The 57,671-nt window shown below is 59.0% G+C and carries 47 protein-coding genes (1 of these 47 running past the window's edge); 15 read left to right on the forward strand and 32 right to left on the reverse strand.

Translation table 11 applies throughout. The features are described 5' to 3' along the window. A partial coding sequence (locus ACP15W_RS18820) for an IS5 family transposase (RefSeq protein ID WP_424934486.1) occupies window positions 1–397 on the forward strand: 397 nt, incomplete at its 5' end. 28 nt (window positions 398–425) lie between these two features. On the opposite strand, the gene ACP15W_RS18825 is transcribed toward ACP15W_RS18820, so the two are convergent. Then, entirely contained in the window at window positions 426–1,187 is a 762-nt protein-coding gene (locus ACP15W_RS18825; RefSeq protein ID WP_424934487.1) for an ABC transporter permease, read from the reverse strand. Next, window positions 1,184–2,110 (reverse strand): ABC transporter ATP-binding protein, encoded by a 927-nt coding sequence (locus tag ACP15W_RS18830; RefSeq protein ID WP_424934488.1) that lies wholly within the window; start codon window positions 2,108–2,110, stop codon window positions 1,184–1,186. The genes ACP15W_RS18825 and ACP15W_RS18830 overlap by 4 nt, the downstream gene beginning before the upstream one ends. Before the next feature lie 198 nt (window positions 2,111–2,308). Between ACP15W_RS18830 and ACP15W_RS18835 the strand changes: the two genes are divergently transcribed. Both ACP15W_RS18835 and ACP15W_RS18840 read left to right on the forward strand, forming a co-directional pair. Continuing rightward, complete coding sequence (locus ACP15W_RS18835) at window positions 2,309–3,064, forward strand: DeoR/GlpR family DNA-binding transcription regulator (protein ID WP_424934489.1); 756 nt, start codon at window positions 2,309–2,311, stop codon at window positions 3,062–3,064. A 22-nt stretch (window positions 3,065–3,086) separates the two neighbouring features. Continuing rightward, complete coding sequence (locus ACP15W_RS18840) at window positions 3,087–4,214, forward strand: MFS transporter (RefSeq protein WP_424934490.1); 1,128 nt, start codon at window positions 3,087–3,089, stop codon at window positions 4,212–4,214. A 3-nt stretch (window positions 4,215–4,217) separates the two neighbouring features. Here the strand turns inward: ACP15W_RS18840 and ACP15W_RS18845 are convergent, their stop codons facing one another. Together ACP15W_RS18845 and ACP15W_RS18850 are read right to left on the reverse strand one after the other, a co-directional pair. Next, window positions 4,218–5,060: a fumarylacetoacetate hydrolase family protein gene (locus ACP15W_RS18845; RefSeq protein ID WP_424934491.1), complete on the reverse strand. Its 843-nt coding sequence runs from the start codon at window positions 5,058–5,060 to the stop codon at window positions 4,218–4,220. Between the two features lie 123 nt (window positions 5,061–5,183). Beyond that, window positions 5,184–6,008: a TonB family protein gene (locus tag ACP15W_RS18850; protein ID WP_424934492.1), complete on the reverse strand. Its 825-nt coding sequence runs from the start codon at window positions 6,006–6,008 to the stop codon at window positions 5,184–5,186. 265 nt (window positions 6,009–6,273) lie between these two features. Between ACP15W_RS18850 and ACP15W_RS18855 the strand changes: the two genes are divergently transcribed. Beyond that, window positions 6,274–6,576, forward strand: coding sequence for an antibiotic biosynthesis monooxygenase (locus tag ACP15W_RS18855; protein ID WP_424934493.1), 303 nt, complete (start codon window positions 6,274–6,276; stop codon window positions 6,574–6,576). A gap of 8 nt (window positions 6,577–6,584) precedes the next feature. On the opposite strand, the gene ACP15W_RS18860 is transcribed toward ACP15W_RS18855, so the two are convergent. The 5 genes from ACP15W_RS18860 to bcsN form a co-directional block, all read right to left on the reverse strand. Then, the gene (locus ACP15W_RS18860) at window positions 6,585–8,411 is read right to left on the reverse strand and encodes a hypothetical protein (protein WP_424934494.1); all 1,827 of its coding nucleotides are present in this window, start codon (window positions 8,409–8,411) and stop codon (window positions 6,585–6,587) included. A 68-nt stretch (window positions 8,412–8,479) separates the two neighbouring features. Then, window positions 8,480–9,535, reverse strand: coding sequence for a glycosyl hydrolase family 8 (locus ACP15W_RS18865; RefSeq protein WP_424934495.1), 1,056 nt, complete (start codon window positions 9,533–9,535; stop codon window positions 8,480–8,482). Beyond that, window positions 9,532–11,850 carry a cellulose biosynthesis cyclic di-GMP-binding regulatory protein BcsB gene (locus ACP15W_RS18870; protein WP_424934496.1) on the reverse strand — a complete coding sequence of 773 codons (2,319 nt, stop codon included), beginning with the start codon at window positions 11,848–11,850 and terminating at the stop codon, window positions 9,532–9,534. The genes ACP15W_RS18865 and ACP15W_RS18870 overlap by 4 nt, the downstream gene beginning before the upstream one ends. Continuing rightward, a complete protein-coding gene (gene bcsA, locus ACP15W_RS18875; RefSeq protein WP_424934497.1) occupies window positions 11,847–14,045 on the reverse strand; it encodes a UDP-forming cellulose synthase catalytic subunit in 2,199 nt (732 codons plus the stop codon). The genes ACP15W_RS18870 and bcsA overlap by 4 nt, the downstream gene beginning before the upstream one ends. Then, window positions 14,042–15,172, reverse strand: coding sequence for a cellulose biosynthesis protein BcsN (gene bcsN / locus ACP15W_RS18880; protein WP_424934498.1), 1,131 nt, complete (start codon window positions 15,170–15,172; stop codon window positions 14,042–14,044). Before bcsN ends, bcsA begins: the two co-directional genes overlap by 4 nt. 275 nt (window positions 15,173–15,447) lie before the next feature. Between bcsN and ACP15W_RS18885 the strand changes: the two genes are divergently transcribed. Both ACP15W_RS18885 and ACP15W_RS18890 read left to right on the forward strand, forming a co-directional pair. Further along, window positions 15,448–16,734, forward strand: coding sequence for a lipoprotein-releasing ABC transporter permease subunit (locus ACP15W_RS18885; protein WP_424934499.1), 1,287 nt, complete (start codon window positions 15,448–15,450; stop codon window positions 16,732–16,734). After that, window positions 16,727–17,419 carry an ABC transporter ATP-binding protein gene (locus tag ACP15W_RS18890; protein WP_424934501.1) on the forward strand — a complete coding sequence of 231 codons (693 nt, stop codon included), beginning with the start codon at window positions 16,727–16,729 and terminating at the stop codon, window positions 17,417–17,419. The genes ACP15W_RS18885 and ACP15W_RS18890 overlap by 8 nt, the downstream gene beginning before the upstream one ends. Before the next feature lie 375 nt (window positions 17,420–17,794). Here the strand turns inward: ACP15W_RS18890 and cysE are convergent, their stop codons facing one another. From cysE to ACP15W_RS18910, 4 genes are all read right to left on the reverse strand, one after another. Then, window positions 17,795–18,655 (reverse strand): serine O-acetyltransferase, encoded by an 861-nt coding sequence (gene cysE / locus ACP15W_RS18895; protein WP_424934502.1) that lies wholly within the window; start codon window positions 18,653–18,655, stop codon window positions 17,795–17,797. 559 nt (window positions 18,656–19,214) lie between these two features. Continuing rightward, window positions 19,215–21,479, reverse strand: a complete 2,265-nt coding sequence (locus tag ACP15W_RS18900; protein WP_424934503.1) for a HAMP domain-containing sensor histidine kinase — start codon at window positions 21,477–21,479, stop codon at window positions 19,215–19,217. Between the two features lie 281 nt (window positions 21,480–21,760). Beyond that, window positions 21,761–22,861, reverse strand: a complete 1,101-nt coding sequence (locus ACP15W_RS18905) for a ParB/RepB/Spo0J family partition protein (protein ID WP_424934628.1) — start codon at window positions 22,859–22,861, stop codon at window positions 21,761–21,763. 10 nt (window positions 22,862–22,871) lie between these two features. Continuing rightward, entirely contained in the window at window positions 22,872–24,167 is a 1,296-nt protein-coding gene (locus tag ACP15W_RS18910; protein WP_424934504.1) for an AAA family ATPase, read from the reverse strand. Between the two features lie 461 nt (window positions 24,168–24,628). Between ACP15W_RS18910 and ACP15W_RS18915 the strand changes: the two genes are divergently transcribed. Both ACP15W_RS18915 and ACP15W_RS18920 read left to right on the forward strand, forming a co-directional pair. Continuing rightward, window positions 24,629–25,306, forward strand: coding sequence for a DnaA N-terminal domain-containing protein (locus tag ACP15W_RS18915; RefSeq protein WP_424934505.1), 678 nt, complete (start codon window positions 24,629–24,631; stop codon window positions 25,304–25,306). Window positions 25,307–25,325: 19 nt separating this feature from the next. Next, the gene (locus ACP15W_RS18920) at window positions 25,326–26,504 is read left to right on the forward strand and encodes an acyl-CoA dehydrogenase (protein WP_424934506.1); all 1,179 of its coding nucleotides are present in this window, start codon (window positions 25,326–25,328) and stop codon (window positions 26,502–26,504) included. A 211-nt stretch (window positions 26,505–26,715) separates the two neighbouring features. Here ACP15W_RS18920 and ACP15W_RS18925 read toward each other — a convergent pair whose 3' ends face one another. From ACP15W_RS18925 to ACP15W_RS18935, 3 genes are all read right to left on the reverse strand, one after another. After that, window positions 26,716–27,486, reverse strand: a complete 771-nt coding sequence (locus ACP15W_RS18925; protein ID WP_424934507.1) for a hypothetical protein — start codon at window positions 27,484–27,486, stop codon at window positions 26,716–26,718. Next, the gene (locus ACP15W_RS18930) at window positions 27,483–28,793 is read right to left on the reverse strand and encodes a hypothetical protein (protein WP_424934508.1); all 1,311 of its coding nucleotides are present in this window, start codon (window positions 28,791–28,793) and stop codon (window positions 27,483–27,485) included. The genes ACP15W_RS18925 and ACP15W_RS18930 overlap by 4 nt, the downstream gene beginning before the upstream one ends. 96 nt (window positions 28,794–28,889) lie before the next feature. Beyond that, window positions 28,890–29,507 carry a TetR/AcrR family transcriptional regulator gene (locus tag ACP15W_RS18935; protein ID WP_424934509.1) on the reverse strand — a complete coding sequence of 206 codons (618 nt, stop codon included), beginning with the start codon at window positions 29,505–29,507 and terminating at the stop codon, window positions 28,890–28,892. A 185-nt stretch (window positions 29,508–29,692) separates the two neighbouring features. Between ACP15W_RS18935 and ACP15W_RS18940 the strand changes: the two genes are divergently transcribed. Continuing rightward, window positions 29,693–30,253 (forward strand): carboxymuconolactone decarboxylase family protein, encoded by a 561-nt coding sequence (locus ACP15W_RS18940; RefSeq protein WP_424934510.1) that lies wholly within the window; start codon window positions 29,693–29,695, stop codon window positions 30,251–30,253. 27 nt (window positions 30,254–30,280) lie between these two features. On the opposite strand, the gene ACP15W_RS18945 is transcribed toward ACP15W_RS18940, so the two are convergent. After that, window positions 30,281–30,910: an NUDIX hydrolase gene (locus ACP15W_RS18945; protein ID WP_424934511.1), complete on the reverse strand. Its 630-nt coding sequence runs from the start codon at window positions 30,908–30,910 to the stop codon at window positions 30,281–30,283. 353 nt (window positions 30,911–31,263) lie between these two features. On the opposite strand from ACP15W_RS18945, the gene ACP15W_RS18950 reads away from it, so the two are divergent. Continuing rightward, entirely contained in the window at window positions 31,264–32,631 is a 1,368-nt protein-coding gene (locus tag ACP15W_RS18950; protein ID WP_424934512.1) for an FAD-dependent oxidoreductase, read from the forward strand. A gap of 446 nt (window positions 32,632–33,077) precedes the next feature. Here the strand turns inward: ACP15W_RS18950 and ACP15W_RS18955 are convergent, their stop codons facing one another. The 5 genes from ACP15W_RS18955 to ACP15W_RS18975 all read right to left on the reverse strand — a co-directional run bounded on the left by ACP15W_RS18955 (window position 33,078) and on the right by ACP15W_RS18975 (window position 38,178). Next, the gene (locus ACP15W_RS18955; RefSeq protein WP_424934513.1) at window positions 33,078–34,139 is read right to left on the reverse strand and encodes an ATP-binding cassette domain-containing protein; all 1,062 of its coding nucleotides are present in this window, start codon (window positions 34,137–34,139) and stop codon (window positions 33,078–33,080) included. A 10-nt stretch (window positions 34,140–34,149) separates the two neighbouring features. Further along, the gene (locus tag ACP15W_RS18960; RefSeq protein WP_424934514.1) at window positions 34,150–35,181 is read right to left on the reverse strand and encodes an ABC transporter permease; all 1,032 of its coding nucleotides are present in this window, start codon (window positions 35,179–35,181) and stop codon (window positions 34,150–34,152) included. 93 nt (window positions 35,182–35,274) lie between these two features. Then, window positions 35,275–36,243: an ABC transporter substrate-binding protein gene (locus ACP15W_RS18965; RefSeq protein ID WP_424934515.1), complete on the reverse strand. Its 969-nt coding sequence runs from the start codon at window positions 36,241–36,243 to the stop codon at window positions 35,275–35,277. A 439-nt stretch (window positions 36,244–36,682) separates the two neighbouring features. Continuing rightward, entirely contained in the window at window positions 36,683–37,189 is a 507-nt protein-coding gene (locus tag ACP15W_RS18970; RefSeq protein WP_424934516.1) for a hypothetical protein, read from the reverse strand. 41 nt (window positions 37,190–37,230) lie between these two features. Beyond that, window positions 37,231–38,178, reverse strand: coding sequence for an SDR family oxidoreductase (locus ACP15W_RS18975; protein WP_424934517.1), 948 nt, complete (start codon window positions 38,176–38,178; stop codon window positions 37,231–37,233). A 167-nt stretch (window positions 38,179–38,345) separates the two neighbouring features. On the opposite strand from ACP15W_RS18975, the gene ACP15W_RS18980 reads away from it, so the two are divergent. Beyond that, on the forward strand, window positions 38,346–39,227 hold the full coding sequence (locus ACP15W_RS18980; RefSeq protein ID WP_424934518.1) for an AraC family transcriptional regulator N-terminal domain-containing protein: 882 nt from the start codon (window positions 38,346–38,348) through the stop codon (window positions 39,225–39,227). Between the two features lie 51 nt (window positions 39,228–39,278). On the opposite strand, the gene rpe is transcribed toward ACP15W_RS18980, so the two are convergent. Further along, a complete protein-coding gene (rpe, locus tag ACP15W_RS18985) occupies window positions 39,279–39,980 on the reverse strand; it encodes a ribulose-phosphate 3-epimerase (RefSeq protein ID WP_424934519.1) in 702 nt (233 codons plus the stop codon). A gap of 188 nt (window positions 39,981–40,168) precedes the next feature. Between rpe and ACP15W_RS18990 the strand changes: the two genes are divergently transcribed. Next, complete coding sequence (locus tag ACP15W_RS18990; protein ID WP_424934520.1) at window positions 40,169–40,621, forward strand: MgtC/SapB family protein; 453 nt, start codon at window positions 40,169–40,171, stop codon at window positions 40,619–40,621. 23 nt (window positions 40,622–40,644) lie between these two features. Here ACP15W_RS18990 and ACP15W_RS18995 read toward each other — a convergent pair whose 3' ends face one another. Genes ACP15W_RS18995 through nadA form a run of 5 tightly spaced genes read right to left on the reverse strand, consistent with a single transcriptional unit; the run spans window position 40,645 to window position 46,769 of the window. Then, window positions 40,645–42,213: a cisplatin damage response ATP-dependent DNA ligase gene (locus ACP15W_RS18995; protein ID WP_424934521.1), complete on the reverse strand. Its 1,569-nt coding sequence runs from the start codon at window positions 42,211–42,213 to the stop codon at window positions 40,645–40,647. Continuing rightward, window positions 42,213–43,211: a ligase-associated DNA damage response exonuclease gene (locus tag ACP15W_RS19000; protein ID WP_424934522.1), complete on the reverse strand. Its 999-nt coding sequence runs from the start codon at window positions 43,209–43,211 to the stop codon at window positions 42,213–42,215. The genes ACP15W_RS18995 and ACP15W_RS19000 overlap by 1 nt, the downstream gene beginning before the upstream one ends. A 54-nt stretch (window positions 43,212–43,265) precedes the next feature. Then, window positions 43,266–44,120, reverse strand: a complete 855-nt coding sequence (gene nadC / locus ACP15W_RS19005) for a carboxylating nicotinate-nucleotide diphosphorylase (protein WP_424934523.1) — start codon at window positions 44,118–44,120, stop codon at window positions 43,266–43,268. Continuing rightward, window positions 44,117–45,688, reverse strand: coding sequence for an L-aspartate oxidase (locus tag ACP15W_RS19010; RefSeq protein ID WP_424934629.1), 1,572 nt, complete (start codon window positions 45,686–45,688; stop codon window positions 44,117–44,119). Before ACP15W_RS19010 ends, nadC begins: the two co-directional genes overlap by 4 nt. A 19-nt stretch (window positions 45,689–45,707) precedes the next feature. Then, the gene (gene nadA, locus ACP15W_RS19015) at window positions 45,708–46,769 is read right to left on the reverse strand and encodes a quinolinate synthase NadA (RefSeq protein ID WP_424934524.1); all 1,062 of its coding nucleotides are present in this window, start codon (window positions 46,767–46,769) and stop codon (window positions 45,708–45,710) included. A gap of 546 nt (window positions 46,770–47,315) precedes the next feature. Here nadA and ACP15W_RS19020 point away from each other — a divergent pair. The 3 genes from ACP15W_RS19020 to ACP15W_RS19030 all read left to right on the forward strand — a co-directional run bounded on the left by ACP15W_RS19020 (window position 47,316) and on the right by ACP15W_RS19030 (window position 50,549). Continuing rightward, window positions 47,316–48,527 carry an alpha/beta hydrolase family esterase gene (locus ACP15W_RS19020; protein WP_424934525.1) on the forward strand — a complete coding sequence of 404 codons (1,212 nt, stop codon included), beginning with the start codon at window positions 47,316–47,318 and terminating at the stop codon, window positions 48,525–48,527. A 166-nt stretch (window positions 48,528–48,693) separates the two neighbouring features. Beyond that, a complete protein-coding gene (locus tag ACP15W_RS19025; protein WP_424934526.1) occupies window positions 48,694–50,163 on the forward strand; it encodes a sensor histidine kinase in 1,470 nt (489 codons plus the stop codon). Then, window positions 50,163–50,549, forward strand: a complete 387-nt coding sequence (locus ACP15W_RS19030) for a response regulator (RefSeq protein ID WP_424934527.1) — start codon at window positions 50,163–50,165, stop codon at window positions 50,547–50,549. Before ACP15W_RS19025 ends, ACP15W_RS19030 begins: the two co-directional genes overlap by 1 nt. A 12-nt stretch (window positions 50,550–50,561) precedes the next feature. Here ACP15W_RS19030 and ACP15W_RS19035 read toward each other — a convergent pair whose 3' ends face one another. The 4 genes from ACP15W_RS19035 to malQ all read right to left on the reverse strand — a co-directional run. Continuing rightward, window positions 50,562–52,889, reverse strand: a complete 2,328-nt coding sequence (locus ACP15W_RS19035) for a methyl-accepting chemotaxis protein (RefSeq protein WP_424934528.1) — start codon at window positions 52,887–52,889, stop codon at window positions 50,562–50,564. 346 nt (window positions 52,890–53,235) lie between these two features. Next, complete coding sequence (locus ACP15W_RS19040; protein ID WP_424934529.1) at window positions 53,236–53,679, reverse strand: acyl-CoA thioesterase; 444 nt, start codon at window positions 53,677–53,679, stop codon at window positions 53,236–53,238. Between the two features lie 25 nt (window positions 53,680–53,704). After that, window positions 53,705–56,422, reverse strand: a complete 2,718-nt coding sequence (gene treY, locus ACP15W_RS19045) for a malto-oligosyltrehalose synthase (protein WP_424934530.1) — start codon at window positions 56,420–56,422, stop codon at window positions 53,705–53,707. Further along, a protein-coding gene (malQ, locus tag ACP15W_RS19050; protein WP_424934531.1) for a 4-alpha-glucanotransferase crosses the window boundary here: on the reverse strand, window positions 56,419–57,671 show its 3' portion. It continues 586 nt past the right edge of the window; only the last 1,253 of its 1,839 coding nucleotides appear in the window; the start codon falls outside the window, past its right edge — the gene reads right to left on this strand; it ends in the stop codon at window positions 56,419–56,421. Before malQ ends, treY begins: the two co-directional genes overlap by 4 nt.

Consider the following 57,671-nt stretch of genomic DNA (forward strand, 5'->3'; position numbering starts at 1 on the left):
CGTCACCGACACTCTTGGCCTTCTGTTCGGGTTGGTCGTCCATGCCGCCGATATCCAGGATCGGGATAGCGCGCCGGAGGTCCTGAAATCGATCCGCCATGCCTGTCCCTGGCTGCGTCACATCTTTGCCGACGGCGGCTATGCCGGTCCGAAGCTGCGCGCCGCGCTCAGGCGCATGGGCGAGTGGACAGTTGAGATCATCAAGCGCTCCGACATCGCAGAAGGCTTCGAGGCCCTTCCCCGCCGGTGGGTCGTCGAGCGAACCTTCGCCTGGCTCGGTCGCTGCCGTCGTCTCGCCAATGATTGGGAGAAATCCGTCGCCTCCGCCGAAGCCTGGATCAACATCGCACACATCCGCATCACAACCAGGCGGCTTGCAAGATATTGCTATTTTTGACTGAGTTTTGAATCAGGCTCTTAGACGGTTAGGATCTTACGCGATAGCCGGTTCTGAAGATCCACCAAACCATAGCAACACAGGCGGTGCCAAAGAGTAGGATTGCTCCGATACTCAGCCCCACAGGAACGTCCGCCATACCGAAGAACGACCACCGGAAACCGGAAACCAGGTAAACTACAGGATTGAACAGCGTGATATTTTGCCACAGCGGCGGCAACATTGATATCGAATAGAAACTTCCACCCAGAAATACGAGTGGGGTTACGACCAGAAGCGGAACTAATTGCAACTGCTCAAAGTTCTTTGCCCATATTCCAATGATGAAACCAAACAGACTGAATGTCACGCAAGTGAGAGCGAGAAAGGCAATCATCCAAAACGGATGAGCCACAGGCAGTTCCACGAATAAATTTGCAGTCAAGTAGATGACCAGCCCTATGAAGAATGATTTCGTGGCAGCTGCTCCGACATAGCCGATTAGGATTTCGACATAGGTGATAGGCGAAGACAGAATCTCGTAAATCGTACCCATAAATCGTGGCATATAGATCCCGAATGATGCGTTCGAAATGCTTTGTGTTAGAACCGTCAGCATGATTAGCCCCGGAACGATGAACGCGCCGTACTCTATTCCTTCCACTTCTTCGATACGTGATCCTATAGCCGTTCCGAAGACTACGAAATACAGCGAGGTCGAAATGATTGGTGAAATCAGGCTTTGGAATACCGTCCTGAGCGCACGCGACATTTCATAGCGATAGATTGCCCAAATGGCTCTCCGGTTCATGCAGATTCCTTCACGAGATGCACAAAAATATCTTCGAGCGAGCTTTGACGGGTCTGTATGTCCCGCAGAACAAGCCCATGCGCGGATAAGTCCTTCAGGAGAGATGTGATACCAGTTCGCTCGGCTGTACGGTCATAGCTGTAGATAAGGCCCGTTCCGTCCGGCGTCCTCTCGAGATTATATTCTCCGAGGGCCGCCGGCACATCGAACACAGGTTCATGGAACGAAATTGTCAATTCCTTTCGTCCCATCCGATCCAGAAGCTTCGCCTTCTCTTCGACGAGAAGAATGCGACCCTGATTGATTACGCCGACGCGATCAGCAATAGCCTCGGCCTCTTCAATGTAATGCGTGGTCAGAATAATCGTGGTGCCCGCCTTCTGAAGCTGCCGCACGGTTTCCCACATGCTTGTGCGCAATTCGACGTCGACCCCCGCACTTGGTTCGTCGAGAAACAGCACCTTGGGCTCGTGCGCGAGCGCTTTAGCTATCATGACGCGCCGTTTCATGCCGCCAGACAACTCTCGAGTTGCTGCATCTCGTTTATCCCAGAGCGACAGGTCGCGGAGGATGCGTTCAAGAAAGGCCTCATTGGGCGGCAACCCGAACAAACCGCGTGAAAATCTGACCGCACGTAAGACCTTCTCAAACGGATCGATGCTGATTTCCTGTGGCACGAGTCCAATGAGCTGGCGTGCCTCCCGAAATTCTCTTGCCACGTCGTGACCGCCCACAAGAATTCGACCGGAACTGATTTCCGCAATACCACAGATCATCGATATGAGCGTAGTTTTTCCGGCCCCATTGGGGCCAAGAAGCGCTAATATCTCTCCTTGACTGATCTGGAGGTCTGCGCCCTTGAGCGCCTCGAATCCGCCTTCGTATGTCTTTCGAACATTCTCGACTGATACGATCGGATCCATACGCCACTCCCGCAATTCATTCCTTCGCAGACCAACGCCTGCAAACCCGGTGAACAAGTGTTCTGCATCCATACTATTTGCAAGCCACGCGAACGACAAAGTTCCCAAGGTGGGCTTGGGGGCAACCGCGCCCCAAGCAGTTGACACGCACCAAAATGCAGTATAATGCACTTTTGTGCGATTTTTTGCGAGATTTGAATGGAACTGAACAATCCTGAAGTGAGACTAGGTATCCTTCGTGAGCGTATTGCTACCGGCGCATCTCTGATCGCCCTCGATCTGGCCACAGAGTTTGGCGTATCACTTGACACTATCAGACGTGATCTCATCGCGCTCGAGCTTGCTGGCACGGCCAAGCGGGTTCGCGGCGGCGCAGTTCCGATCATTCAACCGTCCGGGCCGCTGCGCGATCGCCCCGGGACGGACTTCGCTATCGCCAACCGGATTGCCCTCTGCGCTCTCCAAAGGCTACGAGGAGCTAGAACACTACTCATCGATGGCGGTACAACCTGCGTTGCATTTGCAAGAGTATTGCAGGCCTCCCCAAGCCTCACGGTTATCACCCCGTCGCCATTTGTCGCTGTAGAAACCTTCAAACGAGGAATTGAAACACTTACTCTTCCAGGTCGTCTCAGCGAGAGCGGAGGCATTTCGGTGGGAATTTCATGTCAAGAAATGCTTGAAGGCATTGCCGCGGACACCGCGGTCCTAGGAGCATGCGCCCTTGATGCGGAGTTTGGCCTCTCATCAGATGACATTCTTGAAAGCACGACAAAACGCAGCCTGTCTCGCGCCGCTTCAGAAACATTCGTCCTCACGGATGCTCGCAAAGTTGGGTCGCGGACCCGCTACAGGACGCTTTGCCCGAGTGAGATAGATGTGGTCGTGACGAATGCCGATATCGTCTCTACGAAGTCCATTGAAGCACGAGATGTTGAGGTCATCCATGCCTAGATTTCGCACCCCTTGGCGCGCAGTGGCCGCTTTGTTCTTTCTCAGCGGCGGACTGTTCGGCACTTGGGCCGGGCGGATTCCGGCCTTTGTTGATCGTTTTGATCTGGGCGAAGCTTCACTTGGGATCCTGCTGCTATGTGTTGCAATCGGTGCGGTCATCTGTTTCCCTTTCGCAGGCAATCTTTCCGACCGGAAAGGCGCGGCCCGCGTATCGATCGCTCTGGCAGCTCTCGCACTTATCGCACTGGTCCTGCTGCCCACTGTTCCGGGCATTGTCACGCTGGGGCTGGCGCTAATGCTGTTCGGCGCGGCGCAAGGCGGACTCGATGTCGCAATGAATTCCTGGGCAGCTGAAGTTGAGCGAGGAATGAGACGGCCCGTCATGTCATCCTTTCATGCGATGTTCAGCCTCGGTGGAGGCCTTGGCGCCGGCACAGGATTTGTCGCGGCCGACACTGGTATCGGACCGGCAGGGCATTTTCTCGCTACTGCGATACTGATCGGTCTCCCCTGCCTCTGGTTGGCACGAATTCCATGGAACTCCGTTCGATCCTCAGGTGGACCGGTCTTTGCCGTTCCACGCGGACCGCTCGCGCTAGTCGGTTTCGTGGCGCTCTGTTCCGCTTTAGGTGAAGGTGTGATAGCCGACTGGAGTGCCGTCTACCTGTACAGCATCAAGGGGTTTAGCGAAGCGAAGGCAACCCTGGGATTTGCTGCTTTCTCCATCTCGATGGTTGCAGCACGGCTCATGGCAGATCGTCTTGTCGCGATCTACGGTGCCGCCAAGAGTGCCAGAACCGGCAGTCTAGTCGCTGCCACCAGTATGGCCGTAGTTCTGTTCTCCGGCAATCTTCCCCTCATGTTGCTCGGGTTTGCCGGTATCGGACTTGGATATGCAGTGCTCTTTCCCCTCGCCTATTCAAGAGCGGCAAATGATCCACAGGTGCCGCCAGGACAGGCAATCGCCGCTGTCGCAACACTGGGGTATGGTGGCTTGCTTGCCGGTCCTCCGGCCATCGGAGCAATCGCGGCCGCAACCTCACTTGAACATGCGTTTGCCTTGGTGGGTCTGCTGACCCTTCTAGTTTCGGCACTTGCCAGGTCCTTGAAACCCGCTGTTTCCGCGGTGCCGGCGGCGGGAAAATCCTGAACGCTAACCTTCGGCAACAACCTGGTTGGCGAGGGTTCCGATCCCACTGATCTCGACCTCCAAGGTATCACCGGGCTTGAGCCACAGTTGCGGCTTCCGCGCAGCGCCAACACCTCCTGGCGTCCCCGTGGCGATCACGTCTCCCGGTAGGAGTTCGGTAACCTGCGAGATATACGCCAATATTTCAGGCACTGAGATCGCAAGATCGCTAACCGGGGAGGATTGAACCTCATTGCCGTTCAAACGAGTTCTCAAATGTTGCCCAGCGGGATCCCCGATTTCCTCCGCAGTTACAATCCACGGTCCCACCGATCCAGATGAAATGAAGTTCTTACCAGGCCAGAATTGTGACGTATGCCGTTGATAGTCGCGGATTGATCCATCCATGAAGCATGTATAGCCCGCAACATAATTGAGTGCATCTTCTTGCGAAATCCGTCGCCCCGCTTTGCCGATGACAACCGCAAGTTCTCCCTCGAAGTCGAATTTCTCGGATTGGAGCGGGCGCACGAGATCTGCGCCTTGGCCCACCAAAGATGACGGGTATCGCGTGAATATTGCCGGATATTCGCCAGGTTCGTTGCCCATCTCGCGTATATGAGCAAGGTAGTTCTGACCGACGCAAATAATCTTGTCGGGAGCGATTATCGGAGGCAACAGCGCCACTTCGGCGAGTGGCACAGGCGAGGTCGTCGACTCTGCCAGCATGTCAAGTTGATTTGCCACCAAGACTGAGCGGATGTCGGGATACTTTGCCCGGAATCCCTCGCTGGCTGTTCGGATCATTCCACGTTCGACAACACCGTAGGCCACTCCGCCACCGGAAGCAAAAGACGCAAGACGCATAATCACCGACCCTTATACTGCCACCGCGAAGATCGTTCACGGCGGTTCCTTACTAAAGCCAAATGATACAAACTGAAACGCCAATCGCGTATTGGCACCAACCTGCCTTGACCAGCCAGACACCTATCGCCCTGAAACTACGATGTTGTAGACCCTGCCAGCGCCGGATGGTGGAGGAGGAAACGGCGCTGCCCCGCGAACGGTATTGAGTGCATCCCGGTCGAAACGAGGAGAGCCTGAACTTTTTGCTACAACGATCTCGGAAATTCGGCCGTCTGATGCAATACGAAACTGAATTGCGGCACTAGCCGTCGCCATCGACCGAGGTTTGGGTGCCCGACGAATTCGTTCGTTTACAAGGCCACGGTAGTTAGATTGAGCGGCTCTGCCGCCTGATCGCACCTCACCACTGGCCGCATGACCAGGCCCGTCTACCCCCCCGGACCGACTGGCCCTTGTTGTCTTGGTCGAACTTCCAATGAAGGCGTCGGTATTGTCCTTTCGGGACGGCCCGCTTAATTGGCGCAGGCTTTCTGGCCTGGCTTTCGGGCGACCTTGAGTTCCTGTGATCTCTGAATCAACTACCGCATGCGACTTGCTTGGAAGCAAATATGCCTCTGATGGTTTGCGCTCCTCAACGGAGACTGGTAATATTAACTCCGCTTTGCCCGCAGCATCAAAATTTTCTTCGGCGGTATTCTGGCCCAATCGTTCCGCATCAGATAGCCTGGGCGGTTCGAAACGTCTGGCAGTCTCGGCAGCAAGAATCGGTTCCGCGGTGCGTACCTGCAAATCCAAGAATGAATTTCCGATCTCAATCTGAGCCCCCTGCCCTGCCCCTTCTAAATGCGACACATCTTCGGATCGGAAAACCAACATCATGGCCCAGTGCATCAGGATCGCCAGAGCAAGCGCCATAACCTTGAAAAAACTTGCCGACGCCTTCACGGATTTTGCCTTCTGAATATGGCGGGCGATGCATTCCCACGCGCTAGGTCAAGCCTGATCGAAGAGCGCAACGCTTCCCGACAGACAGCATACCGAACTGTATGAATTCCCCACGTTGCCAATAGTGCCGCACCTCTCTACCGCACCTTAGACGCAAGACTGGAGCTTCTCGTCAAGGAGGGGCCCTGTCTGTTCTTGCGCAATGCTACGTAGCTCAGCGGGCCATTCCCTGGACAAGACAGGTTCAAATGGAGAAAATGGGGCAATGTTTGTGCAGATCGTTACAATTGAAATTATGCCGGGTGCAAGGGACGCCTTCCTCGAAGCCATGCAAGCAAACTGCAAAGGAAGCCGGGCTGAACCAGGAAATCTTCGTTTTGACATACTCGGGGACCCGGAAGATCCGAACCGTTTTACGATCTACGAAGTCTTTGAAAGTGCTGAAGCGCTGGATCACCATAGAAAAACGGCGCACTATGCGACCTGCCGCCAGCGGATCGACCCAATCACCGTGGCGGGGTCGAAACAGTATTATGATGCCGTCCTGATCGATGAACGACAATCGTGACGGTAGCCCTATGGCTTCTTTCGTCGCCCTTCGTGAGCAAGCTTCAGACCCTGCATCGCATCTGGATTTCCTGCCTTTGCCGCAGCTGAGAAGACCTGCTCCGCCCGCCAATATTGTTTGAGGTTATAGTAGGAGTAACCTCGGATCACCATCAGCCCTACCTCTTCGGGCGCGAAGCCTGAACGGTGATCGAGAATCTGAAGAGCTTCACGGTATCGTCGCCGGTTATAGGCAGCCGTCGCACGTTCTGACAGAATTGAGGCCATCAATTCATTCGATCTCTCAGGGGTCTGTTTGGCCTGTGTGGCGGCAGCAGCAGCCTGGTCAACAAATCCCGATCGAATGTAAGCTAAGCTCAGACCGTAAGCCGCATCGGAACGCGTTTTTGCCGAAGCACTCTGTAGCGCTCTCTTGAATGCCTGTGCGGCATCCACCGAACGTTCGGAGTCAAGAAGGCACCAGCCTAACGCGAGCGCACGGCTTGGCGAAAGCGTGCTGGGTGATACGTATCCGGTGCAGTCTGTTACCTTCGGCACCTGATCACCAGATATGGCAGTATTGCGAGGCGGCAGTCCCACACTTGCAATGCGCTCTGAACGGTTGCGCCAATTTGACTTTAGGGCGCCTAATCCATCGCTCTTGCCGAGGTTTGCGTAGGTAAGGGCGAGACCATAAGCAGATGGCTCGTCTTCCGGGTCCCAGTTGAGTGCGGCCTCGAACCATTTAAGGGCAGTCTCATCTTGGCCGAATGCTCTTGCATACCAACCGAGTTGTCTTGCCGTCCCTGCATCTTTCGCCTTCACAACCTCCGGCACAATACGTTGCAGTACAGCTTCATCGACCTTTGGTGGAGGATCACCTGCCAGTAGATTTGCGGCCGCTGCAAGATATACCGACCGCGCTGATTCGGAACTACCCTTCCAGGGAGCAAGCACCAGCTCAGCTTGAGTAAAATTACCCTGCGCAATCTTCGTGAGTGCAAGGCCCTGCGCCCCGACTTCCGTTTCCTCTACATGTGCCGCGCGTTCGAACCACTCTGCGGCTTCCGAGATGTTCTCCCTCTTCAGATGATACCACCCCAAAAGTAGAGCATCATCGACCCGTTGCCGATCGTCGAATAAACTTGCAACACGCTTAAGATCGCCCGCTGAAACCCGTATGTGATCATCAGAGTTTCCCTCAGCGACCGCTTGGCGCGCCAGTTCGTCGCGTATGCCCTCGAACTCACCAATGCCGGCTGATGTCTCCCGCTCCAAGCTCAAAAGGTCCACCATTACAGGTCGCCTCAGTTCCACCATAGCTTTCTGCATAGTGGCAAACCGCTCTTGTTGCCCGTCGCAGTTTTCGAGGATGTAGCGGTATGCGTCCACAGAGCGCTCTTCACGATCAGTCTGCGCAAACGCTTGGGCGACTCGCCAAAGTAGATCTGTATCCTCACAAGTAAGCAATTCCGGATGATCTGATGCGACTGTGACGACCATTTCGAATTGCTGCAGGTCGGATGCATTTACCAAACGCGTTCGGATCTCACCTGCGTTGAGGCGTTCCAGCAGCTCTGGAGAGGGTCTCCACGTCGGATCTTCAGCCCGATACTCGACAATCTGGTCACGAACTAGCGCATACTCCCTCTCGCCGAGAAGTCGCCAAAGGTTATCTTCCCACGGGTCACCACCTCCTGAAATCGACAGCGGATCATCTGGTGGTTCCCAGCCAGGATATAGAGCCTTGAGTCGCGCAATCTCGGCATTCAGCCTATCTAAATCGCCTTCTTCGGCAAAATACCTCAATGCGGATTCGTCGACATCGTCTGCATCGCCCCTGACATCCTGTGCCATGACAGAAGGAACCCCGAGAACGGCAAGAACGGTAACCGAAATGGCAGATCCCCGGGCCAGTCGAGCTGTTAGAGACATTGCGGCAGTTCCTTTCTTGCGTGACTGAGAACCAGTAGATGCAGCGTCGACGGGTAGTAGTTGGTAGTTGTAAATCTCGTGAGATCCGATGGGATTGGCCCGTCACCCAGAACGCACCCCATCAGGGCCACGATCGACTTATAGCCCGGCTCATCCAACACCCGCGAAATGCGGTCTGTCTCGAGATCAGAAAGCGCGATATCGCCGTCGATGCTCATGCCTTGGACAAAACGTGCCAGTGTTGCAGGGTCATCTTTTCCCGCTCGGATGAGATAAAGTGGGATCCGCAAGCCATTGTATCCGAACTCTGGTTCAAACCCTTTTGCCGGGTTCGGAATGCTGGCCAAGGAAAGCCAATCCGGCGGGAGTTGCCGAACACCGAATTTTGTAGATCTTACGAGCCTTTCACCGAACGCAGAGACGGCCATCCAGTCGTGAGAACGGTCGAGTGCTGCCAGAACAGGGAACGCTTCAAAGACCCAATAGGAGAGATTCACGACCGGCCCATCCGGCCTATCGTCTGACGTGAAACCGTTGACTCCCGGAAGCAGCAATGGCCCGCCTTCTGTTATTTGCAGGGTTGCCTGACCCAGCGCTTCGGCCACCTGAATCGCGGCGATGGTATATTCTGGATTGGCCCATTCGGCTCCTGCGTGGGCTAACGCATAGGCAATCAGAATTTCCCCATCGGACGCATTGTTTATATCCGTTATTCTCGGTTCAGAGTTCGGGTCCCATTTCCACGCGGCTAGCCCATCGTCACGGATCAGAAGTTCGCTCTTCGTGAAGCGCCATATCCGCTCAAAATCGGTCTGCATTCCGGCAAGGTAAGCGAGGATCAGGCCATATCCCTGCCCCTCACTATGGCTAATGCCCCCGTTCGCCGTATCCACTATCCGACCAGATGGTGCGAGGAAGGACTGGGCATAGGCTTGCCACTCTTCAGGACGGATTAATCGCTCTTCAGCGGCGTGCGCCACGGTTACGCCGAAAACCACCGTGCAAGTCGAAAGCATGGTGCGAAGGATGTTTCGTCCGACGTTCACGACCGCCTTCCGAGTTGGGAGAGGAGCGCGAGGGTCACCGCTCCCAAAAGAATGCAAGCCAAAGAGAGAAGCAGGGAATAGGCCAATGCGTTTGATGACAGCCAGTTTGTCACTATCAGGCGAGCATTTGCGAAACTCCAAGGCTGTGTCGGAACAAGCTCAAGGGCTATGGGAGGTAAAGTGACCACGGTTCCCTTGTCGGCGGAATAGACACTCAACCGGCCGCCAATCCGTGACCAACTCCCGCGCTCAGACAAATCGATAGAGCCTTGCAACAATGATTCGGATGAGGCGGAAGAAATAACGGTCCATGTACCGTTGCCGCGCGGGTTGATCGACTGGGACAAAAGCAATGTGTCCGACGCTTCCGGGCTGAAGAAGTCAGCTTCTCGAGGAACCAGTCTGAGTGCGGCCAGTGAGAGGTCAAAGTTTTCCTGCAGCGTGTTCGCAAGGTCCCTTAACCTTCGGCGCACAGGACTTGTCTCGAGTGAATCCCGCCACTCATCCAGTTCACTGGATTGCCCCCCGCCCAAGGAGAGGTTCACCGTCTTTTCTGACGCCCATCCGCTTTTTTGGGGAGGTGAAATCCGGACATGATCACGCACTGACGCAGAAAGATGCGCGATAGGAGCTATAATAAGAGCGGAGCCTACTTCCATTGCCTTTTGGGACGAGATCAATGAAACAGATCTCACTTGGCCAGAGGCTACTGCAATCCGGCCCGTAAGGTTCATCGCAGCCGCTATTGTTTGTTCGTTCTGCAAGTTTAGGACAACCGACAATCCATCGTTCTGCTCCTCGCTAGCGACCTCGCCCATTGCAAAGGCCGCCAGATTTGGGCGCTGTGCAATCCGTGCAAAATCGGGCATCAAAAAACGGGAAGTGTCGTAGAGCGCAAAACGAGGAGTATCGGATGCCGTTGTTCCAGGTTCGCAGGCCAGGTCTGCATCAGTCATCATGACAGCATCCAGCCGAATACGGTTCTTGCCCGGACGGATGTCCTTAAGCCCAACACGTATTGGGAGCTGTCTGAGCACCCCCCCACCCGAGTCCATAATTGGGACTGTGCTCGCGATGCGTTCATTCACGTAGATATCGATTCTGCTTCCTGGGCGTACCTCTCGGGAAATGGCCGCATCGAGCATGATCTTTGCTTCACCGTAGGACTGGGCGTAGAAGTCCGTCGGAACAGCAATGTCAAACTCGCGGGAGTATCTGCGCCCCGAAAAACGCTCGGTAGGAACGCCCAACTCGCCAAAGGAGATGCTGCCCCCTGAGGCGATCAACGGGACGTCAGTGCCGGGCCACGTCAAAACATTCTCCGGTCTTTGCCCGAGATCGAAAACCGGCCAACTATCAACGTTTTCCCCTACTTCCTCCGGCGTTGCACCACCCAAAACTAGAACGGATCGTCCGTGTGCGGGCCGTTTCGGTAGGCCCTCAAGAGAAACAAATTGGGATGGTTCAGGAGCACTGACTCCCAGCAACTCCAGTTCGGAATATGTGCCAAAGAATACGGTTAAGGCTCCCTCGCCCTTGGCGCGCTCGATCGAACGGGAAACCGAGAATGTAATGTGAGGCGCGTTCGTCATGACCGCAAGCTTCTGGGCGACAACCAGCAGCGCTTCCGCTACCATCGGATTCTCTAGTCCAGGCGCGATGATCTCTACTCGCGTTTGCCCATCACCATCCATACCGATTCCTGGAAGATCCTGAAAGCTGGATGGAAACGCATTGCCCGCTTTAGAATGCGAAAGAAATGTTCGGTTTGGGTCCAGATCTGTCCAAAGCTCGTAGGTCGATTCAACTGTGCAATCAGTCCGGTGCCTTTGCCGGGCCTCTACCGATATCTGGTTCTGCCCCTCCTTCAGCAATCCGACCGGAACTGGAATCACAAGGTCCGTCGGGCCCGCAGATGATCGGATGGTGGTTTCGCCGAGAATTGTCCCATTCACAGCTATCTGCATCCGCGAGGACTCTGGGGCGACCATCACGGAATTGCGATAGCCAAGATGGAGCTGAGCGCTTTCAAGTAAACCGGGAGGCAGCGTTATGTTCCAGTCGTGGGCGGCCAATTCGCCAACTAACCGGTTTTCGCCCTTAGGTAGAAAGAACTGTTTCGCAATCTCTAGACCTTTGACAGATTGCGAAAGCGGCGGCATGCCACTAGGGGAAAGGCCAAGAGGCAAGACACGCGGCTCCGGCGAAATAATGTCTCCAGACATGTCGAATGGCGCTGGCTGCCCATACACGGGGATTGCCAAGGCAAATGCAGCGGCAGCCAAAGCAATAGTAGAGGAGAACCGACGTATCATGCTCGCTTCCCACTATTGATTTCCTGTTGATTTTCCTTGCGAGAAAGGGCCGCCCGGGCCGCAAAGCTCAAACCACGAAGCGTCGCTCCAAATGCTATCATCAAGAAGCCGATGGTTCCCATCACGACACCCGGGTTTCGGCGTCGGCTGTGCTGGAACTCACTCCACTGATCTGAGTTGGCGTATATGAGATCAGCGATCAGCCGGTGATGGACGACCTCGCTCGGGTCAAAGCGACAATTGAGAGTAATGGTTTCCTTGTCGTTGAACAGACCTCGGACAAGCATTGGTAAGCTACCCGTTAATCCATCTGTATGGGGATCGAATGACAGCTCTCCTCCCATCCCTCTGGCAATTTGATCAATGGGCGCACCCGCAATTCTCACCCGGGCGCCTTGATCGGAGACGTCTTCGATTGTCCCTGGATACCAGTCACTGCCTATCTGAAACTGGCAACGGCGGCTCACTTTCACACGATGGCTAAACGCTCGCTTTTGTCCACGTTCGGAAACGACACCCAGTGCACAACCTGCGATGATGAGGTTGAGGAGGTTCCAGCCCCCCACCACCAAGGTCACATCAGCCTTCCACGGCTCGCTATAGACCCGGTAGACGGTTACCGCGACACCTATCATGAGAATACCGAAGATGAGGAAGAAGGGCCGACTCAACTCGGAAAGACGGTCGCTTGTGACGCTCTCATCCTTCGCGGTCACTTTGAAGCTTGGTTTGCGTGGCTTGAGAATGACCGACACGACTGCCGGTAAGAGATGAACCGACTGAATGTACTCGTAGAGTTCGGATATCCACGGCCATCTGAATGAACCGTAGAGATAGTTCTGCATGATCAAGTTCGCCACCATATAGGCAAGCGTGTAAACAAGGAACTCGCTACCCGAAGCGGTGAAGATCTGCAGATCGAAGAGCAAGTAGCAGAGCGGCGCCAAAAGGAAGATCATTCGGGGGAAAGGAAATAACCAGAAAAGTGTGGATGAGGCGTAACATACGCGCTGAGCCATGCTCAGGCCTCTTTTGAAGATCGGGGCGCGAAGCATCAGGATCTGCATCATTCCCTGCGCCCAGCGACTGCGCTGGCCGATGAAGCTCGAGAATGTCGCAGGCTGCAATCCTGCAATTAGCGGCTGATCGACGTAGACGCTGTTCCAGCCCTTTGAATGCAATGCGACCGCAGTCTCGCAATCTTCGGTAATGGATATTCCATGGAACCCTCCCGTTTCGGCCAAGGCTTCGCGGCGCAGCACAGCAGCTGATCCGCAGAAGAACGAACTATTCCACTTGTCGAGACCACGTTGAATGATGCCGTAGAACATCTCGTTCTCCGACGGCATCTTCTCGAAAGTATCAAGATTGTTTTCGATCGGATCCGGATTGAGGAAGAAGTGGGGCGACTGGACCAGAAATAGTCTGGCATCCTCCGCAAAATAGCCAACGGTCTTTTCAAGAAAATCACGCGCAGGTGCATGGTCCGCATCGAAAACGGCGATCAGATCACCTTCCGAGTGTTCGAGCGCATTGTTCATGTTCCCCGCTTTCGCATGTTCATTGCGCGAACGGGTCAGGTAATTGATACCAAAATCGGCGCAAACCTGTTTCAATTCCTGATAACGCCTTTCGGCCGCAGCGGCCTGAAGAATGTCACTGGAGTTGCGCTTCTGTTCGGTGCCACCGTCGTCCAACAACCAGATCGTGACGAGGTCCTTCGGGTAATTCATTGCCTGAGCTGCGGCGATCGTACTCGTCAGAAGTTCGGCGTCTTCATTGTAAGTCGGAATAAAGACGTCGATCGTGGGCAAAGATGGCCGGGTTTCGATGGACAACGCCGGCCTTGAGCGCATCGGATTAGCGACCACGAACAAGCTGAGACCCAGCATCATCACCGAATACATCTCTGCGAGATAGAGGAGGAAGCCGGGGATGAAATTTTCGATCTGATTTACAGGAGGAATCGTGTTTGTTGTCCGCCAGTAGACATAACGAAGAACTATGGCAGTACCGAAAGCAAGCGCGACAAGCCGCCAGGTTCCATCAGGGCGAAACCTCTTCATGATCATCATCGCGCCAAGAATGGTCGCACTCCCGACCAACTGAGCCTGAAGGCTGATGGGCAGTGTGACCAGGAACAGCATGACTGCCGCAAAAAAGGCCCATAAAGGCCAAAGGAGAAGCTGTTTCATTCCTTGACCTCCCGGGCGAGTGACTCGGGGAGTTCTATTTCACGCGCAGCGGTAATCGCCCGCATGGCAGGAGAATTTGGGTCATTCGGCGCAACTATTGCCTGGCCCAGCGGATCGTCAGCTGCAATTCCGAAATCTGGAGGCGGAACAATTGGAGCGCTTTCGCCGTAATTGGGAGGCGATGAGCTTGGTACTGTGCTTACCATACCCGAGGAAACAGGCGAAGGAACGGTGGGACCTTCATACGCTGCGGTCGCTGATGCTTGTTTGACTTGAGTAGCACCTGTCGGCTTTGCCGCTGCGCGATGGGGCACAGTCGTAGACGGAGCGTAGTCCGGCAGCACGCTTGCGATACCGGTAGAAGTTGATGGCCGCACTACAGTAGGTGAATCCAGAACGCTGACTGGATCACGTCGGTTCTGTGGAGGCACGTTAGGATATTGGCTGCCAAAGTAGGATGAGAGGGTGAACCTGTACATGACCTGAAGCATTTCGTTCTCGCTTGCACCCGACTGGCAAAGTCGCAAACGTATTTGAATTAGGAAACGGTTGGCATAGAACGGCCCTGCGCCACTCTGCATGTTCAACCGCTGCCAGCCATAAATGCATAGATCGCGCCCTCGACCGCGTCCCATCGCATAGCCGAAGGGCCCATACCGGTTTTGAACGAAATACGGTGAAACTGTCATGGACACAGCTGGCAGAACCTTTTCCATCTCGAGCCTGACACTCGCATTGGTGGGCTGACCTGGATCTACCGCACCGTTACCTACCTGATGAGCCCGGCCGAAAACTTGGGCGGTAAGCGCATTTTGACCGGGAGTGCTGGAACGAGAACCCAGCAAGACTTCGTGCTCCACTGCATTCCCTAGATTGCGCTGCACAGCCCCAACGACAACCGGCCCCCCGGGATCGGGCAAGATGTAGGCAGCGCTTGGGGGTATCAACCCGCTTTGAGCAATGGACATGCTCGAACGCTGCGGCGCACAGGCCGAAACCAAAGCCAGAAACGCCCAGAGGGCGGCAAGAAGAACTAATCTCGTCATGACGTCCGGGCTTTCAGCTGCTGAAGGACCGGCGAAGCCGGCATTAAAAGGGGAGGTGGTTGCAGGTTTGATCCGGATCAAAACGCTGAATTGCTAACAAAATGTTTTCAAATGCTCGGGCGTTGTAAGATTTCATGTGACATACGGTTCATGTCATACCGTTTGCGTCATCTATGGCGCGGCTTGAGATTGTTATCGAATACGGCCTCTCAGATTCTTTGGCTTGTCCCTGACCAGCCAGATAATAAGCGACCTGCGGCCTAGGCGTCTTTGGACGCAATCATCGAATTGTGCCTTGACGAGCACGCTCCTCCTAAACACCTTCCACCCAGCATCAGACAAGGTTTCCCTCTTCCGTGAAAACGCCCCCTGCCCCCTTTGCTGCATTCGAATGGAACATCGCTTGGCACTATTTGCGCGCGCGCAAAAGAGAGGGCGGCATCTCTGTGATCGCCTGGTATGCCCTCATTGGAGTAATGCTCGGGGTCGCCACACTTATTGTTGTACAAGCCGTAATGATTGGATTTCGTGAGGAGTTTACAGAGCGTATTCTCGGCGCGAACTCCCATGCCAGCGTCTACTATTCCGCCGAGTTCGATGAGTTCGGCAATACTGACAGGTTAATTGCGGACTATAACGAGCTCGCATTACGCCTCGCGGAAGTACCTGGAGTAGAGCGCGCCGCACCACTCATCCGCGGACAGGTCATGGCATCGGCAGGCGGTCGGGCTGCAGGGGTAGAAATCATAGGAACGCAGCTAGAGGATCTCCGCCAGGTGCCACTCATCTCCCAACCCGAGATGCAAGCTGGCACGCTCGATCGCTTTGGGGAGGGCGTGGCTATTGGCAGCGGCGTGGCACGAGAACTTGGCGTCGGGCCGGGCGACATGATCACCCTCATATCGCCCGAGGGAATGGATACGCCATTTGGGACACAACCGAGGCTGAATGACTACGAAGTCGTCTATATCTTCGGTGTGGGCAGATACGATATTGATCGAACGCGGGTATACGTCCCGTTCAGCGAGGCACAGCGTTTCTTTGACCGGGAAGGCGGCTCTGACGAAATCGAAGTGATGCTGGTAAATCCGGCGGATGTAGATGCGATACGAGCCCCTCTTGCCCAAGCAGCTGGCGCACGTGGATTGGTATGGACTTGGAAGGATGCAAACAGCGCCTTTTTGTCTGCTCTAGACGTGGAACGGCGCGTCATGTTCATTGTGCTTTCCTTGGTTGTCTTGATCGCAGCTCTCAATATCATTTCGGGTTTGGTTATGCTCGTGAAGAACAAGAGCCGCGATATCGGAATTCTACGCACAATGGGTTTTGCACAAGGTTCCATTCTCCGGATCTTCTTCATCTGCGGCGCTTCGATCGGCTTGATAGGAACCGCACTGGGCGTAGTTCTCGGCTGCCTCTTCGCTTATAATATTCAGGAAATGCAGGCGTTGGTCGAATGGGTTTCGGGCGGCTCGGTATGGAACCCCGAAGTCCGTTTTCTCACCGAGATCCCTGCCCGCTTAAGGCCAATAGACGTATTTGCCGTTGTCGCGATGGCGATTGGGCTTTCATTCGTTATTACAATCTGGCCTGCGCGCAGCGCTGCGAGGCTCGACCCGGTGGAGGCATTGCGGGATGGCTGATCGTCGCAACTATGCGCTGAGACTGGCCGACATCTTCAAAGTCTACAATTCGGAACAACCAGGCAAAATCCGGGTGTTGGACGGTGCATGCCTTGAACTTGCGCAGGGAGAAATCGTGGCACTGGCCGGTCCGTCCGGCTCAGGAAAGTCGACACTTTTGCATATAGCCGGTCTATTGGATGTCCCAAGCAGTGGCCACGTCCTTATCGGAAAAGAAAACTTCAGCGAAGCTGGAGACCGGGCCAGAACCGCGGCAAGACGCGACAAAATTGGCTTTGTCTACCAGTTCCACCATCTGCTTCCAGAATTCTCTGCACGCGACAATATTATTTTGCCTCAACAAGCTGCAGGCGAGAACCTGCAAAATGCAAAGGAACGGGCAGAATGTCTTTTGGATCAGGTCGGGCTTCTCCAGCGCGCAGACCACAAGCCGGCTGAACTCTCGGGCGGCGAGCAGCAAAGGGTTGCTATAGCTCGCGCGCTTGCCAACAGCCCCTCGTTGCTCTTGGCCGATGAACCAACTGGGAACCTAGATCCAGAAACGGCGTGCGTGGTATTCGATCTGCTATTAGGCCTTGTACGTGAGACGGGGCTCGCAGCGCTTATTGCCACTCACAACCTCGAACTGGCGGCGCGCATGGATCGAACGCTGCAAATTTGCAACGGCAGAGTTATAGTATCATAATTGTTATACAGACATCGAAGTTATACTAATTAATAATTTAAGTAAGTGGAGTTGGCTTTAGCCTATAGCCTCAGGAACACAAAGTTGAGCAAAAGTGATTTTTCTCAAGATCGGAACGAACAGTCGCTCATTCTGAGAAACCTGCACGAAGAGATTCTTTCTCAGACTCAACGCGCGAAGACCTCAGAGAGCAAATGACAAAATTGCACTACGACGGGCGTGCAGCACGTTTCCCATTAATCGCTCAACTCAGGGCAATTGATACACAGATCGAGAACCTCGGCACGAGATACAAGGCGCTACAGCGCTCCTCGATAGATCCTCAGCTCTAGACGCTAGACTGCAGAAAGCCAATGAACGGAGTCGTCCTCGATTTTAATTTTTGGATTCTTCCGATTTGAAAGCGCCACTTGAATCATCCGACTGTTCAACTTCTCCTCCGAGCGTCTGATCCATGGCGCACGCGGGAATGTCACAGTTGACCTTGCCGACAACCTTGGCCGGAACTCCGGCAACGGTTGTCATCGGCTCTACGGGCTGTAGCACGACAGAACCCGCTGCAATCCTGCTACACCGCCCGACAACAATGTTGCCGAGAACAGCGGCTCCAGCGCCGATCATCACGCCGTCATGTATTTTCGGATGCCGATCACCATCATCTTTCCCCGTCCCCCCCAGCGTTACCGAATGAAGCATGGACACATTGTCGCCAACCACTGCAGTTTCGCCGATGACGATGGAATGGGCATGATCGAACATCACTCCGCATCCAAGGGAAGCTCCAGGATGGATATCAACCCCAAATGCTTCTGAACCCCGCATTTGGAAGAATCGTGCCATATCATGGCGCCCCTGCTTCCAGAGCCAGTTAGCAATACGGTAGCACTGAAGTGCTTGAAATCCCTTGAAGAAGAGCAACGGGTGTAAGTAGGCATGGCAGGCTGGATCGCGATCAAAAACAGCTGCAATATCAGAGCGAGCAGCACTTGCGATCCGGCTGTCGTCTGAAATTGCTTCATCCGCAATATCCCGGACAATCATCGGACTCATTTCCGCAGAAGCAAGTTTTTGAGCAAGTCTGTAGCTGAGAGCGGTCTCGAAGCTGTCCTGATGCAAGATACCGGTCAGAACCAGATTATCGAGTAATGGTTCCTTACGTACTATGGCTTCCGCTTCATCTCGAATACGAGACCAGACGGGATCGACACTGGCGACTTGCGACTGTGCTTGTTTCACTCGAATCTCCCAAGCTTCCTAGACAGAAGTATCTCCTATCGCGCACCACTATCAAGCCAAGACAAAGTGGTCGTATCTGCTGAACGATTTTATGGCGAAACTACAATCGGTTGGATAACGGCCTGCTTGTTACTCGCGGACTGGCCATTAACCATACGTTCGTTGCGCTTTCAGGGCCGATTCTAAGCTTTCAGCCATCTCTGTGCAATCGTTCGCACGTTTGTATACGTATCTATCAGCTTCGATAGCCTCTCCACACTGAACTCCCTCCTGATTTCGACAAAGGCAGTTGGCATTGCCTCATCCACGACTATGATCGTTGGCAGCCTCTCCACCCCTGCGCCCCGGCATAGGCGCTGCGGCGCATCTCCGGCCTTAACCTCTGCAGTCTTCACGACGCAGCAGATAGGTGGGTGGCTGTTGGAGCCGTGCGGCATCCTGAGGTTCATAGCCCGGAAAGCAGTGCCAGTTCTCCATGCCTCGATGGTCGATAGTGGCAGATATGACGAGTTCAGGAACTATCGCAACATCATCGAGGTAGTGAACCCCAAACGGCAGACTAGCCATCCGCCAGTCCGACATCCCCGGCGTCGAGTATTGGCAAGTCGATATGAAAGCTCGTTCCGGCACCTATTTCCGTCCAGAAGGAGATCCGGCCGCTAAATGTTTCGACAAGGGATTTCGCCATCCTCAGCCCCATGCCAATCCGACCTTCAGAGACAAGATTCTCGGATTCAATTTCTGAGAAACTTTCGATTATGCGCTCTCTGATATTGTCCGGAATGCCCGGCCCCTTATCGATGATACTAACCCTAACCCATTCTCCTTCATGCTCACGTACGCGCACAGTTACCTGCTCTCCTGCTGGTGAATACTTCGCAGCGTTAGAGAGTAGATGCACCATTGCCTGCTCGAACCTCCCAGGATCGACGAACACAGTTATATCTCTTTGTGGCAGATCCAACTGGAACGCTATCTGAAAACGCTCGGCAAGGGGCCCATACCGGTTTACGATATCAGCAACGGCGGCCTTGATATTTAGACATTTTGCATGGTGCGCGAGTAGGCCGGATTCTATGCGACGCAGGTCGAGGATATCGTTTACCAATTTCGCGAGGCGGCTGCTTCCTGATAGCGCCAATTCCATTAGCCGCCTGGATTTTTCATCAAACGACGAGGAAGCATGCTCGTCAAGAAGGTTAAGCGCGGCGTTAATCGCAGTCAGCGGAGTACGCAGTTCGTGGTTCACGGCAGAAATGAAGCCATCTTTCATTTCTTCAGCGCGCTTGCGCTCAGTGATGTCACGTACTGTTCCGACGAGAGTTTGGCTATCTCCCGACCCCAGAGAACTGAAAGAGAATTCGATTGGAAAGATCTCGCCATTGCGGCGTCTTGCCTGCATCTCTCGCATCTTTTCTAAGGGCTCACCCTCGCCGGTGTCTCTGAAACGCTTCAGATACTGGTCGTATTGTGATTTGTATGGCTCGGGCATTAGAATGGCCACGCTCCTCCCAACGACCTCTGCTCGCCGGTAGTCGAACATTTCCTCGGCCATACCACTGAATTCCAGAATGTGCCCATTCAGGTCGATGACAATCAACGCATCATGAATGCTTTCGACGATCGCACGTGCGCGCATTTCACTCTTCGTAAGGCGTTCGATCAAGGTTTCAAAGGCTCGGGCAACATCGCCGATTTCATCCTTGAGGCCGGACGGCAAACCTTCAAGTGGTGTATTCCAGCGGTATTCCCTCAGGGTATCTGCAATCTGGGCAAGGGGCCGAGTGATCCAGAACGCAAAGCCGCCAGCGATAACTCCGCTAACGAAAGTAGCAAGCCCACCGAGCAGCAACGAGTTTCGAGCGGCGCTTTCCGGGATCTCGCGCATTTTCGCGACGGGTTCGCTGACCACGACTTGAAACTTCGGCATACGTGGATCCCCCTGCCCTCCTCCATCGGATGCGAAGAATTGTCCTCCGGAACGGACCAAGAAGTTCTCCTCTGCCCCCTCATTCGAGTGGAACATCAGGTTTGCGGGAAGATCGTCATATGACGGCGGATCTTGGAACGCACCCGACTCAATGTCATCATCAGAGAGGCGCGAAGCTAGCAGGTTGCCGACGCCGTCAAGCACAAAAGTCGAGTTACTCAACTGCGCGCCGTCGAGAGATTGAACGGCGAACTTGCGAGCGTCTGCGCTGATGGCGACGTAGCCCGTAGGGCGTCCGGCTTGAGCGGGAAGACTTAGGATCAGGGTTTGCATCGCGACCATATCCGGTGGGCTACGCTTGCGCTCCTCTGGGAACCTGACTTCCGGGAAGTGCCAATTACCGGGCTCCAATTCGGTTGCGATTTCGTGCAGCTCCGTATTTTCACGATTGATGAGGTCGTTCTTTGGGGTAACGGTTACTCCGGCGTCCACCCGGGTAACTCGAACAATTTCGCGTCCATGCGAACCAGGCCCGACAAGTACGATTTCTTTGTATGTTGGCCGGGCCTGCATGATGATGCGGAAAATGCGAGTAAGCACCCGCTTTTCTTCATCAGTGAACTCCCCTCCGAGGCCAGGAGATTGGCTGGGTGGGATTTGCAGCCGTCGCCTTAGCGCTGCGGCTTGTGAAATCATTCTTGCGTCATAGACGAAGAAGGATGCCGAATGCTGGAGGCGCTCCTGTATAAGGGCCGCTTGCCGGGTAAGGATCTGCACCGACTGATCTTCGGCTTGGGTGACGTCCGCCCGATAGTCGATGGCGCCTAGTATTAGGGTTGCGGTCCATGCTATCGCACAGGAAAGGAGAACGATCTTTTGTTGAATTTTGAACATAATGATGGATCACGTTCATCCGTTTTATGAAATACTTTCGGCGGACGAAATATGATGCCCGCTTTGCCCTCTATATTATCAAAGTGTTGATTTTGAATTTAGCTTTGGTCAGTCAGAAAAAGTTCTTGGAACAATGATTGAGAATTTGATCCTCAAAGCGCGGATCTAAAGAATAACATATTATTTTCAGATACTTGCGGGGGACACTCAGGTCGCGCCTTGTGATCTTCCCCGCAGGGAAGATCACCGATGGAATTTCATACCAGATCACCCTGCCCGCGCTAGAGTTCGTCCAGCATACGCTTGACGGCACGCTCCAGTTTTCTCCGATCAACTGTTGAGAAGTCTAGTTCGAGCCGAACTTCCAATCGACCCGACGCAGCGACGCACCTCGCTCGGCCCTCGGGTCTGTCGAACTGAAAACTTGTCTTTGCCCGCCCGCCGCTCTTTCGGGCCTTTGCAACTGGATCTGGCCGTTCCATAATCACCTGCTCTTCCGGCTTTTCCCGCGCCGCACTACGGAGAACTGCCAGTTCGGCTTGGGCGGATTGAGGAGAAAGCTCGGCGAGTTCGTTGGCAATTCGACTTGCCAATGTCGGGTCCTTGTCGATCACACCCACCAGCCCCAGACCAAGCGCTCGTGGAATCTCCCTGGCATGTCGTAGGCTTTGGCCCAGGCTCTCCATCAGGCGAATAAACGAGCGGATATAACTGCGTTTCTGATATCCGGCAGAGCGATAAAGAATTGCAACGGCCTTGTCGGGGTCGTTTTCGTCCGTTGATGGATCGGCAGCATAGTCCAGAGCAAGTTGAGCCATCTCCGCGAATGAGATATCTTTCCGTACTAGGTTCTCGTCAACCATGCGCCGGTAGAGTGAATCGAGCGTATCCCCAGTCTCCATCTCGACAGCCGGAATTTTCCCGAAGGCCTCGGCATTCCCGGTTTCTTCGCGGAGTGCCTTGTAAGCGGCGAGACGGCGGAAACCCTGAATAAGTTCCCAACGACCTTCACCAGCCTTTTCAACACGTATTGGATTCGAAAGACCGATTGCACGAATTGACTCGATTAGTTCGACAAGTTCTTCATCTTGTCCTTTAGCCCTGTCGCGAGCGAGTTTCCGACAATCGATGGCATCGATCGGGATTTCCTCCATGACCAAGCCGAGTCGCTTCAAACGTACATGCTCATGCGCCAATGCATCGTTCTCGGCTCGAATTCGTGCCTCGAGATTTTGTCTTTCTCGGAGTGACTCTGCCGTCTCATGAATCGCAGATGCCATCGGCCCGCGTCGTGTCGCCGCTTCATCAACATTCCCTGCGGGGAAGGTTTCCGGCTCCTGATCCGGCATTTCGATATCAAAAACTCGCCGTCTCTTACTCATCGCCTCACCTTCAGATCTTTTCCCATGCTTCGACAGCATGGCTCTTGAACTCGTCATAGGCTCTATCGAAGCTTGCACGAGCGCGCCGCCAGGTTTCCCGGGTCATTTCGCGGTAGTCGATCTCATAGACAGAACTTAGGAACCTGCCCGATTGTTCAACGGCTCGCGTCATCTCTACCGGGTGTTCCGCCACATGTTCACCAAAAACCTTCTTGAAAGCTTCGAACATAGCACGATGCAGCTCGTTACCAGGTTCGAATCTCGTCATCAGGAAACGGATGTCCACGAAAGCTTTGGGCAACGAAATCTTCCCTGCGGGAAAGGTTGCATCAAATCCGTGAGACAGGTCCTCCAAGGCCTCAGCAAGCTGACCGATAAAGCTCGTGGTGCTGTCATACTCCCAGTAACCTGGGCCCGAAGGAATATAGAGCATATCCGCAGCAAAGACCGCGTTCATCGATTGATAGCCAATCGCCGGCGGACAATCAAAAATGATGAGGTCATAGTCGTCATCACTCAGGTTATCCAAGTAGCGCGAAACTGCGGCGAAGAACGACCATTCAGGATTGAGATGCCGGTATTGCGCCGAAGCGAACTCGACAAACGCGGCGTTAGCGCAAGAAGGTATGATGTCGATGGTGCTCCAAGCGGTCGGTTTGATGAAATCACTTACCCTCAGATCGCCCAAACCCATGTCGCGGATCGACGCAGGAATCTTACGGCGGGGCAGGGTCGTTCCTGAAGCAGCGCCCGACGCAACCTCATTCATCCGATCTGTCTCCCGAATAAGATCACGCGCCATGATCCCCCAGACGGTATAGTCCTCAGCAACATCGGTGAGCCCCATTGAATGGGAAAGCGTCGCCTGAGGGTCGAAATCGACTACCAAAATTCGATAACCATCAAGCGCCGCTGCATGAGCCAGATGAAGAGCGACCGTGGACTTCCCGGCGCCACCCTTGAAATTCGCGACAGCCGCGCGCAGCGCACGCTTTCCGAAGGGGCGAGGGGGCATCAAGGACTTTCTGTTGACCTTCATCCTCCGCCTGAGTTCGTTGATCTCCTCCAGCGAGAACCATCTCTGACGCCCATCAGGCTCAACTTCCCCGCCGGGAAGATTCGGCTCGGCCGAAAGTCGACCTCGAAAAGTTGACTGGTTGATACGGAAGATAAGCTCGGAAACCTCCCAACTCGAGAACCGCCGCAACTTCTTGGTGCTTTCCGGACTAAATGTTTGCTGACGGATCCAGCTCTGCATCTTGAGAGATTGCGACTGGAGCCGGGCCAGATCTTCATGAGTAAACATGCTCTGCCTCTGAACTGAACGTAAACACTGCCTCAAAACCGAATTACGCTTGTTTTGAAAAAATTGCAAAAGGGATTACAATGATGAACGTCGGATTTTACCTCTGAATGCAACCGTGACAGCGAATCGTACGGTTAGTCGAATGGTCACGCGAAGTTGGGGAGGCCGGCAATATTTGGGGGACATGCAGAGCATTGACCCCACAGATCGGGGGACATTTGATCGCTCAGAGGGGACATGTAGAATGTCCCTCTATACCAATGATACCAATCTTACGATTTGTATTTTCCGCAATGCGATCACCAACCAGACATCCCACTTGACAGAATCGCATTGCCGGACGCTAATGCCCATCAAATGACAAAGAGCGTTGGAAACGGTCCATGCGGCACTTCACAATAAGCTCTGTCAGAGACAAAGAGGCAAACCGGAACAGTCAGATCCGGAGACAGGAGCAACCAATGCAACTCGCTAGACCCATTGGGCGCGAGGCGGCATCGAGAAAATATGACATTCTTTCCGCCATGATGGCCTACGCCTTCACTCAAAATCCTATGGGACAAAAGCAAGTCTTGCGGCTCATGGCATTGATCACAACACGCTACAATTGGCAGAGAGATGAACTTGCAATAGGGCAGAATGAAATCGCTCGTCTCTGGGGAGTCGATCCCAGGACCGTCAAACGTGAAATGGCCAGGTTGCGTTCCCGAAGCTGGCTGCGACTGAAAAAGCAGGGAACGCGGGGCAGGGTGAGCATCTATGGCCTAGATCTTACCCGGATCCTTGAGGACACACGCGCTGCGTGGCCCAACATCGGACCAGACTTCGTCGAGAGACTGACAATTGGCGACGATCAGGCGGCGCCCAGCAATGTAGTTCCGATCAGACCAGTCCCTGCACCTCGATCGAATGGAACGCTCTGGGCGCAAGTTCAAGGCAATTTGCACGCGAATGATCCAGCTTCATACGCCGCGTGGTTCGAACCACTGAAGGAAGTGTCGGTCGAGGCCAGCTGTCTCACACTTGCAGCGCCAACGCGTTTCCATGCGAGCTATGTCGAGGGGCAATTGAAGACGCGCCTGATGGCCGCGGTCATCAGCGTCGATCCTGCCATCCGCACGCTCCGCATCATATACTAGCGCTAGGGGATGATCTGAAATGGCCGCTCTGGAATGGGATGATCCGCTGCTTCTGGAAGCACAGCTTGCAGAAGAAGAGCGCATGATCCGCGACGCAGCTCGTCGCTATGCGCAGGAACAGCTGCAGCCACGTGTTCGAGACGCTTATCGTGAGGAGCAAACCGATCCAGCTATCTTTCGGGAACTGGGGCAAGCAGGGCTTCTCGGCGTCACACTCCCCGAAGCCTACGGAGGGGCCGGGGCCTGCTATGTAAGCTACGGTCTCGTCGCCCGAGAGATCGAACGCGTGGACTCTGGGTATCGCAGCATGATGAGCGTCCAGTCGAGCCTCGTGATCTATCCAATTCTGGCATACGGTAGTGAAGCCCAGAAACAGAAATATCTCCCACAGCTGGCGAGTGGGGAGAAAATCGGCTGTTTCGGCCTCACCGAACCTGATGCAGGCTCCGATCCGAATAGCATTAAGACACGCGCGCGCAGAGTGCCAGGCGGCTTCCGTCTGAGCGGAACAAAGACGTGGATATCTAACAGCCCCGTGGCAGATGTATTCGTGGTCTGGGCAAAGTCGGATTCTCATGAGGGTAAGATTCGGGGGTTTGTCCTCGAGAAGGGCATGAAAGGACTGAGCGCGCCCAAGATTGATGGGAAGCTGTCCCTTCGTGCTTCTACAACCGGTGAGATCGTCATGAATGATGTTGAGGTTCCCGAGGAGGCACTATTGCCGGGTGCATCGGGCCTTTCGGGGCCGTTTGGATGCCTGAACCGTGCAAGATACGGAATTGCTTGGGGTACGATGGGGGCTGCGGAAGCCTGCTGGCATGCCGCACGAAACTACGGCCTTGACCGCAAGCAGTTTGGCCGTCCGCTTGCGCAGACTCAACTATACCAGAAAAAGCTGGCCGACATGATGACGGAGATAGCACTCGGATTGCAGGGAGCCTTGAGGCTCGGCCGTTTGTTCGACGAAGGGAACGTCGCTCCTGAGATGATATCCTTGATGAAGCGGAACAACTGCGGCAAGGCCCTGGAGGTCGCGAGAATGGCGCGCGACATGCATGGAGGAAACGGAATTTCAGATGCCTTTCCCGTCATGCGCCACATGATCAATCTTGAAACGGTCAATACTTATGAAGGCACACATGATATCCATGCGTTGATCCTTGGGCGTGCACAGACTGGTTTGCAGGCATTCGCCTAGCTGTAGGCGCCCGTGAGGGCAGCGAGAAGAGCAACAAAGACGACTATGGCAACAGCATGTTCTTTACTGAGAGCGGGTGGGATCGACTTCCCTGCAAGACTGCTCTGAAAATATCTCGACATGCGGCGCCTCCGAGCCCGAAAAACAGCGTTATCGTAGTAAATTCACGCCCCTGTTGCACGATTCGAAAAAGGGACGCGCGGAACTGTGCTCAATCGATGAAACCCGTGGCGAAATTGAACTCCTGAAGCTCGTCAGGCAACAACACGTAGATATCCTCCGGCGGGGTCTGCATGGCCTTTTCCATCACCATGAGGTTGATCCCCATGCCATTGAGATAGGCCATCACTTCCGCCTGACCGCGCTGAATATCCTGCACTGCAAGAAAGGCGGGCAGAACCGTGCTTTGACCGAAATAGTGTTGGTGAACACCAACCATGGCCGACGTGCTGATCCTTCGCTCGATTCCGCCGGCCAAAATGTAAGGACAGGCCGAGAAACAGGCAGCACCGGGAGAAAGATGTGTTTTCAAGCCAGAGCTGCGCAGATGCCGCCCGATATCCAACGCGTCGGCAACCGAACCGCCCGGTGAATGAAGCGACACAGTCTCCGGGGCGTCTGTCGAACTGAGGTAATCAATCAACCGTGCCGCATCCCCCGGAGCAATCGTGCCAGTCACCAGCAGGCCCGGAGCGTCCCCGATCTGCCGCGACTCCCAGGTCAATCTCGAGGGTGGGCGGCCGCCGGGAAATCCCGGTCCTGCCGGCATGTCCTCGGGGCTTAGGCGCGGATCATACCTTCTCGTCTGGTCACCGGGGTTGATGGGGGCCGTGAGCGGCGGTGCATCTGGCCCGAATCTGAGAATCTCCGGCAGGACATCGAGTAAATCCCCGCCCGCGAGCAGAACCGCCAGCATGACCTGTGTGCCAAGAAGCCACCGAATGGCCCGGGCGGGCCCAGTTGTGGTTCGTGTGGAACTCACGGGGCAGGGGCCTCTCGTGGTCTGTGCGGTTCTAGCTGCGAAACAGCAAGGTCACCTGGTTCCGGCTGGCCACCCCTTCTCTGCTCTTCAGTTTCTTGTGCCTCGATCTCTCGCAGGGCCGAAACAGCCGCACGCATCTCCGCCAAGGTCATTCGATCCTCCAACGGGGCAGGGTCCCGCCCGGAACGGATTGCTGCCTGCACGACCATCAGGATGAAGACGAGCACAGCTGGAAGCAGGTCGATGGCAATTGCGCCGGCCCAGGAAGGCACGAAATTGGCCGCGTAGCGGATAACGGCATCAGCCGTTGAAATGGGTGTGTAGGTTGTCTCCAGAGGGGCCGGCATTGCCATGACTGCTTCTGCAGCGCGACTTAGCGTTTCGGCTCTCTGGCCAAGAAGCAAGAGAACCGACTCGATCGTGGTTTCCTGGCTCACTCGTATGTCCGCAGTCTCGCCGTCGAGTTCGGGCAATACAACCGATGCCGCCAGATCCTGCGCGGCTCGATCCACGAGAGGCGCGACAGAAAGTTGACGTAGCTGGGCGATGAGCCCCGCAAGACGGACCGACTCTTCTGAGAACTGCACTGAACGATTTTCCACCGGACCTGTAGAAACGGTCAGTGCCCGCATTCTGCTGAGGATTTCATTCCCTTCCGCAAAGGCTGCATCGACTAATGGCCCCTGAGACTCGATCTGCGATTCCAAGGCGTCCAGTTCGTCGGATTTCTGCGTCAGCACTCTGAAAACCGCACCTCGGCCAGCGACACCAGAAAGGGCACCGACGGCCTCTTGATTCGAAAGGTCCTGAAAACTCTGACGAACTCGGGCGACATCTCGATTGAGTGACTGTCCGGAAACGGCAATGGTATGCGATTGCTCGAGTGCGGTCTGATAATCCTGAACAGTCTTTGCAAGATGTTGTTCGACTGCGGCGGCTCCGGCGAGGGCCGCAGCATTGAGCCATGAGGACATGGCGACGATTGCGAGCGAGCCGAGGGCCATCGAAAAAAGCAGACCCGCTCGCGATGCCGCACTGCGCATCGCCGGCAGGAGCCGCAGGAGGTAGGACCAGAACACGAAGATTCCGACTGAAACCGCCATCGAATAAGCGACGGCGGCAAAAAAGCTAAGTGCTCCGTTATCGTCCAGCAGCGAGGATACACCGAGATAGGTGTAGATCCCCGATGCCACGGCCAGCACCCCAAGCGCTGCCGACGTGAAACTCTCAAGTACACCCAAATGCCCCTCGAGTTCGCGTGCATGTAGTACGCCATGCGTATGTTCGTCGTTGTAGTTCCTGCTCATTGCACCCATCACCCGCTCGGTGGGACAAACCTAGCGTGTTGGCAGACAATCACAAATGCCGGGTGCGTGAGCGAGTGTGGCCAAAAAAGACCGCGATCAGGCAGCGGGATCCACGAGCGCCCTTTGGCGAAGGGAAAGAAAATCGCCTGCCATGTCTTCGGCAAGCTCTTCCACTGCATCAGTAGAATTTTCTCGCTGGGCATAGACACGCAGACCGAAGATTGCCGATTGCAACCGACGCGCCAACCGCTTTGGATCAACGTCAGCCGCAATCTCGCCGTTCCTGCGCGAAGTCTCGAAAGCGTCTTCGAACATCGCTTCAATCCGCGCCAGGTACGCATTGGCGTCTTCGGCCACTGCAGTCTGCGCGTCCGTTGCCTCAAGCAACGTCTTGACCAGCATACAGGCGCGCGAAGGCGGTTCGTTCTCGGGTCGTCTGCCAATTTCGGTTAGAAAGCAAACGACACCATCCAGAGTCGTAGGGGATGAAGATACAACCGCTCGAAACTGGACGCCAACCTCGGTTGCGTACAGTTTCAAGACCTCCCGAAACAATGCTTCCTTGCTGCGGAAGGCCGCGTATATGCTGCCAGGGCGCATATCAAGTGCATGCTCAAGATCCTTGAGCGATGTAGCGTGATATCCCTTCCGCCAGAAAAGGTTCAGTGCCTTTTCGAGCGCTTCCTCGCGACTATGAACTGGTTGCCTTGCCATGCCTCCAATGTAGGCCGATTGTCAGGGCTTTACCATCGCCACCAGTGGAAATCCTTTCCATCCATTTCAATAATGAGTGATCGCTCATGAAATGGGTTGAGTGAGCGCTCAAGAATTATAGGTGTGGTCCAGCGGCACCCGGACTGATGGGCAGCCCTGAATGGTAGATAAGATGGAGGTCAACGATGGCTGATTTTAAATTGCACGATACCGAAAGCGCACCCGAAGCCAGCGAGGCACAGCTCAAGGATTCTGTTGATTCTTTCGGTTTTGTTCCAAGCCTACACGCTGTTATGGCGGAATCCCCGGAGCTTCTCGCCGGATACAAGGCACTTCATGCAGGTTTCCTGGCGACGTCGTTCGATGCCGACGAAAAGACGGTTGTTTGGCAGTCGATCAACGTCGAGCACGAATGTCACTATTGCGTTCCGGCGCATACCGGGATCGCAAAATCCATGGGTGTTTCGGATGACGTGATTGATGCTCTGCGCAACAAGACCCCGCTACCGAACGAGAAACTCGAGGCGCTTCGCGACTTCACGTTGAAGATCGTTCGGGACCGTGGGGTCGTGTCTGACGCAGATCTGGATGCTTTTCTTGCCGCAGGTTTCACCAAGCAGAACGTCTTGGAAATCATCCTCGGCGTGGCTCAAAAGGTAATGAGCAACTACACCAACCACATTGCTGACACGCCGGTCGACAAGCCGTTTCAGAAGTTCATCTGGGAACCGAAGGAAGCAGCCTGAGTAAGGCAGTTTTTTCTGAGTCCGGTTTTACTCGAAATCGGTAGGCAGATCCGGTTTGCGGAAGTGCTCGAAAAGCCTCGTGATTTGGCGGGGCAGGGCACGACCCAACGAAAGGTCGGCGGGGATTTTATCCTCGCCGAACCATCCGATCCCTGATGTCTCAAGGCTGGTTGCTGCTTCTCCGCCAATTTTCTCACAGATGAATGCAAGTTTCGTACAGCAGAAAGCCGAAGGCGGGTGACCCTGTCGGGTGCGGTCCCAGACTGCGGCGATCTTGGTCGGGCGGACGTGATAACCGCTTTCTTCGCGGACCTCTTTCACGACATTTTCGGCGGGTGTGATGTTCACGTCGGCCCAGCCGCCGGGCAGGGTCCAGCGGTTCTCATCGAGAACCTCCCGGACCAAGAGGATGCGCCCGGCCTCGTCGAAGACGGCGGCGCGCACCTCGACCTTCGGGGTGGCATAGCCCCTTTCCTTCGCGAAAAGCGCGTCGATCAGATCTGCAGGCGTGCCGGAATGATGGGCCATAATCTCTGACGCGAGTGCGCGGATCTGATCGTAACGCTCTCTATCGTATGGATCTTTCGTGAAGTGAAGCCCGCTTTGGGCAATGCCCTGAAGCTGCCGGGCCCAGAGGAGCCAGTCGGGTTCATTCATCGCGCACCGCCTTACTCAAACCGCTTGTGAGACCTCGCTAACAGGGCGGGCATGGGCCGATCAAGGATCGATTCGCAGCCGCGGAAAGCGCGGGTGCAGGCGTTGCGCGAAATCGACGCGCGCCGCATCGGTTGCCAAAACCGGGGCAATATCCGCGTATGGAAAACGTATGGATTCGATATGGTTTCCATACATACGTTTGGCAGGCTTTTGTTAACTCTACACGGATGGCATGTCTTTCGAGGTGCCTGAATAGGGTGTGGTTGAGCGGCTCGATCACGCGAGCATCAAGAACTGGCGCAGCCGTGCTTTTCCACATTGCCGACCGATGAAAGGCGCTCCAAAGATCTTCGATGACAGCCCGAAGCATTTCAGAACCCGCACGCCAGACTCCCGTGATTCACGAGACGGACGTGCTCGTCGTCGGTTCCGGGCCCGGCGGTCTGGCCGCCGCGCTGGCGGCTGCTCGTGCAGGCGTGGATGTGACTTTGATGGAGCGTTTCGGCTGCTTTGGCGGAAATATCACGGTTGTCGGCGTCGAGGGATTTGCCTGGTATCGGCATGAAGCGACCGTCGAGGCCGGGGGCATCGGGCGGGAGTTCGAAGACCGGGCCAAAGCCATGGGAGCTGCGGTCCCGGAAAGTCAGTCGCTGAGCTACGAACTGGACAGCGAAGGCTTCAAGCTGGTGGCAGATGCTCTGGTGCTAGAGGCCGGCATTCATCCGATGTTGCACCGTCACTTTGTCGCTCCGATCATGGAGGGCAACACGATCAAGGGCGTGATCGCGGAGTCCAAGGCCGGTCGCGAGGCGATCCTTGCCAAACGGGTGATCGATGCGACGGGTGATGCGGACGTGGCCCACAGGTCAGGTGCGCCGACCTTCAAGACGCCAACCGAAGAGATGCAGGCGGCCAGCGTCATGTTCCATCTGGCCGATGTCGACAAGAAGCGCTTCCTGGAAGGGGTCAGGAGCGATCCGCAGACCTACGGGGACTGGTCTTCCGGTGAATGGGTCGTCGAGACCGACGGCAAGGAGGACGACATGTTCTCGCCCTTCCTTGGCAAACCATTCGAGCGTGCCATCAGGGATGGCGTCATTCCCGCGCATCTCAATACCATTGGCGGCACATGGGGTGCGGTTCATGACAGCGGCGAGATGACCTACATGAACCTGATCCACCTAGCGGGGTGCGATGGTACCGATCCGGACAGCATGACCCGTTTCGAGATCGAAGGCCGCCGTCAGGCGATGCATGCGATCGACGCCTTGCGCCAGTATACGCCCGGTTGCGAGAAAGTTCGCCTGCGCAACTTTGGTATGTCGATCGGCATCCGGGACACACGGAAACTGGATGCGGTCTACAACATGACGGAAGCCGACGTCCGACATCAGGGCCGTTTCGACGATACGATTGGTATCTATCCGGAGTTCATCGACGGCTATGGTGTTCTCATTCTCCCGACAACGGGCCGCTACATGCATGTGCCGTATCGGTCGATGCAGCCCAAGGGGGTCAGGAACCTGATCATCGCGGGCCGCGCGATTGGCGGCGACCGGATTGCCCATGCCGCGACCCGCAACATGGCGTGCTGCGCGGTTGTCGGCCAAGGCGCGGGGGTTGCCGCGGCGCTGTCACTGAGGAACGGGAGCGGGTTTGACGATATCGACATATCGTCAGTCCAAAAGACACTGGAGGCTCAGGGCGTTCGGATCAGGTAGGTTCCGCGACTCTTCTTGGGGCGCGTAGAGATGGGGGTATTTTCGCGTTGTCCGAAAGGGCTGGGGTGATCACGGCGCTGGCGAGTTGCACCTTGATACCCGACGACCGTTTCGCGGCTTGTTGCAAGCGACGAGTTCGGATGCAGAGGCGTAGCTCCGCTGATGGCACCGCGATTGCCCATCCATCCGCGAAAATTCCGCCCGAAAGGAATGGCGCCACCGGGCAGAAAGCGCCATCGGTTCTGGGAAACACTGGCACGGGACAAGCCGAAGGCGCCGTGCCTGCGACGGCCCGACCGGACGGGTCGGCGCATCGTCGATGCAAGGGCATACCGCAGGTCTAGGCTGTGTCGTCACCATAAACTGCGTTGAACTGGCAGTGGTGCGCCAACCCCCGGTCCGCCGCCGGCCCGGCAGCGATACTGCGGGGCAGGGGAGGGGGGGCCTCAGCTCGCCTTGGCGCGGAGGCCCTCGTCGGAGGCGGCAGAGGGCACAAGCGCGCGGACAAGTTCCTTGACCGAAAGCACGCCGACGGGCTCCCCATTTTTCACCACGCGGTAGCAGAGGTTCGTATCGCCCTCGGACAGAGCGATGACGCCTTCGAGGTTGTCGTTGTGGTCCACATCGCCGGCCATGGGGCCGCGGGCTTCCGAGAGCGGCTCCATGACCGAGCGGACGCGGAGGACGCGGGCGCGATTGATGTCGGAGATGAAGTCCACGATGTAGGGGTCATTGGGCTTGAGCAGGATCTTCTGCGGCTCGCCCTGCTGGATCACCGCGCCATCCTTGAGGATCACGAGGTGATCGGCGAGTTTCAGCGACTCGTCGAGATCGTGGGTGATGAAGACGATGGTCTTGTGCAACTCTTCCTGCAGTTCGAGCAGAAGGTTTTGCATGTCCGTGCGGATGAGCGGGTCGAGTGCTGAGAAGGCCTCGTCCATCAGCATTACATCCGCATTCGAGGTGAGCGCACGGGCGATCCCGACGCGCTGCTGCATCCCGCCCGAAAGCTGGTGCGGGTGCTGGTCGTCCAGGCCTTCGAGGCCCACACGCGCCAGCCACTTGCGCGCTTCGTCTTCCCAGTCCTTGCGCTCGTATCCGCGCACTTCCAGCGGGGTTCCGGCGTTTTCGAGGATCGTCCGGTGGGGCAGAAGCGCGAATTTCTGGAACACCATCGACATGTTCTCGCGCCGCAACCGGCGAAGCTGTTTCTGGTCGAAGTCGAGGACGTTCTCGCCATTGACCCAGACTTCCCCGGCGGTGGGTTCGATCAGCCGGTTGAGATGGCGGATCAGCGTGGATTTCCCCGAGCCGGAAAGCCCCATGATGACGGTGATCTTGCCCGCCATCATCTCGACGTTGATGTCGCGCAGGCCGAGCACGTGTTCGTGGTTTTCCCAGAGCTCGGCCTTGCCGGTGCCCGCGTGGACATGTTCGAGGGCGCCTTTCGGGTCCGGTCCGAAGATCTTGTAGAGGTGGCGGATCGAGATCTTGATGTCGTCGCTCATGTCCGTTTCCTCACTTCTGGGCGCTGTTGACGCGGGCGAGTGCCGCCTTCGTGGTGCGATCGAGAATGACCGCGAGCAGCACGATGCCGAGGCCGGAGACAAGGCCGACACCGAGTTCGAGGTTGCGGATGCCGCGCAGGACCAGCACGCCGAGGCCCGGCGCCGAGACCAGCGAGGCGATCACGACCATGGCGAGGCTCATCATGATGGTCTGGTTCACGCCCGCCATGATGTTGGGCAGCGCGAGGGGCACCTGCACACCCCAGAGCTTCTGGCGCTGGGTCATGCCGAAGGCGTCTGCGGCCTCGATCACCTGCTTGTCCACCAGCCGGATGCCGAGGTTGGTGAGCCGGATCACGGGGACGATAGCGTAGAGGATGATCGCGATGCCGTAGAGCTTGGGCTCCGTCACCGAGAACAGGAAGATCAGCGGGATCAAGTAGACGAATGTGGGCAGGGTCTGGAGCATGTCCAGGACCGGTATCGACATGCGCTGGAACGTGTCGCTGCGCGACATGGCGATGCCGATGGGCACGCCCAGAAGCACGCATATGAAGGCGCAGACAAAGATGATCGCGAGGGTCTGCATCGCGTAGTCGTAGTAGTCGATGAAGGCGAGCAGGCCGAAACAGGCCGCGACGAAGATCACCAGTGACCACGAGCGGGTGACGATGCGCACGAGGAGCAGGAGGATCGGGATCATCACGAACCACGGCGCCGTCTGGAAGAGCCAGAGCGCGCCCTGCAGGGCCCAACTCAGAGGCTGGGTGATTGGGTCGAGCACGATGCTCAGGCTGTCTTTCACCGAGAGGAAGCCGGCTTCCAGCCCCTTGGTCACGTCGCGGGATTGGGGAAAGTTGGAGCAGGCGTCGTTCAGTGCGTCCATCGAGGGGAAGGGGAGTTCCCAGATCGACGGGGCGGGGGCGTCATCGCTGCTGCTCTGACCCAGAAGGTCGGCCATCGACATCGGGGCCGAGGACTGGCCGGAATCGCACCATTCGCGCAGCCCGAGTGCGTTGAAAACGAAATCATAGGTTGCCATGGACATTCTCCGGGTCGCGCGAGGATCGGTGCGCTCGGCTGAGGGGTCCGGTCGGGGCGGCGCGGCTGTCCCGCACCGCCCCTGCCGAGGGGTTTACTGAAGGATCGCGGCGAGCTTCTCGCGTGCTGCGTCGTTCAGCCAGGAGGACCACTTCTCCTTGTAGGTCGTCAGGTAGTAGACGGCCGCTTCCTCGCCGGAGGCATTGTTCTCGTCCTTCCAGGCCAGGACGGCGTTCATGTCGTCGACGTTGAAGCTGACGTTGGCCAGCATTTCCGCGACTTCCGGCTCGCGCTCGGCGAAGTCCGCGGTCGCGACGGTCAGAACGGGCGCATCGGGGAAGGCAGAGGGCTGCGGGTCCGAATTGCCCTGGTTCTGGTTGGCGGCGTGGGCTTCCTCATTGTAGTCGCCGAGATCGACCGAGACCATGTCGTATTTCCCGAGCAGGGCGGTCGGGGCCCAGTAGTAGCCGAACCAGGGCTCCTCGTTCTCGTAGGCCGAGGCCATGGAGGTCGCCAGCGTTTCGCCCGAGCCGTGGTTGAAGATCTCGATGCCGCTGCCTTCGAGGTCGAAGGCCGGGATCAGGTTGTCGTTGACGATGCGGCAGCCCCAGCCGTCGGGGCAGTTGTTGAACATGCTGCCGACCAGTTCGGGGTTGGCAAGCACGCCCTCGATGGTGGTGAGCTCGGGATGTTCCTCGGCGAGGTAGGAGGGGATCCACCAGCCTTCGACGCCGCCGGGCTCGAGGACACTGCCAAGCTCGACGACCTTGCCCTCTTCCTTGAGCTTCGAATAGGCGTCGCCGGCCGAGTTGATCCAGAGCTCGGAGACGGTATCGGGCTCGTTGTTCTCTGCGAGTGAAGTGACCGCCGGGACGGTGTCGGAGGGCACGATGCTGACGGTGCAGCCATAGCCCTGTTCCATCAGGAACTTCTCGACCTGGGTCACGACCTCGGCAGACGCCCAGTTCATCTCGGCGATGGACACCTCGCCGCAATCGGCCTGGGCCATGGCCGGCAGGGCCACGGCGAGGAAGGGTGCGGCAAGAAATGCTGCATATTTCATTGGAATGCTCCTTCAGGCATTTCGGGAAACTTCACGCGGTCCGGGGCCGAATGGTGGCAACGGAAGCAATGGGAAGAATGCGTCTGGAGGCAGCGACCGGTTCCGCCAGCCGCGGCACACCGGAAGCGGGGCCACGGATAGCAATTGGCAGTGCGTCCGCGAACTTCATCGCGAGCGCGGGATTGAGGACATGGTTGCGCGTCGATCGGCGCGCGGTCGCCCTGAGATATTCTGCTGCCTGCATTTGATTCACGGCCAAACAACTATTGGAGATTTACAGGAAATCCAACCGCCCAATGCCGGATTCCGACATCATTTGTCGTTTTTTGGCAGTCGTGATGAATCGCGAGTATAGAAACGCGCCGCAGTTGAGCGGCGTTCTTCTGGCAGCGAAAGTTGTAATGCCAAGTGGAGGGCGGCCTGAAGAAGCCGTCCACGCTCACCCTGGCGTGGGCGTGCTGGCAAGTTGTTCCCTGTAGGCTTCCAGCCGGGCGCTGGCGTTCATATCCACAAGGATGAGGACGAGGAACATGGCGATGGCGGTTGTCAGGCTTGCCCGCCAGACGGGGCCCTGGAGAAATGGAATAGCCACTGCGCAGAGCGTGATGATCGCGGGGAAGATCCGGAAAACCGCGATGCTGTAGTCGCTCCGTATCTTATCTGCGCGGGCGATCTCGGCGGCGAGGAAACCCGACGGATCAGCGGCGAACGTTGCGGGAATACCGCTCAGTCGTGCTTGGGACGGGAAGAACAGTCCCGCTCCGAGGATCAACAGCAACCCCCCGGCCACCAGCATGGGGATCACGAAGGCCCGCGCCATGTCGGTCGTGCCCAGTTGGCGGAAGCCGAAGCCCGCCAGAAGGAAGATAACGCCGAAGAAGATGAAGGCGGCGGCGGAAAGCATCTCGGCGCGCGCCCAGTCGGAGGAGGCTTTCACGATGTCCATGGCGGTGTCTGTCCTGTCTTGGCCTGGCGCGATGAGTGCATTCACAGCGCCCAGGCCTGCCCCGTGTCCTTTTCCGACCGTTCCCAGAGCCGGGTCATGATCTCCTTGTCATGGGCATGGGGTTCGAGTGTGCCACGGCCTACTGGCCCCACGAATTCCATCCGGCCGGTGGGTCCGTAGAGGGCGCGCGGCTCGAGGCCGTCTTCGGTGGCGCACATGACTTCCGGGTAGGCGCCCTTTTCCGCCGATTGCACAATCGGCGAGAGGGTCATGAGCCGGAACAGGATCCTGGTCATCAGGCCACCGCTCGTGGCAATCAGCGACGTCGCGGAAGAGCCGGGGTGGCAGACATAGACCTCGACATTCCGGCCCGTGGCTTTCACCCGGTCCTGCAATTCGTAGGCGAACATCATCTGCGCCAGCTTGCTCTGGCTATAGGCCGGGTTGGGCTTGTAGCCCGCCTCCCAGTTCATGTCGTCGAAGCGGATGGTGCGCAGCCCCATCTTGTAGCCAAGGCTGGCCACGACCACGATCCGGCCCCGCGATTCCTCGATCCGGTCGAAGAGCAACCCGCAAAGGACGAAATGACCGTAGTGGTTGGTGCCGAGTTGGCTTTCGAAACCATCGACGGTGAGCCTGCGCGTCGGCACCTGGGCGATGGCGGCATTGCAGATCAGCGCATCGATGCGGGGGACGGTTTGCAGAACTTCGCCGGCCGCTTCGCGCACGGACGCCAGTTCGGCCAGATCCATGCGGATGAAGCTCACATCTGCGTCTTCGCCGAATTCCGCCTTCAGTGCCTGTACGGCAGCGGTCGATTTCTCGGTGCTGCGGTTCAGCATCACCACCTTCGCCTGTTTCGACAGAAGGATGCGCGCTGCCTGAAATCCCGCGCCTGCGTTGGCGCCGGTGATGACGAATGTCTTGCCCGCGAGGGAAGCGAGGCGATCCGGCGTCCAGCCTTCTGCGCCGAAACTCGTGTCTGCCATGGGTTTGATCCTTCAAAATTCGGCGGGAAGCCGAGCGATGTTGCTGTCGTGTCGGATGGGTAGATAAGTCTCAGCGTTAGTGCCCGACAGGCGAGATCGTGGCGAATACTTGCCTGATCGTCTCGATACGATTGCCAAGCGTGCCGCACGGACATTATCTCCGGGGCATGAGCAAGCATCAGATCAGACAGATCGTCGAAAGCCGGATATCCCGCGATGGCATGTTCGAAACCGGCATAAGGGGCGTGCAGCTTTTCCGCGCGACCGAAGCGGTGCCCTGTGTTCCGGCGGTCTATGAGCCCTGCGTCATTGCCATCGTGAGCGGTGGCAAGGAAGCCGTGCTGGACGGGGAACGGTATGTCTATGACAGCAGCAGATACATGTGCTGTCCGATGTCCATGCCGGTGGAGGCCGGAACACCCGCGGCATCTGCGGAGAACCCGCTTTTCGGTGTCTATATCGCACTCGATCAGCGCCTGATGACCGAACTGATCCTTGAGATGGAAAATGGTGGTTGTCGGATGCCTTCCCCCGATGGTCGTGCACCCGGCATCCGACTGGCCACCTGGGATGAGGGGTTTCTTGATGCGCTGCTGCGCCTGTTGCGGCTGGGGGCGGACCGGATCGACACGGCGGTGCTCGGTGAGGCGCGTTTGCGCGAGCTGTATTTCGCCATCCTGAAGGGAGAGGCGGGTGCCTTTGCCCGGCGGGCCTTCGCTCCGGGCAATGCCATCGCGCGCTCCATCGCGCATGTTTCGTCAAATCTGGACGAGCCGGTGTCGATTGACGATCTGGCTGCGCGGGCGGGCATGAGCCGGGCCGTGTTTCACCGCAAATTCAAGCAGGCGACGGCGATGTCGCCGATCCAGTTCGTCAAGTCTATGCGACTGAACAAGGCTGCGATGAAGATCGCGGGCGGCATGACCGTGGCCGAGGCCGCCTTGGGCGTGGGCTACGTGAGCGCGTCCCAGTTCAGCCGGGAGTTCAAGCGCATGTACGGCCAGTCACCGCGGCAGTGGAGCGACGTGTATCAGCGGGCGGCTGTCTGAACCCCGCGGCTCCGAGCCCGCGCTGTTCGCGGTTGCCTCGCAAGGCCGGGTTCAGGCTACTGCGCGCAGTGCCTCGGTGGCCGCTGTGCGGATCGCGCGGATGTTTTCGCCGTAGACCTCCGGCATCTCGACCGATCCCCCCTTGAACACGGCGGATCCCGCCACCAGCACATCCGCCCCGGCCTCGGCCACCAGCGGCGCGGTGGTGGGATCGACGCCGCCGTCGATCTCGATGTGGATCGGGCGATCGCCGATCATCTTGCGCAGGGTGCGGACCTTCTCGATCTGGGAGTGGATGAACTTCTGGCCGCCAAAGCCCGGGTTCACGGTCATGACGCAGATGAGATCGACCATGTCGAGCAGGTAGTCGACGGCCTCGGCGGGTGTGCCTGGATTGAGAGCGATGCCGGCCTTGGCGCCATTGGCGCGGATCGCCTGAAGCGTGCGGTGGATATGCGGACCGGCCTCGACATGGGCCGTGATGATGTCCGAGCCCGCTTCGGCGAAGGCTTCGATGTAGGGATCGACCGGCGCGATCATCAGGTGGACATCCATCACCGTGCCGACATGGGGGCGGAAAGCCTTCACCGCGGGGGGGCCGAAGGTGAGGTTCGGGACGAAATGGCCATCCATCACGTCCACATGGACCCAGTCGCACCCCTGGGCCTCGATGGCGCGGATCTCGGTGCCGAAATTCGCGAAATCGGCCGACAGGATGGAGGGCGCGATCTTGATGCTGCGGTCGAAGCTCATGGTCCGGTTTCCTTCTCGGCATCCGGGCCGCGACGGGACGCGCGACTCGGACGGATAACGGCCCCCGTTATCGTTGCCGGCGGCGCTGCGTTCAATGGCCGATCTGCGGATTTGCGCGGGTGAACCTACCCGGTCTGATCAGGAACGCATCCCACCGGCATGCATTGAGAGGGCAGGAGGCAATTGGCATGGATACAAGCGAAATCATCATGCAGGACGCGATGCAGCTTCCCCTGGAGGTCGTGCTGGTGCGTCTTGGGGCCGCGATTCTGTTGGGGGCGGCGATCGGCATCGAACGGGAGGCGCGCTCGCGACCGGCGGGTCTCAGGACGCATATCCTCGTCTGCCTCGCGGCCTGTCTCTTCACGCTGATCGGGACCGAGCTGTTCTTACGGTTCGAGCCGCAGGGGAACATGGACCCGACCCGTATCATCGAGGCGGTGACGAGCGGGGTGGCGTTCCTCGCGGCCGGCACCATCATTCGTGGAGAGAAGGGCGTGCGCGGGCTGACCACCGGGGCGGGCATGTGGATGGCCGGTGCCGTGGGCGTCGCCGCCGGGTCGGGACTTCTCATTCTTGCGGCGCTTTCCACCTGTGCCGCGGTCGTCGTCATCGCGTTGATCAGGCTGGTCGAGCCGTAATGCGGCCTGGCGGTTCGCCGATCTCAGGGCAGCAGGGCTTCGAGGTTTGCCAGTGTATCGGCTTCGGCGGCGGGCTTGTCCCAGCGGATGCGGTGGACACGGGGAAAGCGCATGGCGATGCCCGACTTGTGGCGTTTGGAACGGTTGAGGCCCTCGAAGGCGATCTCGAGCACGAGCTTGGCCTCGACCGAACGGACCGGGCCGAAGCGCTCGCGTGTGTTCTCGCGCACGAAGCGGTCGAGCTGTTTCAGCTCCTCGTCGGTGAAGCCGAAATAGGCCTTGCCCACGGGCACGATCTCCTCGCCGTGCCAAACGCCGAAGGTGTAGTCGGAGTAGTAGCCCGAACGCTTGCCGTGGCCGCGCTGCGCGTAGAGCAGGATGGCATCGACGAGGAACGGATCGCGCTTCCACTTGAACCACGGCCCGCGGGTGCGCCCGGCGATATAGGGCGTGTCGCGACGCTTGATCATCACGCCTTCGACAACGGCGGCGGGGGGTGCGTCGCGGGCAGCGGCAAGTGCGTCCCAGTCAGTGAAGTCGATGAGCGGCGAGAGATCGAAGCGCTGCGGGTTGAGGCCTTTCACGAAAGTTTCGAGGCGGGTGCGGCGCGCGGCCTGGGGCAGGGGGCGCAAATCGTCCGTGCCGTCAATCAGGATGTCGTAGGCCCGCAGCATGACCGGGTGGGAGCGCATGAGCTTCTCGGGCACGGTCTTGCGGTTAAGGCGTTTCTGAAGTTCGGCGAAAGGGGCGACCCCATCGCCTTCGCAGACCAGCAGCTCACCGTCGAGCACGCCCTCGAACTCCATGGCTTCCACCAGATCGGGAAACGCGCCGGAGATGTCCTCGCCGGTGCGCGAATAGATGCGGCGGGTGCCGGCGTCTGAGACTGCCTGCACGCGGATGCCGTCCCATTTCCATTCCGCGAGATGTTCCCCCGGATCGAGCGCGCGCAGCTCGTCGAGGTCGGAAGGGGTTGAAAGCATCACGGGGTAGAAGGGCGCGCGAGCGGCCGAGACCGGCTTCGCGCCGCCCTCGAGCCAGGCGAATAGGTCGAGATAGGGTGGCTCCAGCCCGTGCCAGAGCTCGACGATCTCGGTTAGCGGCTTGTCTCCGAAGCGGGCGAGCGCGGTCTTGGCCAGTTGGGCGGACACGCCCACGCGCATGCCGCCCGTGGCGAGCTTGAGCAGGCCGTAGCGTGCATTCGCAGGCAGGTGATCCATCATTTCGCCAAGAGCGCGGGGCACGTCGAGGCGCGACATGGCCCGAAGGCGCGCGACCGCTTCCGAAAGAGGAATGTCCTCGCCCTCGCGACCGCGCTCGTCGCCGGGCCAGATCAGTGCGATGGTTTCGGCCAGATCGCCCACGTAGTCGTAGGAAAGCGCGAAGAGGGTTTCGTCCACGCGCGCGTTGACCATTTCGCGCAGGCGCGACGGCGTGATGCGGCGCAGTTCCATGCCGCCCGTGAGCGAGGCGATGGCCCAGCCGCGGTCGGGATCGGGTGTGGCGCGGAGGTAATCCTCGATCAGCTTGAGCTTGTCATTGCGCGCGGGCGTGAAACTCAGCCGATCGAGGAGGGTGGCGTAGGCGCGCATCACTCGGGTTCCTCCTCGTAGCCCACAAGGTTGAGCGGGCGGGATTCAAGGCCTTCGGATTTGCACCAGTGGACGAGCGCCTCCTCGGCGCCGTGGGTGACCCAGACCTCGCTCGCGCCGGTTTCGCGGATGGTGTCCTGAAGCTGGGGCCAGTCGGCATGGTCGGAAACCACGAGCGGAAGCTCGGTCATGCGCTGGCGGGCCCGGGCGCGGATCTGCATCCATCCGCTGGCGAAGGCGAGCAGGGGGTCGGAAAAACGTTGTGCCCATTTCGCTGCCATGGCCGAGGGGGGCGCCAGGATGATTTCGCCCGCGAACCCGTCTGTGGCGTGTTCAAGGGTTGCGGGGAGGAGGTCTCCCAGCGGGATGCCCTGCTCGATATGATAGTCGCAAAGTCGTTGCAGCGCGCCGTGGACGCGGATCGGGCGATCATATCCCGCTTCGCGCAGGAGCATGATGACGCGCTGTGCCTTGCCGAGTGCGTAGGCGCCGACGATGTGTGCGCGTTCCGGGAACTGTTCGAGGCTGGCGAGCAGGCGGGCGATCTGCCCTTGCGGGTCTGGGTGGCGGAAAACGGGCAGGCCGAACGTGGCCTCGGTGATGAAGATGTCGCAGGCGACGGGTTCAAAGGGGGCGCAGGCAGGGTTGGGCGTGCGGGTGTAGTCGCCCGACACCACAAGGCGGGTACCGTCGCCCTCGATCAGGATCTGGGCCGAGCCCAGCACGTGGCCCGCGGGGTGGAAGCTGACTGCAACGCCGCCGATCTGCGTTCGGCCTTCTGCGACCTGGGTGGTTGCCGCGAAATCCTCTCCGTAGCGGATCGCCATTATCTCGAGCGTCTGACGGGTTGCGAGCACCGAGCCGTGGCCCGCACGGGCGTGGTCCCCGTGGCCATGAGTGATGAGGGCCCGCGCAACCGGGCGTACCGGGTCGATATGGAAATTCCCGGCGGGGCAGTAGAGCCCCTCGGGGGTGGGGTGGACCAGATACGTTGCCATGGCTGGAAAGGATAGTCGGATGGCCCGCGCAATCCAGTCCCGTGCGCTTAAGCCTCAGAAGTCGAGGCCGATATCGAGCGTGCGCGCGGAATGGGTCAGTGCGCCGACCGAAATATAGTCGACGCCCGTGCGCGCAACCTCCGCCACCCGCTCGACGCGCATGTTGCCCGAGGCTTCGGTGAGCATCCGGCTGTCGACCATTTCCACGGCGCGGCGAATTGTGCGGGTGTCCATGTTGTCGAGCAGCACAACATCGGCGCCCCCGGCCGCGATGACCTCCTCGAGCTGTTCGAGCGTGTCGACTTCGATCTCGATGCGCAGCATGTGAGAGGCCACCGCGTGGGCGGCGGTGAGCACCTGGCTGACTCCGCCCGCGGCGGCGATGTGGTTGTCCTTGATCAGGATCGCATCGGCCAGGCTGTAGCGATGGGGATGGCCGCCGCCGTGGATCACGGCGAGTTTCTCGATGACCCGGAGCCCCGGTGTGGTCTTGCGGGTGCAGGCGATGCGCGCCTCGGTGCCCGCGGTTTCCGCGACGAAGGCGGACGTCATGGTCGCGATGCCCGCCATCCGGCCCGCGAAGTTCAGCGCCACGCGTTCGGCGAGGAGCAGGGAATGCGCACGGCCTTCGATCTCCATGAGCAGGTCGCCTGGCCCGCAGGCGTCGCCATCGTGCAGGACCGGGCGGATCTGCATCTCGGCATCGACCATGCGGAAGGTGAGTGCAGCGATCTGCATGCCAGAGACGACGCCGGCTTCGCGTGCCACGATACGTGCCTTCCAGTGCGTCTCATGCGGCACCACGGAACGAGAGGTGACGTCGCCCGACAGGCCGAAATCCTCCGCAAGCGCGGTTTTCACAAGCGGTTCCAACATCAGGTCCGGCAGGGTGTTGTAGGCGGTTCTCATGTAGTCTCCCGGGCCAGCCGCTCGCGCAGGTCGCGCGCTTCCGCATAGGTGAGCCGGCTGCGGTTCGCAAGTTCGGGGCGGGGGTCGGGAAAATCCTCCCGGAAATGCCCGCCGCGGGATTCCTCGCGCTTGAGGGCTGCCGCCGCGATGAGGGTGGCGGTTGCCGTCATGTTGAGGAAGGTGGGGCAGTCGGGGCCGTATTCCGCCTCGAGCCGGGCAATCCCGGTGAGCGCCGTGGTCAGGCCATCCACGTTGCGCACCACTCCGACATGGTCGGTCATGATCTTTCGCAGAGCGGCCACGGCATCCGGGTCGGGCTGGTTGCCGGTGCCTTGGAAACCGGGTGCGATTTCGGCCTCCGACCCGGCGGGCGGACAGCTTGCGGCGATGTCTCTGGCGCAGAAATCCGCATAGGCCAGCGCTTCGAGCAACCCGTTGGAGGCAAGACGGTTGGCGCCATGAAGCCCGGTGGAGCTGGCTTCCCCGCAGACCCAGAGACCGGCGAGGTTCGAGCGGCCTTCCGAGCCGACCTCGACGCCGCCCATGTGGTAGTGCGCCGCGGCTGCAACCGGGATCGCGCCGTGCACCGGGTCGAGCCCTGCACGGATGCAGGATTCGGTCACGGCCGGGAACTCGGCAAGAATGCGTGAGCCGAGCGCTGCGCGCGTGTCGAGCATGGGCCGGAGGCCTGCCTGCCGCTGGGCATAGATGGCCCGTGCGACGATATCGCGCGGCGCCAGTTCGGCATCCGGATGGATCGCGCGCATGAAGCGCTCGCCATGCTTGTTGATCAGAACGGCGCCCTCACCGCGCAGGGCCTCGGTGGCGAGCGGTGCGGGGTCTTCGCCCGTGTCGATGGCGGTGGGGTGAAACTGGACGAATTCCGCATCGGCGATCACGGCACCGGCGCGCGCCGCCATACCGATTACCTGGCCGCGGATCCGGGGCGGATTGGTGGTGACGGAATAGAGCCCGCCCGAGCCGCCACCGGCGAGCAGGATCGCGGGGCCACTGAGGATCACAGGCGCGGATCCGACGGGTCCCGAGGACATGATCCGCAGGCCAGTCGTGCGGCCTTCGGCGGTTTCGAGGCCGATGGCCATCGCCCCTTCGAGCACCTGGATGGAGGGCGTTGTGCGCACCTCCGAAATCAGCGCCTGCATGATCTCGCGCCCGGCCTGGTCGCCGCGCACGCGAACGACCCGCGCGAAGCTGTGCGCTGCCTCGCGGGAGAGGACGTAGCCGCCCTCCTTTGTCCGGTCGAAGGGCGCGCCGAGCTTCGTCAGGTCGAGAATGTGCTGCCGGGCGACTTCGGTGACGCGCAGGGCGACGGCGTGATCCACGATGCCCGCGCCGGCGATTTCGGTGTCCTTCGCGTGGCTTTCGGCGGTATCGGCCCGGTCCATCGCTGCCGCGACCCCGCCCTGGGCCCAGGCGGAGCTCGCGCCCGCGCCGAGGGTTTCGGGCGAGATCACCACGACCGGACGTGGAGCGAGTTTCAGGGCGGCATAGAGCGCGCCCAGGCCCGCGCCGACGATCACGATGCGGCCAGTTTCGATACGCGGAATGCTCACAAGATGAGACCGGTCAGCGGGCCAGGCTGCGGGACAGCTCGATCATGCGCTCGATGGAGACCCGCGCCTTGTCGGCCACGGCCTTCTCGACCACGACTTCCTCGCTCATGCTGTGCAGCGAGTAGAGGATCTTCTCGAGCGTGATCTTCTTCATGTAGGGGCACATGTTGCAGGGCTTGGCGAACTCGACCTCCGGCAGTTCGTCGGAGATGTTCGACGCCATGGAGCATTCGGTGACGAGCATCGCCTTCTGCGGCTTGTGCTTGTGGATCCAGTCGACGATGCCGCTGGTCGAGCCGGTGAAATCGGCCTCCGCAACGACTTCCGGCGTGCATTCTGGATGGGCGATGATCTTGGTGTCGGGCTCGAACTCGCGATAGGCGCGCAAATCCTCGGCGGTGTAGAGTTCGTGCACGATGCAGGAGCCGGGCCAGAACACGACCTTCTTGGAGGACTGATTGGCGACGTTCTGGGCCAGATACTGGTCCGGGGTCATGATGACCGTGTCGCTTTCCTGCGCCTCGACGATCTGGAGCGCGTTGGCCGAGGTGCAGCAGATATCGGAGGCGGCCTTCACCTCGGCGGTGGTGTTCACGTAGCTCACGACTGGCGCGCCGGGGTATTTCGCGCGCATTTCCTCGACACCTTCGGCGGTGATCGATTCGGCCAGCGAGCAGCCCGCTTCCATGTCCGGGATCAGCACCGTCTTGGACGGATTGAGGATCTTGGAGGTTTCGGCCATGAAGTGCACGCCGCACTGCACGATCACGTCCGAGGTCACTTCGGTGGCCTTGATCGCGAGCTGGAGGCTGTCGCCCACGTAGTCCGCGATGCCGTGGTAGATCTCCGGCGTCATGTAATTATGCGCCAGAATGAAGGCGTTGCGCTCTTTCTTGAGCCGGTTGATCTCGATGACATAGGGCGCATAGATCGCCCAGTCCGCCGGAGAGACCACGCGCTCGGTCCGGGCATAGATATCCTTCGTCGCTTCGGCTTTTTCGAGCGAAGGTTCGAGGTCGTAGTGTTCCGCAAGAGCAGATCTACACAGGGCCGTATCGAACAAGTGTTCCTCCATCCCACCAGAGAGGCAGCGTTCTAAGACGAATGGGCGATGCAATCTACCAAATAAGCACGAGTTGCCCCGGTTTTCAGGCCTATGGGCAGTTTTTGGCCCGCAATACTTGGATCGGGCCCGGCAAGTCAGCTCGCCGCGTTTGGGCCAAAAGGGGGGCGTTCGTCAAGCATCGGCTTGTACGAGCGCCTGCGGAAGGCAGGAAAGCCCCTACGAATGCCCGGCTCACAACTGCGCCGGAGCACACATATAGGTGATGTTGCATGCGCGCGTTCAGGCTCCATAACTTCCCATATGTGAATATAACTGTCACGGGTCGAAGTTGATGGCGGTTGCTCCGGAACAGGCAAAAACAGGCAGGAAAACGGCTGCGTTAGTCATTTCGACATATGGGGGGGTGATTGTGTGAACCATCAGGGGCGGGGCGCAAAATGCGCCCGCTCCTGCATTCCGGGCGGCGTTTTCGTTCGGGTGCGAATTCACGGCGAGATCCGGTCGGCGTGCCTCGGTGGCTGCGTTAGCGGGGTCGGTGCCGAAGGAGGACGAGCAGTGAACCAGAGCTTGATGGGAGCGGTGCGGCGCGTGAGTTCCGCGCTGCGTGTGCGTATCCCCGGACTGGGTGCGAGCAGCCCTGATTGTCACAAACCGGATGAGCGGAATGGCGGCGTGCGGGTCGAGGAAGCCAAGCGTGAGCCGTTCGGGTTTGCTGAAGATGCAAGCGACTGGGCACCGCCGCCCAAGGATACCCGGCGTTCGACAGAGGATTCTCCAAGCCCGCAGAAATCGTTGCGTGAAACCGTACGGCTTCTGCGCGACGCCAACCGGCATCTCGAGCCACGGGAGCGGTTGCGCAACCCGGAGCAACGCGCTCGGAAAGTACCGCTTGACGTGCCGGAGGGTGCTGGGTTTCACGAGCGGAGTTTCTCCTGCGATGCGGGTTCGAGGGACTACCGGCTGTTTGTGCCATCCCTCGTCGAGCGCCCTGCACAGGGTCTCTTGGTCATGCTTCACGGTTGTACGCAGACACCGGAGGATTTCGCCGCCGGGACGGGCATGAACGCCCTTGCCGAAGCGGCGGGTTTCATTGTCGCCTATCCCAAGCAGACCGGCCAGCACAGCGCGATGCAATGCTGGAACTGGTATCGTCACGGCGACCAGCGGCGCGGCGCAGGTGAGCCCGCCATCCTCGCGGGGCTCGCCACGTCCCTAATGGAGGAGTTCGACCTGCCCGAGGGACGCTCCTTTGCCGCGGGTCTCTCTGCGGGCGGAGCAATGGCTGCCGTTCTGGCGGAAGCCTATTCGGATGTTTTCGCGGCGGTCGGTATCCATTCGGGCGTGGCTCCGGGTACGGCCCGCGACGTAATCAGCGCCTTTTCCGCGATGCGAGGCGAGTTCTACAACGGTGTTCACTGGCGGTTGCAGGCAGAGGGCGCACCGGCGCCGCGCGTCATCGTGTTCCACGGCAAGGCGGACCGAATGGTCAATCCCGCAAATGCGCGGCGGATCGTGGGCGCAGCGCGGGGCCTGCATCCCGAGGGGCGCGCCATGATGGAGACCGGAACCGGACCTGGCGACCGTGGCTTCGAACGCCTGTTGCAGACCTCTTCCGATGGCACGCCGCTCGTGGAAGCCTGGATCGTCGAGGGGCTCGGCCATGCCTGGTCGGGCGGTTCGCCGGACGCCTCCTATACCGATGCGATCGGTCCCGATGCCTCCCGCGAGATGCTCCGGTTCTTCCTAGGCGCGCGCGATGTGTCGTGATCCTGGCCTGAATTACAGGGCTCGGACAGAACGTTCGCCGGGCCGCGGCGTTCCCTTTCCCGGACGGATGAGCTATGTTTGACATTCCCAATTCCGCGCGAGGTATGCGGCCATTCGACCGACGGGCCCTTCGATCACCCATTCGAACACGGCCGCGATGACGGGCGTGAACCGATCGGATGTGTCGGGACAGCGCGCGGCGCTCGAAGCGGAGGTTTCCGCGCGGATGGGGCTTGTTCCGAACTTCTTCCGGCCCGATCAGGTGGCATTCGAACCGGTTTCGGGGATGTGGGATTTCGCGAAGAAGGCCTATCTTGACAACCCCCTGCCGGCCCTCTTCAAGGAGCGGCTTTTCGTTCATCTCTCGCGATTCTGCCGGGCGCGTTACTGCATCGTGCGCCATGTGGGCTTTCTGGTTGGAGAGGGGAACGTGGCCGGGACACCCGATGTCCCCGCACAGAGCGTGGACGAGGTGATCAAGCTTCTGCAGTATCCCGTTCTGCCTGAGGAAGATGGCCTCTCGGCCATTGTCGCGCGGGTCGAAGCCCGGCCGGGTGCGGGTGCGCCGTTGGCTGGATCGGGGCTAGAACGCGACGTGTTCGCGCTTGCCGCGCTCCTTTTTGTCGAGCCCCTCATGGCCGAGAGGGCTCGGAAGGCGCTCGACACCTTCCTGGGGTCCATGTTGCTCGAGCGTCTGCTGGCGTTTCTCGCCTTCGTGCGGACGGCGCACTACTGGACGCTGACCCACCCCTCGATCCGGCCGGAAGCCGATATGGCCACATTCCTCGACCGTCACGAGGCCCTTGCCGATCTGGTGCTGTCCGACGAAGCCGTCGCGGCGACGGAGACCGGTCAGCACCTCCTGGAGGAGCTGAGACAGTTGCGGGCGGAGCGCGACGAGCGGGCCGAATTGCGCCGCGCCCTGGCCGAGAGGGACGAGGCGCTGGAGCGACAGGAACTTCTGATCGACGAATTGAACCACCGGGTGAAGAATACGCTCTCGGTCGTGCAGTCCATGACCGAACTCACGCTCAAGCAGGCCCATGTTTCGAAGGACATGAGAGACGGGTTGACCGGTCGGCTCGGAGCGATTGCCCGCGCCCATGATCTGCTCACTCAGGAGTACTGGGGGGCCGTGGCCCTGGACCGGGTCGTGCGGGAAACGCTGGAACCCTTCCGCTCTTGTGCCGTTACGATCGAGACCGCCGGTCCTGCAGTTCCTCTCCGCGCAAAGACAGCCGTGGCGCTGGCGATGGCGCTGCACGAGCTCGCAACCAATGCGGCGAAGTATGGGGCGCTTTCCGTGGCGGGCGGTCGGGTCGAAGTCGTTTGGAGTATGGATGAGTACTGTGTCGATCATGCGAAGCAATTCCGGTTCACATGGACGGAAGCGGGTGGGCCGGCCGTGGCTCTGCCTTCGAGGCGCGGGTTCGGGTCGATGCTGATCGAGCGATCGCTTTCCGCCGAATTGCGGGGCACCGCGGAGTTGCGCTTTGAAGCCGCGGGCCTTGTGTGTTCAATCGAGGCCCCATTGCCGCAGGACACGGAAGCTGGTGCGGAGGTCTGGGGAGTGGCCCCGGCGGACCACGGCGCCGCGCGCGGCGGAGGTGATGCCGGCCGCGAGGGGACGGATTGATGCCGGGACAACGCGTGCTTGTCGTGGAAGACGAATACCTGATCGCGGTCAATACCGAGGACATGCTGACGGACCTGGGATATCGGGTCGTTGGTCCGGCTCTGACGTTGAAGGACGGGCTGAAGGCGGCCGAACGCGGCGGTTTCGATGTAGCCCTTCTCGACGTGAACCTAACCGAGGGCACCTCGCGTCCGATAGCGGAGATGCTTCGGGAGAGGGGCGTGCCATTCGCCTACGTGACGGGCTACGGGTCGTCGGTCAGCCGGCGGAATTTTCCGCCTGCGCCAAGCTTTACGAAGCCCATCAATGCTCGTGGCCTCGCGTCGGCGCTCAGGATGCTGCTTGTCCCGCAGATGAGCACCGAAAAGCCGCAAGGGTCCGAGTAGCGAGCGCGCCGTTCAGAAATCGGTCCAGTCCTCGTCGTCCAGCGCCAGCGCGGATGAACCCTGAACCTGGGGTTTCGGCGCCGCCGGAGCGGTCGAGAGGCGGGTCGTGCGCGGAGTGATGGACGACACGATCGGTACGGGTGCCTGAGATCTCGTGGAGAACTGCGAGACCAGCCCCGCCAGTGCCTGAGCTTCCCCGTTCATCACATGCGCCGAGGAGGTCGATCTCTCGACCATTTCCGCGTTTTCCTGGGTGACGTGGTCGAGCTGGTTCACGGCGGCATTGATCTCTGCAAGACCCTGGGACTGCTCGCGGGAGGAACGGGCCATTTCGGATACCATGTTTGTCATGGTGACGACGGATTCCAGGATGGAACTGAGCGATGCTCCGGTCCGGCGCACGAGATCGACACCGTGTTTCACCTGTTGCGAGCTGTTCGAGATCAATTCGGTGATTTCCTTTGCCGCCTCGGATGAGCGCTGCGCCAGGGCACGAACCTCTGCGGCGACGACGGCGAAGCCGCGGCCGGCTTCACCTGCACGCGCAGCTTCGACACCGGCATTGAGGGCGAGCAGGTTTGTCTGGAAGGCGATTTCCTCGATAACCCCGATGATCTGGCCGATCTGTTTTGAAGAGGCCTCGATTTCGCCCATGGCCGCAACGGCCTCACCGACAACCGAGCCTCCGGCCTCTGCGCGGCCACGGGTTGCCTCGACCTCGGAATTGGCACGCTCGGCGTTCTCGCTCGCGGCTCTGACGCTCGACGTCAGTTCCTCGAGCGATGCGGCGGTTTCTTCCAGCGCCGCCGCCTGGTTCTCGGTGCGTTCCGACAGCGCGTCCGCCGAGAGCGCGATCTGGTCCGAGCTGGTTCCGATTGTCTGGGAGGCCGTGGTGACGGCGGCGATGACATCTTCGAGTGTCTGCATGGCGCGGTTGAAGTCGCTGCGGATGCGATCGTTCTCCGCGCAGAAATGTGTCTCTATGCGGGTGGTAAGATCGCCGCGTGATACGGACGACAGCGCGGTGGTGAGGCTTTCCACGATCTTCGCCCGCTCACCGCGCTGCGCCTGCTGTTCCGCCTCGAGAAGGTGGCGGCGTTCTTCCTCCACGGTGATGTCGGCGGCAATCTTGACGACCCGCTCGACCTTGCTGTCCTTCCCGCGGATCGGCGTGTAGGCGCCCCGGAGATAGACGGCGCGGCCGCCCTTTCCAACGCGCTCGAAAACACCGGCCACATCGGCACTGCCTTTTCCGAGATTGCACCACATATCCCGATATTCGGCGCTCTCGGCGAATTCCTTCGTGGTGAACATAGAATGGTGCTGGCCGATCACTTCATCCGGCGCATATCCCATCACGTCGAAGAAGACGTCGTTGGCCTCAAGTATATTGCCAGCGGGATCGAATTCGATGATCCCCTGCCGTGCGCCAATTCCCTCGACGATCGCCGATTGCCGGGCGTTCTTCTTGGCGAGAGCTCGGCGCTCCTCTTCTCTTTCGGTGGCATCGTCGACGATCAGAACAACGCGTTCGAGCTTGCTGTTGTCCCCCATCACCGGGTTGTAGGACCCTTGGACATAGAAGATCCTGTTTTCCTTGCCGAAACCCTTGAACACTCCGGAAATAGCTTGGCCGTTTTCGAGTTTTTCCCAGAACTCCTGATATTCCGGGGAACCGGCGGTGCTGTCCTCGATGAAGATCCGATGCGGTTGGCCGATCAGTTCATTGAGGGTATAGCCGGTAAGGTGCTGGATATTGGTGTTGGCGCGGATCACCACCTGCGAAGCGTCGAACTCGATGATTCCCTGACTTTGCCCGATTGCCGAGATCGTGTCCCTCTGTCGCTTCACTTCCGCGTCGCGTTTCTGGAGGCTGTCTCGCAGTTCGGCAAACGAACGCGCCATCGACCCGATCTCGTCTCCGCGGGTGAGCACCGGCACCTGCATATCGTAGCGCTCCTCACGCACATGGGCCATTGCGTCACTGAGCGCCGCGAGGGGGCGGGTGATATAGCGCGCCGCCGCAACGGCGACTGCGGCGACAAGCAGGACCGAAATCAGAAGGTCATCCCAGATACGGGCTAGCTGCGCGAGGCCGCTTCTGATGGTCGGGTTTTCCACTTCGCTCCGCGGATTTTGGCTTGCGTTCGAAGTGGGGTTTTCGAGAGACTGGACCTGAAGGTTGCGGATAGCCTCAAGCTGCTGTTGTGCTTCGGTCTGCAGGATTGCCTGCGTATCCCTGACCACAAGAAGCCCGGCGATCAGTGCGGATGCGCCTGCGAGACTGACGATAAGGACCGGCAGGACGAATGCGATCTTCAGGTTCTTGAGCAGGCTCATCACAGATCACGCAAATCTAACGGGCGGCGTTTTTTGGGAAGAGCAGCTATGGAGACAACGCACACCGCTGCACTTGGCGGAAAATCTGTCCATGATTTCTGATCCCCCGACGAGCAGCTTCAAAGCGGTCGAATTTCAGGAAGCCGAGCCATTCCCGAGCTGGCCTTGAATGTTGAATCTCTCAAAAGTGTGAAGGGAGGCTTAATCCTACAGTTCAGGTATGGAGTATTTGAAATTGTCTTGTCGCGTTTTCACGGCCTTAAGGTTGATATCCCGCGAGATCGCGTAAATTATATATTTTTCAGTATTTTGTCTCGCATCCGCATAGGCGCGATGCTTGTCGGGATCAGGCCGGTGCCCGCTGAATCATCAGGTTCTCGTAGTGGCTGCGCAAGGCCTGTGAGATGGGCGCGGGTTTCCGGGTATGAATATCCATCAAGACCACGACGCTGTCTGCCATGGCTGCGCAGACGCCTGCGCAGTGGATCGATTGCCGCAGTGCGACCGAAGAGGTTCCTATCCGCATCACGCCTGTGCCGATCTCCGCATCCCCCGGCCAGTGCATTTCGCGGCGGAAGTCGATTGCGAGGCGGACAAGGGCGAATTGCTTGCCTTCGCCCTCGAGCGTTTCGAGCTGGTCGCGGAAGATTTCCATCCGGCCGGCCTCGCAGAGTGCGGCGAATACGGTGTTGTTGATGTGCCCCTGCCGGTCTGTATCGCAATAGCGCAACCGCTCGGTCACGCGGGCGGCAAAGGCGTCAAGCGGCAGTTCCGGGATGCGGTCTGACATGCGGGGTCACTCAGTTTTCAGAAGATCAGGTTCGGGCGAGCAGAACGACGATGTCCTGCCCGGTGAGGGTCGGCGCGAGGTCGCCGCGGTCGATCCGACGCTCGTGCAGCACATCCTGGAAGGCGGGGGCCTGGCTTGCGCCCGCGATCAGGGTGCCGAGATCGGATGCGCTGCTTCGCGGCGGCAGACTGACGGCAACGATCAGTTCCTCTTTGCCATGGACGCGCCGGAAGGCGGCGATCCGGCTGCCGGCGTCTTCCGGTTCAGCTATGGGTCGATAGCTTCCACGGGCAAACAGCTCGGGGAATTCGCGGCGGAGACGGAGGAGGTTTCGGGTCACGTGCAGCTTGCCATGCCCGGACGGGTTCGCGAATTGCTCCGGCGGGTCGGCCTTCAGCAGGCGCTCGCAAAGGTCGAAATCGACCGGGCGGCGATTATCGGGGTCGACGAGGCTCTGCTCCCAGAGCTCCGCGCCACGATAGATGTCGGGCACGCCGGGAACCGTGAGTTTCAGAACCGTCTGGGCTTCACTCAGGAAGGTGGCATCGGGGAAGAGCCGGGCTTCGAACGTGCGGAAGGCGGGCAGGAACCGGTTCGCGGGATCGGCGGACACGGCGCGGTCGATGAACGCACAGAGCGCCTCCTCGTAGGCATCACTTCCCTGGATCCAGCGGGTGTTGACCGAAGCCTCTCGAACCGATTTCAGCATGGCATCGGTCACGCGACCGCGCAGTTCCTCCAACTGATCGGCAGAGATCCGGATATCGCGGCGCCACTGGCCGGGCCATGCGCCAAGAAGCAGCTGATAGAAGAAGTATTCCTCGTTCGGGTCCAGTGGCGCTCTCGGATCATGCAGCAGTTCATGCCACTCTGCGATGGCGCGTTCCCAGGTGTCGCGATGATAACTGAGCGCGGCGATCTTCGTGCGGGCGTCCTCGCCGCGCTTGGTGTCGTGGGTGGATGTCGTCAGCATGGCGCGCGGTTCGCGTTCGAGACGCTTTGCATTCGCGGCATGGAAGGCATCGGGCGTGACAAGCGGCGCGCCGGGTTCGCTGCCGACCTCGTTGAGCGCGATCAGGCGGTTGTATCTGTAGAGCGCGGTATCCTCTAGCCCCTTGGCCATGACGGGGCCACTGAGCTGCTGGAAGCGGCAAGCGGCGGCAACAATGGCGTTGGCGTCCGAGGGACGGCTCTCTCTGAGGTCCAGCGTGAGGATCGATGCGATGAAGTCGAATGCGCCCGCTTCCAGGTCCGGAAGCGCCGCGCGGGCCTCGGCAATGGCGGTTTCGATCCGGGGCCGGTCTTCCGGGGGCAGGCCATCCCTTGCGGCGTAGGTGCGATAGACGCCAAAAGCCGCGATGGTTTCGGCAAGTGCCCGTTCGATCGAATGCCGGCCCAGGTCACGCGTGGACGCATCGGCGTCCGCAAGGGCGTGAAAGCGACTGGCGAGTGCCTCGAGTTCGGCGGCCATCATCGTCGAAAGGATGGCGCGTTTGCACGCGTGGACGATTGCTTCGGGCTCTTCGGTTCGGCCCGTGAAATTCTCGTATATTTGGCCGAGATCCTCGCCCGCTGCCGGGTTGACCAGAAGCCCGATCAGCAGGTTGCCGAATTCGTAGCCGGTGGTGCCGTCGGTTTGCCAGCTTTCGGGAAGTTCCTCATCGGGCGCGAGGATCTTCTCCACCAGCAGATAGAATGGCCGCGCGGCTTTGTCGCGGAGTCGGAGGGTATATTCCTTCGGGTCCGCGAGCCCGTCGATATGGTCGATGCGGATCCCGTCGATCGCGCCCTGCTCAAGCAGCGAAAGAATGAGGCCATGGACCTCGTCGAACACGGACTCGTTCTCGATGCGGATGGCGGCGAGGTCGGACACGGCAAAGAAGCGGCGGTAGTTGATCGCGTCTGCCGCCAGATTGTGCTTCGCCGCGCGCCAGAACTGTCGGTCGATCAGCTCGAGGAGTGTTTGCCGGCCCGCTTCCTTCTCCGGGTTGTGGCGGGAGACGATGGCTTCGATCCCGCCGGCAAAGCGGGGATCCTCGGCGTGGGCCGCGACCAGCTTCCGTTTCAGTTCGGTCCAGATCGGCTTGTCCGCGCCGGCCCGGCCCGCGGCGTGGAGGGCTTGTGCGAGCACGGTGCAACGGGGATCGAGATCAAGGAGGGCCCCGTAGTGCCGGGGGCAGATAGGTAGACGGTGGGTGTCATGCGCCCAGACAGAGAACTCGCCCTTCTCCGGGTCGAAGGCGAGCCGGAGTCCGCCGCTTTCGAGCACATCCCCGAGGCTTTCGCCAAGGAAGGGAAAAAGCACCTTGCCTGTGAGGCCAGGATAGGGCGAGGACCAGTCGATGTCGAACCTTGCGGCGTGGGGACTTTCGGGACCCCATTCCATGACCGAGAGCCAGTAGTCGTTGGAAGCGCCGCTGATGCCCATGTGGTTCGGCACGAAATCGAGGATTGTGCCGAGGCCATTTTCCTGGAACGCCGCAATCATGGCGCGGAAATCTTCTTCACTGCCGAGCTCGGGGTTCAATCGGGAATGGTCGGTTCCGTCATATCCGTGATTGCTTCCGGGGCGCGCGGCGAAGATCGGCGAGAGATAGACGTGGCTGACACCGAGGCCGGCCAGGTATGGCGCGCGCTCTGCGGCGTGCAAGAAACCGAAATCGCCATTCAGTTGAAGGCGATAGGTGGCGCGGGGGAAGGGCCGCTCGTTGGCGCTGGTTTCCTGGGTCATGAGGTCGCTCATTCGGACTTTCTTGGCCTTTCCGCTGCGAGTGCGCCGGTGATGTCGCGAAACAGCGGGCTTGATGCGAGGGCGTCGATGCTGATGCCCAGTCGGGGGCGCCAGTTGGGGTATTCGTCGGACGTGCCCGGAAGATTAACTGGTGCGGTTTCTCCAGCGAGATCCTCCAGCCGCGCCGCAAAGAGCATGGACGGGGCGCGCGCCAGGTGGCGGTGGACGGCCACCACCAGCGCCTCGGGTGCCTCGGAGGATGCGGGCGAAGCACCACTCCAGAGATCGGCGTCACTGAGTGCCTCCAAGAGCTGATCACGTTCCGCGCCGCGTTCTTGCGCGCGCTCGGCGGCGGCGTCCTCGCTCACGAGGCCGATGCGGGCGGCGAGGCTCGCATCATCGCCGCGCCACCAGCCCTGGAAGGTCGGCAGGTCATGAGTCGAGATGCCGACAAGTGCTGTGCGCGGATACTCTTCAGGCGGAATGAACCCCTCTTCCGTGCGTTCGAATAGGAGGATGCGATAGGACAGGATCGCGGCGGCTTCCATGACTTCGCGAAAGCCCGGCGGCACGTTGCCGAGATCCTCGCCGATCATGATGCAGCCATTTTCCCGGGATGCCTGCGCGAGGGCTGTGAGCATGTCGCCGATCGGGTAGCGCGCGTAGGTCCCATTTGCGGTGTCCGTCCCTTCCGGAATCAGGAAAAGCTGCCAGAGACCCATGGCGTGGTCGATCCGAAGTGCTCCGGCGCGGCGTGTCGCGTCGGCCATAAGATCGTGGAAGGGGGCGGCTTTCTGCTCCGCAAGCGAGATCGGCGAGAGCGGCGCGAGGCCCCAGTCCTGGCCCGCGTCGTTGAAGGCATCGGGCGGTGCCCCCACGCGAACCCCTCCGAGGACGAGACTGTTGTCGGACCAGGTGCTCGATCCGTCGGGGGCTTCACCGACGGCGAAATCCAGATAGAGACCGATGCGCATACCGGCCTTGAAGGCGGCTTCCCGTGCCGCGGCGAGTTGGCGATCCGCAAGGAACTGGAGCCAGGTATGGAAGGTAATCTTGTGGTGCATGTCTTCGGTGAAGGCGCGCACCGTGTCGCTTTCGGGGTCCTGCCATGGTTCCGGCCAACCAAGCCAACCTGCCCCATGACCCGTGGCGGTCATCTGTTCTGAGATCGCTTCGAAAACTGCATGACGGCGCAGGGCTTCGCCACTGCGGTTGCAGAAATTGTGGAATTCCGTATGGCTTTCGCCGTGCCGGGTCCAGA

This window comes from Amaricoccus macauensis (assembly GCF_049800915.1).
Lineage (GTDB): Bacteria > Pseudomonadota > Alphaproteobacteria > Rhodobacterales > Rhodobacteraceae > Amaricoccus > Amaricoccus macauensis_A.

Excerpts from the sequence above, each read along its gene's own strand:
- ACP15W_RS18825 (WP_424934487.1), bottom strand. The coding sequence starts at position 1,187 with ATGAACCGGAGAGCCATTTGGGCAATCTATCGCTATGAAATGTCGCGT.
- ACP15W_RS18830 (WP_424934488.1), bottom strand. The coding sequence starts at position 2,110 with ATGGATCCGATCGTATCAGTCGAGAATGTTCGAAAGACATACGAAGGC.
- ACP15W_RS18835 (WP_424934489.1), top strand. The coding sequence starts at position 2,309 with ATGGAACTGAACAATCCTGAAGTGAGACTAGGTATCCTTCGTGAGCGT.
- ACP15W_RS18845 (WP_424934491.1), bottom strand. The coding sequence starts at position 5,060 with ATGCGTCTTGCGTCTTTTGCTTCCGGTGGCGGAGTGGCCTACGGTGTT.
- ACP15W_RS18855 (WP_424934493.1), top strand. The coding sequence starts at position 6,274 with ATGTTTGTGCAGATCGTTACAATTGAAATTATGCCGGGTGCAAGGGAC.
- ACP15W_RS18860 (WP_424934494.1), bottom strand. The coding sequence starts at position 8,411 with ATGGCACAGGATGTCAGGGGCGATGCAGACGATGTCGACGAATCCGCA.
- ACP15W_RS18870 (WP_424934496.1), bottom strand. The coding sequence starts at position 11,850 with ATGATACGTCGGTTCTCCTCTACTATTGCTTTGGCTGCCGCTGCATTT.
- bcsA (WP_424934497.1), bottom strand. The coding sequence starts at position 14,045 with ATGAAACAGCTTCTCCTTTGGCCTTTATGGGCCTTTTTTGCGGCAGTC.
- ACP15W_RS18890 (WP_424934501.1), top strand. The coding sequence starts at position 16,727 with ATGGCTGATCGTCGCAACTATGCGCTGAGACTGGCCGACATCTTCAAA.
- ACP15W_RS18900 (WP_424934503.1), bottom strand. The coding sequence starts at position 21,479 with ATGTTCAAAATTCAACAAAAGATCGTTCTCCTTTCCTGTGCGATAGCA.
- ACP15W_RS18905 (WP_424934628.1), bottom strand. The coding sequence starts at position 22,861 with ATGAGTAAGAGACGGCGAGTTTTTGATATCGAAATGCCGGATCAGGAG.
- ACP15W_RS18910 (WP_424934504.1), bottom strand. The coding sequence starts at position 24,167 with ATGTTTACTCATGAAGATCTGGCCCGGCTCCAGTCGCAATCTCTCAAG.
- ACP15W_RS18915 (WP_424934505.1), top strand. The coding sequence starts at position 24,629 with ATGCAACTCGCTAGACCCATTGGGCGCGAGGCGGCATCGAGAAAATAT.
- ACP15W_RS18920 (WP_424934506.1), top strand. The coding sequence starts at position 25,326 with ATGGCCGCTCTGGAATGGGATGATCCGCTGCTTCTGGAAGCACAGCTT.
- ACP15W_RS18930 (WP_424934508.1), bottom strand. The coding sequence starts at position 28,793 with ATGAGCAGGAACTACAACGACGAACATACGCATGGCGTACTACATGCA.
- ACP15W_RS18935 (WP_424934509.1), bottom strand. The coding sequence starts at position 29,507 with ATGGCAAGGCAACCAGTTCATAGTCGCGAGGAAGCGCTCGAAAAGGCA.
- ACP15W_RS18940 (WP_424934510.1), top strand. The coding sequence starts at position 29,693 with ATGGCTGATTTTAAATTGCACGATACCGAAAGCGCACCCGAAGCCAGC.
- ACP15W_RS18945 (WP_424934511.1), bottom strand. The coding sequence starts at position 30,910 with ATGAATGAACCCGACTGGCTCCTCTGGGCCCGGCAGCTTCAGGGCATT.
- ACP15W_RS18950 (WP_424934512.1), top strand. The coding sequence starts at position 31,264 with ATGACAGCCCGAAGCATTTCAGAACCCGCACGCCAGACTCCCGTGATT.
- ACP15W_RS18955 (WP_424934513.1), bottom strand. The coding sequence starts at position 34,139 with ATGAGCGACGACATCAAGATCTCGATCCGCCACCTCTACAAGATCTTC.
- ACP15W_RS18960 (WP_424934514.1), bottom strand. The coding sequence starts at position 35,181 with ATGGCAACCTATGATTTCGTTTTCAACGCACTCGGGCTGCGCGAATGG.
- ACP15W_RS18965 (WP_424934515.1), bottom strand. The coding sequence starts at position 36,243 with ATGAAATATGCAGCATTTCTTGCCGCACCCTTCCTCGCCGTGGCCCTG.
- ACP15W_RS18970 (WP_424934516.1), bottom strand. The coding sequence starts at position 37,189 with ATGGACATCGTGAAAGCCTCCTCCGACTGGGCGCGCGCCGAGATGCTT.
- ACP15W_RS18975 (WP_424934517.1), bottom strand. The coding sequence starts at position 38,178 with ATGGCAGACACGAGTTTCGGCGCAGAAGGCTGGACGCCGGATCGCCTC.
- ACP15W_RS18980 (WP_424934518.1), top strand. The coding sequence starts at position 38,346 with ATGAGCAAGCATCAGATCAGACAGATCGTCGAAAGCCGGATATCCCGC.
- rpe (WP_424934519.1), bottom strand. The coding sequence starts at position 39,980 with ATGAGCTTCGACCGCAGCATCAAGATCGCGCCCTCCATCCTGTCGGCC.
- ACP15W_RS18990 (WP_424934520.1), top strand. The coding sequence starts at position 40,169 with ATGGATACAAGCGAAATCATCATGCAGGACGCGATGCAGCTTCCCCTG.
- ACP15W_RS18995 (WP_424934521.1), bottom strand. The coding sequence starts at position 42,213 with ATGCGCGCCTACGCCACCCTCCTCGATCGGCTGAGTTTCACGCCCGCG.
- ACP15W_RS19000 (WP_424934522.1), bottom strand. The coding sequence starts at position 43,211 with ATGGCAACGTATCTGGTCCACCCCACCCCCGAGGGGCTCTACTGCCCC.
- nadC (WP_424934523.1), bottom strand. The coding sequence starts at position 44,120 with ATGAGAACCGCCTACAACACCCTGCCGGACCTGATGTTGGAACCGCTT.
- nadA (WP_424934524.1), bottom strand. The coding sequence starts at position 46,769 with ATGGAGGAACACTTGTTCGATACGGCCCTGTGTAGATCTGCTCTTGCG.
- ACP15W_RS19030 (WP_424934527.1), top strand. The coding sequence starts at position 50,163 with ATGCCGGGACAACGCGTGCTTGTCGTGGAAGACGAATACCTGATCGCG.
- ACP15W_RS19035 (WP_424934528.1), bottom strand. The coding sequence starts at position 52,889 with ATGAGCCTGCTCAAGAACCTGAAGATCGCATTCGTCCTGCCGGTCCTT.
- ACP15W_RS19040 (WP_424934529.1), bottom strand. The coding sequence starts at position 53,679 with ATGTCAGACCGCATCCCGGAACTGCCGCTTGACGCCTTTGCCGCCCGC.
- treY (WP_424934530.1), bottom strand. The coding sequence starts at position 56,422 with ATGAGCGACCTCATGACCCAGGAAACCAGCGCCAACGAGCGGCCCTTC.